This is a genomic window from Mesorhizobium sp. M1307 (assembly GCF_040318155.1).
In the GTDB taxonomy this organism is placed as follows: Bacteria; Pseudomonadota; Alphaproteobacteria; order Rhizobiales; family Rhizobiaceae; genus Mesorhizobium.
The window spans coordinates 171,837-227,962 of record NZ_JAMYLR010000002.1; the positions used below are offsets into that span (position 1 = coordinate 171,837).

55 protein-coding genes and 1 tRNA gene (2 of these 56 cut by a window edge) are annotated in these 56,126 nt (G+C 63.3%); 28 read left to right on the forward strand and 28 right to left on the reverse strand.

What is annotated here, in order from left to right:
- Nucleotides 1-1,557 carry the 5' end (the start) of a glutamate synthase large subunit gene (gene gltB, locus NKH16_RS04875; RefSeq protein ID WP_352898531.1) on the reverse strand. The gene continues 3,174 nt to the left of window position 1, outside the view, so only the first 1,557 of its 4,731 coding nucleotides appear in the window; the start codon lies at nucleotides 1,555-1,557; its stop codon lies beyond the left edge, outside the window.
- Between the two features lie 475 nt (nucleotides 1,558-2,032).
- Between gltB and NKH16_RS04880 the strand changes: the two genes are divergently transcribed.
- The gene (locus NKH16_RS04880) at nucleotides 2,033-3,085 is read left to right on the forward strand and encodes a threonine aldolase family protein (RefSeq protein WP_352742074.1); all 1,053 of its coding nucleotides are present in this window, start codon (nucleotides 2,033-2,035) and stop codon (nucleotides 3,083-3,085) included.
- Nucleotides 3,086-3,174: 89 nt separating this feature from the next.
- Here the strand turns inward: NKH16_RS04880 and NKH16_RS04885 are convergent, their stop codons facing one another.
- Nucleotides 3,175-3,639: an Hsp20 family protein gene (locus NKH16_RS04885; RefSeq protein WP_023675381.1), complete on the reverse strand. Its 465-nt coding sequence runs from the start codon at nucleotides 3,637-3,639 to the stop codon at nucleotides 3,175-3,177.
- A gap of 474 nt (nucleotides 3,640-4,113) precedes the next feature.
- Here NKH16_RS04885 and NKH16_RS04890 point away from each other — a divergent pair, with 474 nt between their 5' ends.
- Nucleotides 4,114-5,085 carry an alpha/beta fold hydrolase gene (locus NKH16_RS04890; RefSeq protein WP_352742076.1) on the forward strand — a complete coding sequence of 324 codons (972 nt, stop codon included), beginning with the start codon at nucleotides 4,114-4,116 and terminating at the stop codon, nucleotides 5,083-5,085.
- 19 nt (nucleotides 5,086-5,104) lie between these two features.
- On the opposite strand, the gene NKH16_RS04895 is transcribed toward NKH16_RS04890, so the two are convergent.
- From NKH16_RS04895 to NKH16_RS04905, 3 genes are all read right to left on the reverse strand, one after another.
- The gene (locus tag NKH16_RS04895) at nucleotides 5,105-5,614 is read right to left on the reverse strand and encodes a DUF1579 domain-containing protein (RefSeq protein ID WP_352742078.1); all 510 of its coding nucleotides are present in this window, start codon (nucleotides 5,612-5,614) and stop codon (nucleotides 5,105-5,107) included.
- 100 nt (nucleotides 5,615-5,714) lie between these two features.
- The gene (gene hisN / locus NKH16_RS04900; protein ID WP_352742080.1) at nucleotides 5,715-6,488 is read right to left on the reverse strand and encodes a histidinol-phosphatase; all 774 of its coding nucleotides are present in this window, start codon (nucleotides 6,486-6,488) and stop codon (nucleotides 5,715-5,717) included.
- 328 nt (nucleotides 6,489-6,816) lie between these two features.
- Entirely contained in the window at nucleotides 6,817-7,758 is a 942-nt protein-coding gene (locus NKH16_RS04905; protein ID WP_352898536.1) for an N-formylglutamate amidohydrolase, read from the reverse strand.
- Between the two features lie 153 nt (nucleotides 7,759-7,911).
- Here NKH16_RS04905 and cpdR point away from each other — a divergent pair, with 153 nt between their 5' ends.
- Both cpdR and NKH16_RS04915 read left to right on the forward strand, forming a co-directional pair.
- Nucleotides 7,912-8,274, forward strand: a complete 363-nt coding sequence (gene cpdR / locus NKH16_RS04910) for a cell cycle two-component system response regulator CpdR (protein ID WP_006199474.1) — start codon at nucleotides 7,912-7,914, stop codon at nucleotides 8,272-8,274.
- A 104-nt stretch (nucleotides 8,275-8,378) separates the two neighbouring features.
- Nucleotides 8,379-8,453, forward strand: a tRNA-Val gene (locus NKH16_RS04915).
- Nucleotides 8,454-8,519: 66 nt separating this feature from the next.
- On the opposite strand, the gene fcl is transcribed toward NKH16_RS04915, so the two are convergent.
- Together fcl and NKH16_RS04925 are read right to left on the reverse strand one after the other, a co-directional pair.
- Nucleotides 8,520-9,482, reverse strand: a complete 963-nt coding sequence (gene fcl, locus NKH16_RS04920) for a GDP-L-fucose synthase (protein WP_352682500.1) — start codon at nucleotides 9,480-9,482, stop codon at nucleotides 8,520-8,522.
- Between the two features lie 161 nt (nucleotides 9,483-9,643).
- Nucleotides 9,644-10,798 carry a dihydrodipicolinate synthase family protein gene (locus tag NKH16_RS04925; RefSeq protein ID WP_352448237.1) on the reverse strand — a complete coding sequence of 385 codons (1,155 nt, stop codon included), beginning with the start codon at nucleotides 10,796-10,798 and terminating at the stop codon, nucleotides 9,644-9,646.
- Nucleotides 10,799-11,040: 242 nt separating this feature from the next.
- Here NKH16_RS04925 and NKH16_RS04930 point away from each other — a divergent pair, with 242 nt between their 5' ends.
- From NKH16_RS04930 to NKH16_RS04990, 13 genes are all read left to right on the forward strand, one after another.
- Complete coding sequence (locus NKH16_RS04930; protein ID WP_352448238.1) at nucleotides 11,041-12,096, forward strand: LacI family DNA-binding transcriptional regulator; 1,056 nt, start codon at nucleotides 11,041-11,043, stop codon at nucleotides 12,094-12,096.
- Nucleotides 12,093-13,109, forward strand: coding sequence for a Gfo/Idh/MocA family protein (locus tag NKH16_RS04935; protein WP_352448239.1), 1,017 nt, complete (start codon nucleotides 12,093-12,095; stop codon nucleotides 13,107-13,109). Before NKH16_RS04930 ends, NKH16_RS04935 begins: the two co-directional genes overlap by 4 nt.
- Nucleotides 13,106-14,707: an acyl CoA:acetate/3-ketoacid CoA transferase gene (locus NKH16_RS04940; protein WP_352448240.1), complete on the forward strand. Its 1,602-nt coding sequence runs from the start codon at nucleotides 13,106-13,108 to the stop codon at nucleotides 14,705-14,707. The genes NKH16_RS04935 and NKH16_RS04940 overlap by 4 nt, the downstream gene beginning before the upstream one ends.
- Complete coding sequence (locus NKH16_RS04945; protein WP_352898541.1) at nucleotides 14,700-15,476, forward strand: enoyl-CoA hydratase/isomerase family protein; 777 nt, start codon at nucleotides 14,700-14,702, stop codon at nucleotides 15,474-15,476. The genes NKH16_RS04940 and NKH16_RS04945 overlap by 8 nt, the downstream gene beginning before the upstream one ends.
- A gap of 15 nt (nucleotides 15,477-15,491) precedes the next feature.
- Nucleotides 15,492-17,003, forward strand: coding sequence for an aldehyde dehydrogenase family protein (locus tag NKH16_RS04950; RefSeq protein WP_352448242.1), 1,512 nt, complete (start codon nucleotides 15,492-15,494; stop codon nucleotides 17,001-17,003).
- A gap of 59 nt (nucleotides 17,004-17,062) precedes the next feature.
- Nucleotides 17,063-18,316 carry an ABC transporter substrate-binding protein gene (locus tag NKH16_RS04955; RefSeq protein WP_031194023.1) on the forward strand — a complete coding sequence of 418 codons (1,254 nt, stop codon included), beginning with the start codon at nucleotides 17,063-17,065 and terminating at the stop codon, nucleotides 18,314-18,316.
- Nucleotides 18,317-18,460: 144 nt separating this feature from the next.
- Entirely contained in the window at nucleotides 18,461-19,420 is a 960-nt protein-coding gene (locus tag NKH16_RS04960; RefSeq protein ID WP_023675368.1) for a carbohydrate ABC transporter permease, read from the forward strand.
- The gene (locus tag NKH16_RS04965; protein WP_352742085.1) at nucleotides 19,417-20,361 is read left to right on the forward strand and encodes a carbohydrate ABC transporter permease; all 945 of its coding nucleotides are present in this window, start codon (nucleotides 19,417-19,419) and stop codon (nucleotides 20,359-20,361) included. The genes NKH16_RS04960 and NKH16_RS04965 overlap by 4 nt, the downstream gene beginning before the upstream one ends.
- Before the next feature lie 4 nt (nucleotides 20,362-20,365).
- On the forward strand, nucleotides 20,366-21,481 hold the full coding sequence (locus NKH16_RS04970; RefSeq protein ID WP_023675366.1) for an ABC transporter ATP-binding protein: 1,116 nt from the start codon (nucleotides 20,366-20,368) through the stop codon (nucleotides 21,479-21,481).
- Nucleotides 21,482-21,486: 5 nt separating this feature from the next.
- Nucleotides 21,487-23,007, forward strand: coding sequence for a GMC oxidoreductase (locus NKH16_RS04975; RefSeq protein ID WP_352742088.1), 1,521 nt, complete (start codon nucleotides 21,487-21,489; stop codon nucleotides 23,005-23,007).
- Entirely contained in the window at nucleotides 23,004-23,765 is a 762-nt protein-coding gene (locus tag NKH16_RS04980; protein WP_352742090.1) for a 3-ketoacyl-ACP reductase, read from the forward strand. The genes NKH16_RS04975 and NKH16_RS04980 overlap by 4 nt, the downstream gene beginning before the upstream one ends.
- A gap of 12 nt (nucleotides 23,766-23,777) precedes the next feature.
- Entirely contained in the window at nucleotides 23,778-25,406 is a 1,629-nt protein-coding gene (locus NKH16_RS04985; RefSeq protein WP_352742092.1) for a GMC family oxidoreductase, read from the forward strand.
- A 10-nt stretch (nucleotides 25,407-25,416) separates the two neighbouring features.
- The gene (locus NKH16_RS04990) at nucleotides 25,417-25,728 is read left to right on the forward strand and encodes a Dabb family protein (RefSeq protein ID WP_352742094.1); all 312 of its coding nucleotides are present in this window, start codon (nucleotides 25,417-25,419) and stop codon (nucleotides 25,726-25,728) included.
- On the opposite strand, the gene NKH16_RS04995 is transcribed toward NKH16_RS04990, so the two are convergent.
- From NKH16_RS04995 to NKH16_RS05055, 13 genes are all read right to left on the reverse strand, one after another.
- Complete coding sequence (locus tag NKH16_RS04995) at nucleotides 25,729-26,574, reverse strand: EamA family transporter (RefSeq protein WP_023675361.1); 846 nt, start codon at nucleotides 26,572-26,574, stop codon at nucleotides 25,729-25,731.
- 7 nt (nucleotides 26,575-26,581) lie between these two features.
- Nucleotides 26,582-27,496 carry an endonuclease/exonuclease/phosphatase family protein gene (locus tag NKH16_RS05000; RefSeq protein ID WP_352742096.1) on the reverse strand — a complete coding sequence of 305 codons (915 nt, stop codon included), beginning with the start codon at nucleotides 27,494-27,496 and terminating at the stop codon, nucleotides 26,582-26,584.
- An 89-nt stretch (nucleotides 27,497-27,585) separates the two neighbouring features.
- A complete protein-coding gene (locus NKH16_RS05005) occupies nucleotides 27,586-29,136 on the reverse strand; it encodes a cation:proton antiporter (RefSeq protein WP_352742097.1) in 1,551 nt (516 codons plus the stop codon).
- Nucleotides 29,137-29,284: 148 nt separating this feature from the next.
- Complete coding sequence (locus NKH16_RS05010) at nucleotides 29,285-30,349, reverse strand: ABC transporter ATP-binding protein (RefSeq protein WP_352742099.1); 1,065 nt, start codon at nucleotides 30,347-30,349, stop codon at nucleotides 29,285-29,287.
- A gap of 16 nt (nucleotides 30,350-30,365) precedes the next feature.
- Complete coding sequence (locus NKH16_RS05015; RefSeq protein WP_352742101.1) at nucleotides 30,366-31,157, reverse strand: ABC transporter permease; 792 nt, start codon at nucleotides 31,155-31,157, stop codon at nucleotides 30,366-30,368.
- Nucleotides 31,154-32,068 (reverse strand): ABC transporter permease, encoded by a 915-nt coding sequence (locus NKH16_RS05020; RefSeq protein ID WP_023675356.1) that lies wholly within the window; start codon nucleotides 32,066-32,068, stop codon nucleotides 31,154-31,156. The genes NKH16_RS05015 and NKH16_RS05020 overlap by 4 nt, the downstream gene beginning before the upstream one ends.
- Before the next feature lie 64 nt (nucleotides 32,069-32,132).
- Nucleotides 32,133-33,239, reverse strand: a complete 1,107-nt coding sequence (locus NKH16_RS05025; protein ID WP_352742103.1) for an ABC transporter substrate-binding protein — start codon at nucleotides 33,237-33,239, stop codon at nucleotides 32,133-32,135.
- A 242-nt stretch (nucleotides 33,240-33,481) separates the two neighbouring features.
- Nucleotides 33,482-34,654: an iron-containing alcohol dehydrogenase gene (locus NKH16_RS05030; protein ID WP_352742105.1), complete on the reverse strand. Its 1,173-nt coding sequence runs from the start codon at nucleotides 34,652-34,654 to the stop codon at nucleotides 33,482-33,484.
- 38 nt (nucleotides 34,655-34,692) lie between these two features.
- Nucleotides 34,693-35,178, reverse strand: a complete 486-nt coding sequence (locus tag NKH16_RS05035) for a DUF2569 domain-containing protein (protein WP_352742107.1) — start codon at nucleotides 35,176-35,178, stop codon at nucleotides 34,693-34,695.
- Nucleotides 35,179-35,220: 42 nt separating this feature from the next.
- On the reverse strand, nucleotides 35,221-36,609 hold the full coding sequence (locus tag NKH16_RS05040) for an aldehyde dehydrogenase family protein (RefSeq protein WP_352742109.1): 1,389 nt from the start codon (nucleotides 36,607-36,609) through the stop codon (nucleotides 35,221-35,223).
- A 179-nt stretch (nucleotides 36,610-36,788) separates the two neighbouring features.
- Nucleotides 36,789-38,159, reverse strand: a complete 1,371-nt coding sequence (locus NKH16_RS05045) for a glutamine synthetase family protein (RefSeq protein ID WP_352742111.1) — start codon at nucleotides 38,157-38,159, stop codon at nucleotides 36,789-36,791.
- A gap of 100 nt (nucleotides 38,160-38,259) precedes the next feature.
- On the reverse strand, nucleotides 38,260-39,822 hold the full coding sequence (locus NKH16_RS05050; RefSeq protein WP_352448255.1) for an amino acid permease: 1,563 nt from the start codon (nucleotides 39,820-39,822) through the stop codon (nucleotides 38,260-38,262).
- 22 nt (nucleotides 39,823-39,844) lie between these two features.
- Nucleotides 39,845-40,669 carry an N-formylglutamate amidohydrolase gene (locus tag NKH16_RS05055; RefSeq protein WP_352448256.1) on the reverse strand — a complete coding sequence of 275 codons (825 nt, stop codon included), beginning with the start codon at nucleotides 40,667-40,669 and terminating at the stop codon, nucleotides 39,845-39,847.
- Between the two features lie 145 nt (nucleotides 40,670-40,814).
- Here NKH16_RS05055 and NKH16_RS05060 point away from each other — a divergent pair, with 145 nt between their 5' ends.
- The 3 genes from NKH16_RS05060 to NKH16_RS05070 all read left to right on the forward strand — a co-directional run bounded on the left by NKH16_RS05060 (nucleotide 40,815) and on the right by NKH16_RS05070 (nucleotide 43,506).
- Nucleotides 40,815-41,642, forward strand: coding sequence for a MurR/RpiR family transcriptional regulator (locus tag NKH16_RS05060; protein WP_352448257.1), 828 nt, complete (start codon nucleotides 40,815-40,817; stop codon nucleotides 41,640-41,642).
- 514 nt (nucleotides 41,643-42,156) lie between these two features.
- The gene (locus NKH16_RS05065) at nucleotides 42,157-42,972 is read left to right on the forward strand and encodes an SDR family oxidoreductase (RefSeq protein ID WP_352742113.1); all 816 of its coding nucleotides are present in this window, start codon (nucleotides 42,157-42,159) and stop codon (nucleotides 42,970-42,972) included.
- 39 nt (nucleotides 42,973-43,011) lie between these two features.
- A complete protein-coding gene (locus NKH16_RS05070; protein WP_031211357.1) occupies nucleotides 43,012-43,506 on the forward strand; it encodes a MaoC family dehydratase in 495 nt (164 codons plus the stop codon).
- A 41-nt stretch (nucleotides 43,507-43,547) separates the two neighbouring features.
- Here the strand turns inward: NKH16_RS05070 and NKH16_RS05075 are convergent, their stop codons facing one another.
- Nucleotides 43,548-44,168 (reverse strand): hypothetical protein, encoded by a 621-nt coding sequence (locus tag NKH16_RS05075; RefSeq protein ID WP_352742115.1) that lies wholly within the window; start codon nucleotides 44,166-44,168, stop codon nucleotides 43,548-43,550.
- An 83-nt stretch (nucleotides 44,169-44,251) separates the two neighbouring features.
- On the opposite strand from NKH16_RS05075, the gene NKH16_RS05080 reads away from it, so the two are divergent.
- Both NKH16_RS05080 and NKH16_RS05085 read left to right on the forward strand, forming a co-directional pair.
- Complete coding sequence (locus tag NKH16_RS05080; RefSeq protein WP_023675343.1) at nucleotides 44,252-44,893, forward strand: TetR/AcrR family transcriptional regulator; 642 nt, start codon at nucleotides 44,252-44,254, stop codon at nucleotides 44,891-44,893.
- Between the two features lie 177 nt (nucleotides 44,894-45,070).
- Nucleotides 45,071-45,310 (forward strand): DUF680 domain-containing protein, encoded by a 240-nt coding sequence (locus NKH16_RS05085; protein WP_352742117.1) that lies wholly within the window; start codon nucleotides 45,071-45,073, stop codon nucleotides 45,308-45,310.
- 103 nt (nucleotides 45,311-45,413) lie between these two features.
- Here NKH16_RS05085 and NKH16_RS05090 read toward each other — a convergent pair whose 3' ends face one another.
- The 6 genes from NKH16_RS05090 to NKH16_RS05115 are packed head-to-tail and all read right to left on the reverse strand — an operon-like array spanning nucleotide 45,414 to nucleotide 51,233.
- The gene (locus NKH16_RS05090) at nucleotides 45,414-45,638 is read right to left on the reverse strand and encodes a hypothetical protein (RefSeq protein ID WP_352742119.1); all 225 of its coding nucleotides are present in this window, start codon (nucleotides 45,636-45,638) and stop codon (nucleotides 45,414-45,416) included.
- 53 nt (nucleotides 45,639-45,691) lie between these two features.
- A complete protein-coding gene (locus NKH16_RS05095; RefSeq protein WP_352742121.1) occupies nucleotides 45,692-46,270 on the reverse strand; it encodes a sarcosine oxidase subunit gamma in 579 nt (192 codons plus the stop codon).
- Nucleotides 46,263-49,256 carry a sarcosine oxidase subunit alpha gene (locus NKH16_RS05100; RefSeq protein WP_352898555.1) on the reverse strand — a complete coding sequence of 998 codons (2,994 nt, stop codon included), beginning with the start codon at nucleotides 49,254-49,256 and terminating at the stop codon, nucleotides 46,263-46,265. The genes NKH16_RS05095 and NKH16_RS05100 overlap by 8 nt, the downstream gene beginning before the upstream one ends.
- Entirely contained in the window at nucleotides 49,253-49,549 is a 297-nt protein-coding gene (locus NKH16_RS05105; protein ID WP_292519105.1) for a sarcosine oxidase subunit delta, read from the reverse strand. The genes NKH16_RS05100 and NKH16_RS05105 overlap by 4 nt, the downstream gene beginning before the upstream one ends.
- A gap of 8 nt (nucleotides 49,550-49,557) precedes the next feature.
- Nucleotides 49,558-49,980, reverse strand: a complete 423-nt coding sequence (locus NKH16_RS05110) for a hypothetical protein (RefSeq protein WP_352448263.1) — start codon at nucleotides 49,978-49,980, stop codon at nucleotides 49,558-49,560.
- Entirely contained in the window at nucleotides 49,980-51,233 is a 1,254-nt protein-coding gene (locus NKH16_RS05115; protein ID WP_352469485.1) for a sarcosine oxidase subunit beta, read from the reverse strand. Before NKH16_RS05115 ends, NKH16_RS05110 begins: the two co-directional genes overlap by 1 nt.
- Before the next feature lie 232 nt (nucleotides 51,234-51,465).
- On the opposite strand from NKH16_RS05115, the gene NKH16_RS05120 reads away from it, so the two are divergent.
- On the forward strand, nucleotides 51,466-51,807 hold the full coding sequence (locus tag NKH16_RS05120) for a YrdB family protein (RefSeq protein ID WP_352742125.1): 342 nt from the start codon (nucleotides 51,466-51,468) through the stop codon (nucleotides 51,805-51,807).
- A gap of 48 nt (nucleotides 51,808-51,855) precedes the next feature.
- Here NKH16_RS05120 and NKH16_RS05125 read toward each other — a convergent pair whose 3' ends face one another.
- Nucleotides 51,856-52,599: a hypothetical protein gene (locus NKH16_RS05125; RefSeq protein WP_352898559.1), complete on the reverse strand. Its 744-nt coding sequence runs from the start codon at nucleotides 52,597-52,599 to the stop codon at nucleotides 51,856-51,858.
- A gap of 191 nt (nucleotides 52,600-52,790) precedes the next feature.
- Here NKH16_RS05125 and NKH16_RS05130 point away from each other — a divergent pair, with 191 nt between their 5' ends.
- The 5 genes from NKH16_RS05130 to NKH16_RS05150 all read left to right on the forward strand — a co-directional run.
- Nucleotides 52,791-53,549, forward strand: a complete 759-nt coding sequence (locus NKH16_RS05130) for an SDR family oxidoreductase (RefSeq protein WP_352742129.1) — start codon at nucleotides 52,791-52,793, stop codon at nucleotides 53,547-53,549.
- 109 nt (nucleotides 53,550-53,658) lie between these two features.
- Entirely contained in the window at nucleotides 53,659-54,045 is a 387-nt protein-coding gene (locus tag NKH16_RS05135; protein ID WP_352454023.1) for an SET domain-containing protein, read from the forward strand.
- Nucleotides 54,046-54,311: 266 nt separating this feature from the next.
- Entirely contained in the window at nucleotides 54,312-54,584 is a 273-nt protein-coding gene (rpsU, locus tag NKH16_RS05140) for a 30S ribosomal protein S21 (protein WP_023675331.1), read from the forward strand.
- Between the two features lie 161 nt (nucleotides 54,585-54,745).
- Nucleotides 54,746-55,591 (forward strand): tetratricopeptide repeat protein, encoded by an 846-nt coding sequence (locus tag NKH16_RS05145; protein ID WP_352469482.1) that lies wholly within the window; start codon nucleotides 54,746-54,748, stop codon nucleotides 55,589-55,591.
- A 136-nt stretch (nucleotides 55,592-55,727) separates the two neighbouring features.
- Nucleotides 55,728-56,126 carry the 5' portion of a DUF992 domain-containing protein gene (locus NKH16_RS05150; RefSeq protein WP_023675329.1) on the forward strand. 75 nt of this gene lie beyond the right edge of the window, so only the first 399 of its 474 coding nucleotides appear in the window; its start codon is at nucleotides 55,728-55,730; its stop codon lies off the right edge, out of view.

A 56,126-nucleotide genomic window follows, 5' to 3' on the forward strand; every position in this document is an offset into this window, starting at 1 on the left:
CATCGGCGACATCAACAGCTTGGTGTCCTCCTGGGTGTAGCCAAACGCCTGCTGGCGGTCGAGCAGTGAGACATCCCTGCGCAGGGCGCGCGGCTCGACCGGGTTCAGATCCTCGAGGATGAGCTGTGTGTTGGCGAGCCAGCTCTTGTAGGGATGCCTGGTCGCGATCTCCGACTTGATCTCCTCGTCGGAAACGATGCGGCCCTTGTCCAGGTCGATCAGCAGCATGCGGCCGGGCTGCAGCCGCCACTTCTTGACGATCCTTTCCTCCGGCACCGGCAGCACGCCGGCTTCCGAGGCCATGATGACGCGGTCGTCATCGGTGACGATGTAGCGCGCCGGCCGCAGCCCGTTGCGGTCGAGCGTAGCACCGATCTGGCGGCCGTCGGTGAAGGCAACCGCCGCTGGCCCGTCCCACGGCTCCATCAGGGCTGCGTGATACTCGTAGAAGGCCTTGCGGTCCTGACCCATCAGCTTGTTGCCGGCCCAGGCTTCCGGGATCAGCATCATCATGGCGTGGGCGAGCGAATAGCCGCCCTGCGTCAGGAATTCGAGCGCATTGTCGAAGCAGGCGGTGTCCGACTGCCCTTCATAGGAGATCGGCCACAGCTTCGAGATGTCGTTGCCGAACAGTTCGGAATCGACCGAAGCCTGCCGCGCCGCCATCCAGTTGACGTTGCCGCGCAGGGTGTTGATCTCGCCATTGTGGGCGACCATGCGGTAGGGATGCGCCAGCTTCCACGACGGGAACGTGTTGGTCGAGAAGCGCTGGTGAACCAGGATCAGCGCCGTCTCGAAACGCGGGTCGGTGAGATCCTTGTAGTAGGCGCCGACCTGATAGGCCAGGAACATGCCCTTGTAGACGATGGTCCGCGACGACATCGAGACGACATAGAAGCCGTTGTCGACGCCTTTGGTCTCTTCGTGGATACGGCCGGAAATGACCTTGCGCAGGATGTAGAGCCGCCGCTCGTAATCGTCGTCGTTCTCGATCTCGGCGCCGCGGCCCAGGAACACCTGCCGGTGCACCGGCTCGGAAGCGGCTATGTCGGGCGCCTTCGACAGCGACGAATTGTCGACCGGCACGTCGCGAAAGCCGAGCAGCGGCTGGCCCTCGAGCTGCGCCACCTCGGCGATGATGCCTTCGATATGCGCCTGCAGCTCCGGGTCGCGCGGCATGAACACGTGGCCGACGGCGTAGTGGCCGGGCTTCGGCAGTTCGACCCCTTGCTTGGCCATCTCCTCGCGGAAGAAGCGGTCCGGCAGCTGCACCAGCACGCCGGCGCCGTCCCCCATCAGCGGATCGGCGCCGACCGCGCCGCGATGCGTCAGGTTTTCGAGCACGGCAAGGCCGTCCTCGACGATCTGGTGCGACTTCACGCCCTTCATGTTGACGATGAAGCCGACGCCGCAGGCATCATGCTCGTTGCGCGGATCATAGAGGCCGTGCGCAGCATAGCCGGTGCTGGTTCGCCGAATATTGGTCAGGGACGGATTTTTGACGGCTGCCGCTGTCGTCTGCGCGGCCTTCGTCGCAGATGGCGTCATGTCCGTCATCGTCCTGTCCTCCGTTCCGTCCCCTTCGGGCGCTGGTTTCCGTCGGGAAGCGCGTGGCTCCCCTTTCAATCTTGCGGCACGTCTTGCGAAATTCTTGCCGACCGTGCGGCTTTCCGCATCGTTCGCATATGGTATTCGTACAGGCTGGAGCCAGGCTGTCTAGCTGTCGCTCGCGGCAATGCCGCAGAGGCGCAATCATATGCCAATGCGGCCAGTTTTGTGCGACAAAATAAGACAGCACTACTGTCCTAAATTTTTATGACAGAAATTTTGGATGCACACAAGACCGATTCACAAAATTCTTGAGGCTTTCGCGACAGAAAATTGCGCGGAACGCCGTGTCAGCGTAGCCTTCAGTCGCTGCATCTACGCTCATGCGTTTCGCTGGCTTTAGCGGATTTTCGGCATCTGCCACTTGCGGCCGGCATGCGAAAGCGGCCAAGCTCGCATCGATTTCCCCAGCATAGGCAGACGCATGATTTTCGCTTCCGACAATTGGGCAGGCGCCCATCCCCGTATCGCTGCCGGCCTGTCGGGCCATGCCGACGGCTTCTCCACCGCCTATGGCGACGGTGCCCTCGACAAGGCCGTTTACCAGCGCTTCAATGAAATCTTCGAATGCGAGGTCGCGGTGTTTTTCGTCGCCACCGGCACCGCTGCCAATTCGCTGTCGCTGACTACCTATAACAAGCCAGGCGGCATTTCCTTCTGCCATCGCGAATCGCACGTCATCGAGGACGAATGCGGTGCACCGGAATATTTCACCGGCGGTTCGCGGCTTTATACAGTCGAAGGCGCACTCGGCAGGATCGATGCCGGCAATCTGGAACGGGCGGTGGACCGTTTCGCACCCGAAAACGTCCATTCCGGGCGGCCGGTTGCCGTTTCGATCACCCAGTCGACCGAAGTCGGCACCGTCTACACGCTGAACGAAATCGCCAGGATTTCGGCGATCGCAAAGCAGCACGGATTGCCGCTGCACATGGATGGGGCCCGCTTTGCCAATGCGCTCGTCGCGCTGGAAACGACGCCGGCCGAAATGACCTGGAAGCACGGTGTCGACATCCTCTCCTTTGGCGGCACCAAGAATGGCTGTTGGTGCGCCGAGGCGATCGTGCTGTTCGACCTCGAGCGAGCCAAGGAATTGGCCTTTTTGCGCAAGCGCGCGGCCCAGCTGTTCTCGAAATCGCGCTTCATCGCCGCGCAATTCGATGCTTATTTCAGGGGTGGGCTATGGCTCGACACAGCACGGCACGCCAATGCGATGGCGGCACGGCTTGCCGCGGCGATAGAAGATTCCCCTTCGGCCCGGCTGGCCTGGCTGCCGCAGGCGAACGAGGTCTTCGCAGTCATGAAAAAGGCCGAGGCCGAAAGAATGCAAGCGGCAGGGGCGGCCTTCCACGACTGGCACAGGCCGCTCAGCTACGACGGCTACATTGGCGAAGACGAAGCGCTCTATCGCTTTGTCACCAGCTTCGCGACCACGCCCGACGAGGTCGACCGTTTCGGCTACCTGCTCGCCGGATAGCAAGCCTTGCCCACCAGCAAAAGAGCGGCGCATTGCTGCACCGCCCTTTCTTCCCGGGGAGTTGGCGTCCCGGAGTTTAGCTGCCTGGCTTAGGCGGCAGTCTTGGCCTCGATCTGCTTGGCCTTGGCCGGAGCCGAGGTGATCGCGATCTTGCGCGGCTTCAGCTCTTCGGGGATGTTGCGCTTGAGGTCGACGAAGAGCAGGCCGTTCTTCAGCGCGGCGCCGACAACCTCGACGTGATCGGCAAGCTGGAAGCGGCGCTCGAAGGCTCGACTGGCGATACCGCGATAGAGCAGTTCGGAGCCTTCGCCATTGCCTTCCTCCTTGCGCTCACCCTTGACGGTCAGCACATTGCGGTGAGCTTCGATCGAAATCTCATCTTCCGAGAAGCCGGCCACAGCCATCGAGATGCGATAGGCATCCTCGCCCGTGCGCTCGATGTTGTAAGGCGGATACGTCTGGCCTTCCGGCTGCGCAAGCGAATCGAGCATGGTGAACAACCGGTCAAAACCGACGGTCGAACGGTAGAGCGGGGAAAAATCAACGTGACGCATGGTGTGTTCTCCTGTTGAGCAACAAGGTTGCGTATGGCCGGTGCGAAACCCGTGACGGCGTTCCGGATGGGCCAGCGGCCCCGACATTGGCGACCGCATGACAAATTTGGGAAGCCGGCGACGGCATTTCAAGATTTTCCCGCGTCCAAACGGGACCGGTCCCGGCCCACGTCCCGATGCCGATGAACGGCAGATGAACCGTGGCTTCGGCGAGCGTTCAGCCAGGCGGCACTAAAACTGTTCTCGAGATCACGAACAGGTCGCCGGGAAGGCGACACGACGAGGCCGAACCGGGTGTAACGTCCCTTCCTCCCGGTCGACAGAGGCCGGAAGCACGCCAAGGCTGCTTCCGGCCTTACTTGTTCGCTGCCTGGCGGTCGACCTCCCCGGCGTCCCAAATTCCTTTGCTTTTGGCGCATGGGCGTTTATGCCTGACTTGCGCCCACGCCGGCACCGACACCAACCAAACACCGTATGACCGATCTTCTCCACCAGCCCCCTCTCTTCCACGAAACTCCGGGCAATCCGCTGCCGGAAAACACGGCCGGCGGCTTCTTCACCACGCGCGACGGCAAGAAGATCCGCTATGGGCTGTTTGCCGCGGTTGCCCGCCCGATGAAGGGCACCGTCGTCGTCCTGACCGGCCGCAACGAGTGCATCGAGAAGTATTTCGAGACCATTCGCAACCTTACCGACCGGGGCTTCGGCGTGGCAACCCTCGACTGGCGCGGCCAGGGCGCTTCCGACCGGCTGATCGGCGACCGACAGCGCGGCTTCGTCCGGAGCTTCTTCGACTACACCAGTGATCTGGAGCAGTTCTTCGAGGAGATCGTGCTGCCCGATTGCCGAGGACCCTACTACATACTGGCCCACTCGGCCGGCGCGGTGATTGCGCTGCTCGCCGCGCCCTCGATGGCGAACCGCGTGCGCCGCATGGTGCTGATCGCACCGTTCTTCACCGTGCCGGACCTGCCGGTTTCGGTAAAAACCGTCCGCCGCATCTGTTCGCTGTTCAGCCTTCTCGGCCTTGGCCGACTCTATGCCGCATGGGGGCCGCGGCCCAAGGAATCGGTGCCCTTCGCCATGAACAAGCTGACCAGCGACCCGGAACGCTATCGGCGCAATACGCTGATCTACGAAACCTATCCGCAGCTGGCGCTCGGCGGACCGACGATCCGCTGGCTGAAGGCGGCGACGGAGGCGTCCTTGATCGTCAGCGACCCGGATTTCATGGCCAAGATCCACGTGCCCTTGCTGATGATCGCCGCCGGCGCCGACCAGGTCGTCTCGACCAGGGCAGTCGAGGCCTATGCGAGACGTCTGCGCGTCGGCTCGCTGGTGATGATCGACGGCGCCCGCCATGAGATCCTCCAGGAAGCCGACCTCTATCGCGAGCAACTGCTTGCGGCATTCGATGCCTTCATCCCAGGAACCGGTGACGTCTGAGCCGCATACCTGTCCGGCTTCAGCTCACGCGGGCAAAATCCATGATCCAGTTGGTCTCCCATGTCTTGCCGCCGTCCGGCGAAAAAGCCTGCTCCCAGCGTGCCGACCTGTCCGTGATCCGCGACCACAGGAAGCGAACCTGGATCGGCTGGCCGTCGAAGACGTCTTCGCACAGGAACGTGCCGACGCCCGCCACGAAAGTGCCGCGCATCGGAACATCGATGGTCGACGGATTGCGGCCGTCGATCCACCAGATCGACCATTGCCTCGCCGCCGGGTCGAAGGTCCGCAAGGTGGCGGCGCGATAGGGCCCGCCGGGCAATTCAATCCAATTGTCGTCGATATTGCCGAGGCCGCCAAGGATCGGCCGCACGTCACACGTGCCGCCAAACACATCCCAGTTGCCGTCGCCCTGCAGCCGCTTCTGCAATCTTCGATGGCCGACGGTCCAGCGCCCGAAGAAGAAATCGAAATCGGCCCGCCCGTCCGCCGGAGCATCGGAATGGCTGGCTGCTGGCTGCGTCGGCATCTATGATCCTCCCGGCTGACAGCGTTTCATAGCGCATGCCAACTGACATCATCCTGTCAGGAGGTATGGCAACGATCTCGCCTGGGCAGTATGCCCAATCTCAGCCGCGCAGCGCCGCCATCGCCGCCGCGTGCAGTTCCGGTGTCGCCGCCGCCAAAATGTCGCCGCCCTTTTCCGCCGGTCCGCCTTCGAAGGTGGTGACAACGCCGCCTGCCTTCTCGATGATCGGGATCAGCGCGACGATGTCGTACGGTTTCAATCCGGGATCGGCAACGATATCGACGCTGCCCGCCGCCACCATGGCAAAGGCATAGCAGTCGGTGCCGTAACGGGCGAGCTGGACCTGTTGCTCGAACAGGTCGTAGCGCAGGCGCGCGTCTCCCTTGAACAGCGCCGGCGTGGTGGTGAACAGCGTCGCCTCGGTGAGATTCGTCGTCTTGCGCGTTGCGAGTTTTCGGGGGCCACCGGGACCTTCATAATGCGAGCCGGAAGCATTGGCGTAGAACAACTCGCCGGTGAAGGGCTGCGACATCATGCCGGCCACGGCATCGCCGTCGACCGTCAGTCCGACCAGCGTGCCCCATACCGGCAGGCCGGAAATGAAGGCGCGCGTGCCGTCGATCGGATCGATCACCCAGACATGCCGGCTGGAGATGTTTTCGCTGCCATGTTCCTCGCCGAGAATGCCGTGATCGGGGTATTGCGCTGATATCAGCGCCCGGATGGCGCGCTCGGCCTCGCGGTCGGCCTCGGTGACCGGGTCGAAGCTGCCGCGCTCCTTGTTGGTGACCGCGCCCTGGTTGCGGAAGCGCGGCAAGGTCTCGGCTGCGGCGGCACGCGCAATGCGCCGCATGAACTCGATGCTGATGTCCAACTGATTCTCCCGCTCCAGCATGTTTGGAGATACCCGTTTGCCTACGGATTTATGCCGAAACAAAGGCGTTCGGAGCCTTTCGCATGGTGCCAACTGTTGCTCGAATGCAACGCCGCCGTCATGGAAATGCAGTTTCCACTTCACAGTGAATTAAAAAAGCCGGAACGCGCCTTGACATTTGTGCAGCGCACAATACGTTTGTTCTCGGATAGGGGTTCCTGTCCATGCCCTCCTTGGGCGTTTCCTCCCTAGACTTCGACCGTGTCGTGCAAACGATGCGGTCTTTTTTTACGCTGCCGCATGAGCGGCGAGTGCCGCGATTCCGCGGCTATTCGGCGGCCAGCGGCAGATCCATGAAATTGTGATCGGGCATCGCCATCAGTTCGGCCGAAAACCGCGCCAGATCGTCGGCCAGTGCGTCGAAACCAGCCGATCTCTGGAACGTCCGCTCATTCATGTAGAGCCCGCGATTGACCTCGATCTGCAGCGCATGCAGATGGCGCACGGGGCGGCCATAGTGCTCGGTAATGAAGCCTCCGGCGTAGGGCTTGTTGTGGGCGACGCTGTAGCCCATGCCGGTGAGCAGGCCGATCGCCGTCTCGGTCAACGCCGCCGCGGCGGAAATGCCAAAGCGGTCGCCGACGATGAAGTCAGGCCGCAATCCGCTGTCGCCGACCCTTATGCTTGCCGGCATCGAGTGGCAGTCAATCAGCACGGCGTAGCCGAAGCGCGCGTGGGTTCTGGTCAAAAGCCGTTTCAGCGTCTCGTGATAGGGCTTGTAGACCGCTTCGATGCGCGCCACGGCTTCCGCCAGCGGCAAGCGGCCGGAATAGATGTCGAGCCCCTCGCCGACCAGCTTGGGCACGGTGCCGAGCCCGCCGGCCACCCGCGCCGAGCGGATGTTGCAGAATGACGGCACCGGTTCGGCGAACATGCGCGGGTCGAGTTCCCACGGCTCCCGGTTGACGTCGAGATAGGCGCGCGGGAAGTTTGCCGCCAGCATCGGCGCACCGAGCGCGACGGCGCCGCCGAACAATTCCTCGACATAGCAGTCCTCTGAGCGGCGGATGGCGTTGCGGTCCAGCTTGGCCATCGCCATGAACCGCTCCGGATAGTAGCGGCCGCTATGCGGCGAGTTGAAGAGGAAGGCAACGCGCTGTTCGGCGCCCGATCGGATTTCGAAGGGAGGAACGACCGAAAAATCCTCGGCTGCCGTTTTCAATTTGAACGAACCCGGGAATACCAATGCATCATGATAGGAAAGTGCCACCTCGCCGCCCGCATGTCCAGCCGCCGAAGCGCCAGCCAAATCAGGATTGTGCGGCCAACGTTCACTTGATGTTTACCGTCACCTCCTCATATACAGCATGGTTAACGGGCTTGCCGCACGGCATTGTCGGTTGGGTGATTCGGACGGGACAAGATGGCACGCATTCTGCTGGCGGAAGACGATGACGACATGCGCCGGTTCCTCGTCAAGGCGCTGGAGCGCGCCGGTTATCAGGTCAGCGATTTCGACAATGGCGCCAGTGCCTATGAGCGGCTGCGCGAGGAACCTTTTTCGCTACTTTTGACCGACATCGTCATGCCCGAGATGGATGGCATCGAGCTCGCCCGTCGCGCCACGGAGATCGATCCCGACCTCAAGGTGATGTTCATCACCGGCTTCGCCGCCGTCGCGCTGAACCCTGATTCCAAGGCGCCGAAAGACGCCAAGGTGCTATCGAAGCCGTTCCACCTGCGCGACCTCGTCAACGAAGTCGAAAAGATGCTGCAGGCCGCCTGACGCGTTTTTTGTCGCGTCTTGACCGACCCGGCAAGCCAGCCATTCTTTCGCTTTTCCCGCTATTGACGTGCCGAACCAAAAATGGTGTATGCGCGGCTTCGGATGGGCGTGTAGCTCAGCGGGAGAGCACTGCATTGACATTGCAGGGGTCACAGGTTCAATCCCTGTCACGCCCACCATCCAGACAATCCCTCAATTGGCCGTCGGTATTTTTCGTCGACTGACGTTGCCGGCCTATACCGGCCTCAGGCCGCACCGAGGCGCAGATCGCCGGTCTCGACGTGCTCCAGAAACCAGGCATAGGTCTGTTCCAATCCGCTGCGCAGCGAGTAGCGCGGGCGCCAGCCGGTGGCGAACAGACGCGACACGTCCATCAGCTTGCGCGGCGTGCCGTCCGGCTTCGTCGCATCGAACGTTATCGCAGCATCGGCGCCGGCGACCGACACGATGGTGCGGGCAAGATCGGCAATGGTGATGTCTTCTCCCGAGCCGACATTGATGTGGCTGTCGCCCGAATAATTCTTCAGCAACCAGACCAGCGCGTCGGCGGCGTCGTCGACATGCAGGAATTCGCGCATCGGCGTGCCTGATCCCCACACCTCCAGGCTCTTGCGGCCGGCGCGCCTGGCCTCGTGCGCCTTGCGCATCAGAGCGGGCACGACATGGCTGGAATTGAGGTCGAAATTGTCGCCCGGACCGTAGAGATTGGTCGGCATCGCCGAGATGTAGTCGACGCCGTACTGGCGCCGATAGGCCTGGCACAGTTTCAGCCCGGCGATCTTGGCGATCGCATACCATTCGTTGGTGGGTTCGAGCGGCCCGGTCAGCAAGGCGTCCTCGGAGATCGGCTGCGCCGCGAATTTGGGATAGATGCAGGATGAGCCGAGAAACAGCAGCTTCTGCACCTCGTTGCGGAAGGCGCTGTCGATGACATTGTTCTGCATGACGAGATTGTCCTGCAGGAAATCGACGGGAAGCCTGTTGTTGGCCAGGATACCGCCGACCTTGGCCGCCGCCATCACCACTGCATCCGGCTTGCGGTCGGCCATCCAGCGCCGCACGCCGGCCTGGTCGAGAAGATCGAGCTCGGCGCGCGAGGCGGTCATAACCTCGCAATCCTCGTCGGCCAATCTGCGCAAGATGGCCGAGCCGACCATGCCGCGATGTCCGGCCACGAAAACGCGCTTGCCCTGAAGGTCGAAGGTCATCAGCTTACCCCAATGCAGAACGGCAGCTATGCCAGTTGGCCGGCGGAGCGCCGGATCGGCTTCTCTGTTGCCGGACGCATACCGCATACAGATTTGCCCAGACAAGGCAAATCGCAAGCCACCCGAAGCAACCTTTGGATCGGACGCTGTAGCGCTCGCGATCAGACGCCCGCTACCGCGCAGAGGCTTGTCATTCTGGCAATGGCAAGCTCGGGGTCGGCCAGCAACCCTGCCTGGTCGGCAAGGCGAAAGACATCGGAATAGTGACGGATGCCGCGCGCCGATTGCATGCCGCCGATCATCGAAAAATGCTCCTGGTGGCCGTTCAGCCATGCCATGAAGACGATGCCGGCCTTGTAATATTCGGTCGGCACCTCGAAGATTTTGCGCGACAGCGGCACTGTCGGCGCCATCAGCGCGTCATAGCCGGCGCGGTCGCCGTCGGCCAGCTTTGCCAGCGCTGCATTGGCGACCGGCGCGATCGCATCGAAAATGCCGAGCAGCGCGTGCGAATGTCTGTCGCCGTCGCCGGCGATCAGCTCGGGGTAATTGAAATCGTCGCCGGTGAACATCAGCACGCCCTCAGGCAGCCGGTCCCTGAGCGCAATCTCCTTGCCGACATCGAGCAGCGATATCTTTATGCCTTCGACCTTGCCGGCATGGCGTTCGATGATCGCGACCACCGTCTCCAGCGCAGTTTCGAAGTCGCTGCTGCCCCAGTAGCCTTTCAGCGCCGGGTCGAACATGTCGCCCAGCCAGTGCAGGATGACCTTGCCGGAGGCCTGGGACAGGATGCGGTCGTAGACGCCGATATAGTCGTCGGGGCCTTTGGCGACCGCCGCCAGCGCCCGGCTGGCCATCATGATCGCCTTGCCGCCAAGCCCTTCGATGAAGCCGAGCTGTTCTTCATAGGCCGCGATGACATCGTCTAGCCTGCTGGCGCCCCCCGGCGCCAGATGGTCGGTGCCGGCGCCCGACGCAAGATCGGCGCCTTCGACGCTTCGCGCCTCGGCGATCGAGCGGCGGATCAATTCCTTGGCATTCGCCCAGTCGAAACCCATGCCGCGCTGAGAGGTGTCCATCGCTTCGGCGACACGGAAGCCAAGCCCCCAGAGGTGATGGCGAAACGCCATCGTCTTGTCCCAGTCGACCGCGGGCCTCGACCACGGATCGGTCATGGCGAGGGGATCGGCAACGACATGGGCGGCGGCGTAGGCGATGCGCGAGAAGCGAGCGCCGGCCACAGGCTGTACCGGCTGGCCGACAAGCCGGCAGCGGACACGGCCGGCGCCTTCCCCGGGCAAGGTGATGTCCATGGCTCTCTCCCTTGCCAATGCCTATTAAATGGAACGTTCCAACAAATCAAGATATTTTGACTCCTGCCTCGTGCAGCGAAAATTGCTGCATCGCAGCAGCCGAAAGCCCTGCTTGCCGGAGAATTGCGCCACCGAGCCGCATTTTTCCCGGCTTCGCAAAAACGCGATTGACTCAAATGCGCCGCAGGGATTAGATCGTTCCAATAAAATCGCACAAGAAACCACCGGGAGGACAGATCTGGATGGCCAGCCGGGCCAAGGCAACGATACTCGACATCGCCCGTGAGGCGGGCGTGTCCAAATCGACGGTATCGCTGGTGCTGCAAGGCAGCGGGCTGATCCGGCCCGAAACCGCGCTCAAGGTGCGCAAGGCGATCGAGGACGTCGGCTATGTCTACAACCGCGGCGCCGCCAATCTGCGCAAGGCCCATTCCAACGTCATCGGCATGGTCATCAACGATCTCACCAATCCGTTTTTCGCCGAGCTCGCGGTCGGCATGGAGCGCGTCTTCCAGTCGGCCGGAGTCGTGCCTTTCATCGCCAATACGGCTGAAAACCCGGTGCGCCAGGAAGAGGTTCTGAAATCGTTGATGGAGCAGGGTGTCGCCGGGCTCGTCGTGTCGCCGGCGCGCGGCACCACGCCTGGTGCGTTCCGTCGCCTTGAGACCGCAGGCGTTCCGGTCGTCTTCGTCATGCGCCGGCTTCCCGAAAGCCGTATCCCGGTGATCACGCCCGACAATCATCGCGGCGCCTATCTCGCCACCGCCCATCTGATCGGCAAGGGCCACCGCCGGCTGGCCTTCTTCGGCGGCTCGTCCGACCTTGTCGTCTATCACGAGCGCCTGGGCGGCTTTCGCGAGGCCTGTGAAGCGCTCGGCATCGATCCGGCCGACAGGCTGGTCTTCGAGGGCGAAACCAGCCGCAAGGGCGGTATTGCCTGCCTGGAAACCGCACTTGCCATGGCCGCGCCGCCGACCGCGGCCCTTTGCTTCAACGATGCGGTCGCCTTCGGCGTCTTGCTGGCGCTGCGCAAGCGCGGCCTGGAACCCGGCGCGGACTTTGCCGTCGTCGGCTTCGACGACGTCGCCGAGGCCGAGCACTATATGCCGGCGCTGACCAGCGTCGCGGTGAACACCGCCGGCCTCGGCGAGCGCGCCGCCCATGTCGTGCTGAAGATGATCCAGTCGCGCACCACGCGCGCCGAGGATCATATCGGCGCCGTCAACCTCGTGGTCCGGGAAAGCTGCGGCCCCGATCGCAATGGAACTCGGCGTGCAGGAATGGGAGACGCGGCATGACCGTCCGATGGGGATTGATCGGCGCCAGCACGATCGCAAGACAGTTCATGATCGGCGCCATCCGCGCGCAGAAGGACGGCGAGATCGCCGCGGTGATGAGCTCCAGCCCGGAGCGCGCCGCCAATTACGCCGGTGAAAACCGCATTCCGGCGGCGGTCTCGACGCTCGACGCCCTGCTCAAATCCGATATCGACGCCGTCTACATCTCGACCACTAACGAATTGCATCTCGAACAGGCACTCGCCGCCATCGAGGCGGGAAAGCATGTGCTGTGCGAAAAGCCGCTGGCGCTGACCAGCGCCGACGCGCGCAAGATGGTCGCGGCGGCCAGGGCCGCCGGCGTTGTGCTCGGCACCAATCACCATCTGCGCAATGCCGGCTCGCATCGGGCGATGCGCGAAGCGATCGCTGGCGGCCGCATCGGCAGGCCGATCGCCGCGCGCGTCTTCCACTCTGTCTATCTGCCGGAACACCTGCAGGGCTGGCGCATCACCAGGCCGGACGCCGGCGGCGGCGTGGTGCTCGACATCACCGTCCACGATGCCGACACGCTGCGCTTCGTGCTCGGCGACGATCCGGTCGAGATCTCGGCGTTCACACAATCGGCCGGCATGGCCGCCGGCGGGCTGGAAGACGGCGCCATGTGCCTCTGGCGCTTCGCATCGGGCGTCATCGCCCAGTCGCACGAGGGCTTTACCACCAAATTCGCCGGCAGCGGCTTCGAGGTGCATGGCAGCGAAGGCTCGCTGATCGCCAAGGACGTGATGACGCAGAAGCCGCTCGGCTCTGTGTTGCTTCGCACGGCACAGGGTGAGGAGGAATTGAGCTTCGACCGCGAAGACCTCTATGCCCGTTCGCTGCGCGAATTCCACGCGGCGATCCGCGGCGAGGGCCAGCCGTCCGCCACCGGCGAGGACGGCGTCTGGTCGCTGACATCAGCCGAAGCGGCATTGCAATCGGCCAGGTCCGGAAACGCCGTTGCCATCGACCCGAAGCTCGGGAGCGCCGCGTGAGCAAGCTCGTTTCAGCTGCTGAGGCTGCCGGCCTGATCAGGGATGGCATGGTCGTTTCCGTGTCGTCGTCGAGCGGCCTCGGCTGCCCGGATGCGGTGCTTGCCGCGATCGGCGAGCGCTTCGACGCCGAAGGCCATCCCAGGGACATCACGACGCTGCACCCGATCGCCGCCGGTGACATGTACGGCATCAAGGGCATCGACCATCTAGCCAAGCCCGGCCTGTTGAAGCGCACTTTGTGCGGCTCCTATCCGTCCGGGCCGTCATCGTCGGAACCGCCGCAGATCTGGAAGATGATCGGCGACAATACGGTCGCCGCCTACAACGTGCCGTCCGGCATTCTGTTCGACATGCACCGCGAAGCCGCGGCCAAGCGCCCCGGCGTGCTGACCAAGGTCGGGCTCGATACCTTTGCCGATCCGCGCCATCAGGGTTGCGCCATGAATGCTGCCGCCAGCGAGCCGATCGTTTCGGTGCAGCAGTTCGACGGCGAGGAATGGCTCTATTTCCGCTCGATCGTACCGCAGGTCGCGATCATCCGCGCCACCACGGCGGACGAGCGCGGCAACCTTACCTATGAGCATGAGGGTGCCTATCTCGGCGGCCTCGAACAGGCGCTGGCCGCCCGCAACAATGGCGGCATCGTCATCGCGCAGGTCAAGCGCGTCGTCGAGAACGGCACGCTGAAGCCGCACGATGTGCGCGTGCCCGGCGTGCTGGTCGACCATATCGTGGTGGCGCCCGACCAGTTGCAGACGACGCTGACGCCTTACGATCCGGCCATCTCCGGCGAGATCTTCCGGCCGCTGTCGAGCTTTCGCAACGCCGAGATGAACGTCCAGAAGGTCATTGCGCGCCGCGTCGCCATGGAGCTTGCCGACGGCATGGCGGTCAATATCGGCTTCGGCATCTCGGCCAATGTGCCGCGCATTCTGCTCGAGGAAGGCCAGCACGGCAAGGTCACCTGGGTCATCGAACAGGGCGCGGTCGGCGGCGTGCCGCTGCTCGACTTCAAGTTCGGCTGCTCGTCGAATGCCGACGCCTTCATGCCCTCGCCGCACCAGTTCATCTATTTCCAGGCCGGCGGCTTCGACGCCTCGCTGCTGTCCTTCCTGCAGATCGACCGGCACGGCTCTGTCAATGTCTCGAAGCTTTCGGCGCGGCCGCATGTCACCGCCGGCGCCGGCGGCTTCGTCGACATCACCGCGCGGGCGAAGAAGATCGTCTTTTCCGGTTTCTTCAACGCCGGCGCCAAGCTGTCGCTTGCCGGTGGCGGCATCCGCATCGACCAGGAGGGCAAGGTCAAGAAAGTCGTCGACGAGGTCGAGCATATCTCCTTCTCGGGCAAGCGTGCCGTCGCGCAGGGACAAGACATCACTTATGTCACCGAGCGCTGCGTGATGAAGCTGACGCCTGCGGGGCTGATGGTGACCGAGTTGGCGCCGGGCATCGACCTCGAGCGCGATGTGCTGGCGCAGGCCGAGATCCCGCTCGCCGTCGCCAACGACCTGAAAGTGACGCCGGATGCGCTCTACCGGGACCGGCCGATCGGCCTATCGCTCAATGGCGGCGCGTCGCTTGGAGGCGCACATGGCTGAGCGTCTGGTAACCTTTGAAACCGACGGCGCCATCGGCATTGTCACGCTGCGCCGGCCGGAGAAATTCAACGCGCTCGATATTCCGATGCTGCGGGCGCTGGAAGCGGCACTCGACGAGGCCGAGACAGCAACCGGCGTCCGCGTCGTGCTGGTCTGCGGCGAAGGCAAGGGCTTTTGCGCCGGCGGCGACGTCGAGGCTTGGGCAGAAATGAGCGCTGCCGATTTCCAGGTGCAATGGGTGCGCTACGGCCACCGCGTCTTCGACCGGCTGGCGCGGCTGCGGCAGCCCACGATCGCCGTTCTTGCCGGCCATGCGCTGGGCGGCGGGCTGGAACTGGCGGCGGCTTGCGACTTTCGCGTGGCGGAAACGCAGGTGAAGTTGGGGTTCCCCGAAACCTCGATCGGCGTCGTTCCCGGCTGGTCCGGCACACAGCGCGCCGTGCGCCGCTTCGGCGCGCAGGCAGTGCGGCGGATGGCGCTCGGCGGCGAGGTGTTTCTGGCGACCGAGGCTCTTGCTCTGGGGATTGTCGACCGGGTGGTCGAGACCGGCAAGGCGTTCGCCGAAGCCAAGGCCTGGGCCGGCAAGATCGCCGAGCGCGGGCCACTGGCAACCGAGGCCGCCAAGCTGATGATTGCCATTGCGGAAAGCGAGGAGAGTGCTGCCGCGACCGAAGCGCTGGCCAGCAGCTTCATCGCGCAGACAAACGATCTCAGGGCCGGCGTCGAGGCTTTCAAGGCCGAGCAGAAGCCGGCCTTCTCAAGATCTTAGGAACCTGAAACTCACATGAACGCACCTCTCAACATCGCCATGCCCGCCGAGGCAGCCGCTGCGCCGCAAAGCTACCGGCTGCTGATCGGCGGCAGGTTCGTCGACGCCCAGGACGGCCGCACGCTGGAGCGCAGCAGCCCCGGCCACGGCTTCACCGTCTCGCGCTATGCGCAAGCCGGCGCGGCGGACGTCGAGACGGCGGTACAGGCCGCGCACAAGGCCTTCGAGACCGGCCCGTGGCCGCGCATGAAGGCCGCCGAACGCGCCGCGATCCTGCTCAAGGCTGCTGACCTGATCGAGGCGCGGCTGGACGAGATTGCACGGCTCGACGCGCTGGAATCCGGCAAGCCGATTGCGCAAGCGCGCGGCGAGATCGGCGGCGCCGTCGACATCTGGCGCTATGCCGCGGCACTTGCGCGGACCCTTCACGGCGAAAGCTACGCCAATCTCGGCGACGCCATGCTCGGCGTCGTGCTGCGCGAACCGATCGGCGTCGTCTCGATCATCACGCCGTGGAATTTCCCGTTCCTTATCGTCAGCCAGAAACTGCCCTTCGCACTCGCCGCCGGTTGCACCGCGGTGGTCAAGCCGAGCGAGATGACCTCGGCCTCCACCTTCGTGCTCGGCGAGATCCTGATGCAGGCCGGCTTGCCGGATGGCGTCGTCAACATCCTTGCCGGGTTGGGCGCCGATGTCGGCGCACCGATGGTCAGCCATCCGCTGGTCGAGATGGTGTCGTTCACCGGCTCCACCCGCGTCGGCAGGATGACCATGGCGTCTGCCGCCAACTCGCTGAAGAAAGTCGCGATGGAGCTCGGCGGCAAGAACGGCCAGATCGTCTTTCCCGATGCCGACCTCGAGGCCGCCGCCGATGCGGCGGTGTTCGGCGGCTTCTTCAATGCCGGCGAATGCTGCAATGCCGGCAGCCGGCTGATCGTCCATGAGGCAATCGCCGACGAGTTCCTCGGCGCCGTCAAAGCCCTCACCGCCAAGGTGGTTGTCGGCGACCCGCTCGACGACCGCACCAAGGTCGGCGCGATGATCTCCGCCGACCATATGGCCAAGGTCACCGGCTACGTGACGGCAGCGGAAAACAGCGGCGGCCGGATCTATAGCGGCGGCAAGCAGCTTGCTTCGAGCGCCGGCCAGTATCTTGATCCGACCATCGTTCGCGACGTCACCGAAGACATGGCCATTGCGCGCGAGGAAGTGTTCGGTCCGGTGCTCTCGGTGCTGACTTTTGAATCGATTGAAAGGGCGTTGCACATCGCCAACAACACGCCCTATGGTCTGTCGGCGGGCGTGTGGAGCGCCAGCATCGATACCTGCATGTCGGTGGCGCGGAATGTGCGTTCGGGAACTGTTTGGGTGAACACGTTCATGGAGGGTTACCCCGAACTGCCTTTCGGCGGCTACAAGCAGTCCGGTCTCGGACGCGAACTCGGCAAGCGCGCCGTCGAGGATTATACCGAGGAAAAGACAATCCAGTTTCATCGCGGCCAGCGCACCGGATGGTGGGTCGGCTGAGTTGGGAAGAACCCGGTGGGCATCCGCCGGTCGTGTAAGTTCAACAAGGGAGGAAGTACATGTTGCGCAAACTGCTTATCGGGACGGCTCTCGCGTCGGGCGTTGCGTTCGCGGCCCATGCCGAAGACGTCAAGGAAGTCCAGATGCTGCATTGGTGGACGTCGGGCGGCGAAGCTGCCGCGCTGAACGTGCTCAAGCAGGATCTGGCCAAGGAAGGCTTTGCCTGGAAGGACGTGCCGGTGGCCGGCGGCGGCGGCGACGCCGCCATGACCGCGCTGAAGGCGATGGTGGCGGCCGGCAACTACCCGACCGCCTCGCAGATGCTTGGCTATACCGTGCTCGATTACGCCGCAGCCGGCGTCATGGGCGACCTGACCGAGACGGCGATAAAGGAAGGCTGGGACAAGTCCGTTCCCGCGGCCCTGCAGAAATTCTCCGTCTATGACGGCAAGTGGGTCGCGGCTCCGGTCAACGTCCATTCGGTCAACTGGCTATGGATCAACAAGGCGGTGATGGACAAGATCGGCGGCACCGAGCCCAAGACCTTCGACGACTTCATTGCGTTGCTGGACAAAGCCAAGGCGGCGGGCGTCATCCCGCTCGCGCTGGGCGGCCAGAACTGGCAGGAAGCGACAATGTTCGACTCAGTCGTGCTGTCGACCGGCGGGCCCGAGTTCTACAAGAAGGCCTTCAACGACCTCGACGAGGAGTCGCTGAAGTCCGACACGATGAAGAAGTCGTTCGACAATCTCGCCAAGCTCGTCACCTATGTCGACCCGAACTTCTCGGGCCGGGACTGGAACCTCGCCACCGCCATGGTCATCAAGGGCGATGCGCTGGTGCAGGTGATGGGTGACTGGGCCAAGGGCGAATTCAACGCCGCCAAGAAGGTCCCGGGCACCGACTTCCTGTGCTACCGCTTCCCGGGCACCGACGGCAGCGTCGTCTACAACTCCGACATGTTCGGCATGTTCAACGTTCCGGAGGACCGCAAAGCCGCCCAGATCGCCCTGGCCACCGCCACGCTGTCGAAGAGCTTCCAGTCGGCCTTCAACGTCGTCAAGGGCTCTGTTCCGGCCCGCACCGACGTGCCGGACACCGATTTCGACGCTTGCGGCAAGAAGGGCATGGCCGACCTGAAGGCCGCCAATGAAGGCGGCACGCTGTTCGGTTCGCTGGCGCAGGGCTATGGCGCGCCTCCCGCGGTTGCCAACGCCTACAAGGATGTCGTCTCGAAATTCGTGCACGGCCAGATCAAGACCTCGGACGAGGCCGTGACCCAACTGGTCAGCGCGATCGAAGACGCCAAGTAAGGCACCCGCCCATGTGAATGATCTCCCCGGCGCAAGCCGGGGAGATCCCCTGCGGCGAGGTTTTGCGGTTGCGCCGACCGGCACGCTTTCGTGCCGCAGAGCCCGAGACAGCAGAATTCCGGACCCGCCATACGGAATGGACAGATGAGCACAGTTGCTGAAACCAGTATCACGCTGACGCCGGAGCACGATGCCCGTCCGGGCGCCACGGTGCGCTCGCGCCTTCAGGACGCGCTGCCGAAGCTCGTGCTGGCGCCGAGCTTCGCCGCCACTATCGTCTTCGTCTACGGCTTCATCCTGTGGACGATCTATCTGTCCTTCACCAATTCCAAGACCTTTCCCTCCTATGCGATCACCGGGCCACGCGCCTATCAGCGGCTATGGCGCTGGACTTTCGAAAGCGATCCGCCGTCCTCCTGGTACACGTCGATCACCAATATGGGGATTTTCGGCTTCCTCTATATTTCCATCTGCCTGGCGCTCGGCCTGTTCCTGGCGATCCTGCTCGACCAGAAGATCCGCGGCGAAGGTGTGCTGCGGCCGATCTATCTCTACCCGATGGCACTGTCGTTCATCGTCACCGGCGTTGCCTGGAAATGGTTTCTGGACCCCGGCCTCGGCCTCGAGCAGACGCTGCACCAATGGGGCTGGACGAGCTTCCATTTCGACTGGATCAAGAACAAGGATTTCGTCATCTACACGGTGGTCATCGCCGGCGTCTGGCAGGCGTCGGGCTTCATCATGGCGATGTTCCTGGCCGGCCTGCGCGGCATCGACGGCGAGATCCTGAAGGCGGCGCAGATCGACGGCGCCACCACCTTCCAGCTCTACCGTCGCATCGTCATCCCGCTGCTGCGGCCGATCTTCCTGTCCGCCTTGATCGTCCTCGCGCATCTCGCCATCAAATCCTACGATCTGGTGGTCGCGCTGACCAGCGGCGGACCGGGCGGTTCGGCCTGGCTGCCGTCCAACTTCATGTATGAGTACACCTTCAAGCGCAACGAGATGGCCGTCGGCTCGGCCAGCGCCGTGATCATGCTGATGACCATCACCGCGATCATCGTTCCCTATCTCTATTCCGAGCTTCGGGAGAAGCCGCGATGAGCGCCGTGGCCACTCCTGCTCGCCAGAGCACTGGCGGTATCAGCGCCAGGACGGTCAACCGTATTGTCATCTACGGGCTGCTGGCGCTGTTCGCGCTGTTCTATCTGATGCCGCTGTTCGTCATGCTGGTGACCTCGTTCAAGACCATGGACGAAATCCAGAACGGCAACATGCTGGCGCTGCCGAAGGAGCCGACCTTCGCACCTTGGGTAAGGGCGTGGAGCGAGGTTTGCTCGGGTCTCACCTGCGTCGGCATGAAGGGTTATTTCTGGAACTCGATCAAGATGGTGGTTCCGGCCGTCATCATCTCGACCCTGCTCGGCGCGCTCAACGGCTATGTGCTGACGAAGTGGCGCTTTCGCGGGGCGACGCTGGTGTTCGGGCTGATGCTGTTTGCCTGCTTCATTCCGTTCCAGTCCGTCCTCTTGCCGATGGCAACGATCCTCGGCAGCCTCGGCCGGTTCGGCGTCAAGCTGCAGAACGCGACCGGCCTCACCTTCGGCTTCGGCAATCCGACCGTGAACCTTGTGTTCGTTCACGTCGTCTACGGCATCGGCTTCACCACCCTGTTCTTCCGCAATTATTACGAAGCGTTTCCGAACGAGCTGGTGAAGGCGGCGCAGATCGACGGCGCCAGCTTCTTCCAGATCTTCCGGCGCATCATGCTGCCCAACTCGCTGCCGATCATCGTGGTGACGGTGATCTACCAGTTCACCAACATCTGGAACGACTTCCTCTTCGCTTCCGCCTATGCCGGCTCAGGCGACGTGATGCCGATGACGGTGGCGCTGAACAATGTCGTCAACACCTCGACCGGCGTCGTCGAATACAACGTCAACATGGCGGCGGCGATGATCGCCGCGCTGCCGACGCTCCTCGTCTACGTGCTCGCCGGCCGCTATTTCGTGCGCGGCCTGATGGCCGGCGCCGTCAAAGGATAATCGCATGGCTTTTCTGGAAATTGACGGGCTGAAGAAGCGTTTCGGAGCGGTCGAGATCCTGAAAGGCATCGACCTCGACCTGGAAAAGGGCGGCTTCCTCGTGCTGGTCGGGCCTTCCGGTTGCGGCAAGTCCACGCTGCTCAACACTATTGCCGGCCTGGAAACCATCACCGAAGGGGAAATCCGCGTCGACGGACGCACGATCAACGATCTCCACCCCTCCAAGCGCGACATCGCCATGGTCTTCCAGAGCTACGCGCTCTATCCGAACATGACGGTTGCCGGCAATATCGCCTTCGGCATGGAGATGCGCGGCGTGCCGGCCGGCGAGCGCCAGAAGGCGATCGACAAGGTGGCGAAGGTCCTGCAGATCGGCCATTTGCTGAAGCGCAAGCCAAGCCAGCTCTCCGGCGGCCAGCGCCAGCGCGTCGCCATGGGCCGGGCGCTGGTGCGCGATCCAAAGCTGTTCCTGTTCGACGAGCCTTTGTCCAATCTCGATGCCAAGCTGCGTGTCGACATGCGCATCGAGATCAAGCGCCTGCACGCCACCACCGGCACCACCATCGTCTACGTCACCCACGACCAGATCGAGGCGATGACGCTGGCCACCAAGATCGCGGTGATGCGCGACGGCGAGGTGCAGCAGTTCGGCACGCCAGCCGAAATCTATAACAATCCGGTCAACCTGTTTGTTGCCGACTTCATGGGCTCGCCGGCGATGAACCTGATCCCGGCGACGATCGGCAGCAACGGCAGCGGCTTCTCCGTCGTCATGGAGCGCGAGGCGCGCCAGCCGATCTCGCTGCCGCTGGGCAATGCGCCGGCCGGCCTGTCGGCATTCCAGGGAAAACCGATCATCTTCGGCGTCCGCCCGGAAGCACTGACCGATCCCGAGGGTGCCGAGCGCAACGCCTCGAACATCGCCCGCGCCGACTGTCACATCGAGGTCATCGAGCCGGCCGGCTCGGACACGTTCGCGGTCACCAATCTCGGCGGCAAGGCGGTGGTGGCGCGGCTGCGCGCCGATGCCAAAATCCAGCCCGGCACGGTCACGCCGCTCGCCTTCAACCTGACCAAGGCGGTGTTCTTCGATCCGGCGACCGAGAAACGCATCGTCTAACGGCCATGACAAATCCCGACATCGTCATCATCGGCTCCGGCATAGGCGGCGCCACGATCGCCTCCGGCCTTGCCGGCGGTGGCGCCTCGATCCTGATGCTGGAGCGCGGCGAATCACTGCCAGCAACGCCGCACACACGCGACACCCGCGCGATCTTCGTCGACGGCCATTATCGGCCGAAGGAGATGTGGCTCGAGGCCGGCGGAGCGCCTTTCAACCCGGGCAATTACTACTATGTCGGCGGCAATTCGAAATTCTACGGCGCTGTGCTGATCCGCTACCGCAGGGAAGACTTTTCGGAGATGGAGCACTATGGCGGCATCTCGCCGGCCTGGCCGTTTTCCTATGAGGAATTCGAACCCTGGTATTCCAAGGCCGAGCAGCTTTTTCGCGTGCGCGGTGCACTCGGCGAAGACCCGACCGAGCCGTTCCACTCTACGCCCTACCCTTTCGGGCCGGTACCAGACGAGCCGTCGATCGCGCGTGCGCGCGCCGAGTTGAAGAGCCTAGGCCTGCATCCGGCATCGCTGCCGCTCGGCGTCGACATCGAAGCCTGGCTGAAAGATGGCAGCACGCCGTGGGACGCGTTTCCCAACACCGGGACCGGCAAGATCGACGCGCAATCCGGGCCGTTGGCAGCAGCCCTTGCCGATCAGAATATCCGGCTTGAGACCGGCGCCCATGTCGAATATCTCGAGGCATCGCCGGACGCCAGGACGATCGAGACCGTCCATTACCGCCAGAACGGTGCGCTGAAGAAAGTCGCGCCGAAGCTGGTGATCCTGTCGGCCGGCGCGGTCAATTCAGCCGCCGTCCTGCTGCGTTCGCCTTCCCCTTCTTCCAAGGGCAAGGGAGGTGGCAAAGGCCTGGCCAACCGTTCCGACCAGGTCGGCCGCAACTTCATGAACCACAATTCGAGCGCCATGCTGGCGATCGATCCACGCCGCAGGAACAAATCCGTCTACCAGAAGACGCTGATGCTGAACGACTATTATCTGTCCGACGGCAAGGGCGGCAAACCGCTCGGCAACGTCCAGCTCCTCGGCAAGATCGACGGCAACATCCTCAAGGCCAATGTCCGGCGCGCGCCCAAATTCGCGCTGGATTTCATGGCCGGCCACGCCGTCGACTGGTATCTGATGTGCGAGGACCTGCCCGATCCCGAGAGCCGCATCATGGTCGACGGCAAGGACATCGTCATGCAGTGGCGGCGCTCCAACATGCAGTCGCTCGACGGACTGACCAAGGTGATGCGCGAGAATTTCCGCGCCTGCGGCTATCCGATCGTCCTGTCGCGTCCGTTTGACAAGCGCACGCCCTCACATCAGTGCGGCACGGTGAAGATGGGCAACGATCCAGCGACCTCGCCGCTGGATCCGTTCTGCCGCTCCTTCGACCACAGCAATTTGTTCGTCGTCGATGCCGGCTTCCTGCCGAATTCGGCCGCCGTCAATCCGGCGCTGTCGATCGCCGCACAGGCGCTGCGCGTCGCCGATCATATTCGCAAGACGGAGCTTGCAACATGAGCCGCCCGGCAGCGATCGTCACCGGCGGCGCGCGCGGCATCGGCCTTGCCTGCGCCGAGGCGCTGGCCGGCGCAGGCTTCGACATCCTCGTCGCCGACCTTGCCGACGAAGCCGCCGACGGGCTCGCCGCCGACATCACCGGGCGCGGCGCGAAATTCGCCTATGTCAGTTGCGACGTCGCCGACCTCGACGGCCATGCAGCGCTGATCGATGCCGCGACAAGCGCCTTCGGCCGCATCGACTGCCTGGTCAACAATGCCGGCATCGGCGCCGTCCTGCGCGGCGATCTGCTCGAGCTCAAGCCGGAAAATTTCGACCGGGTGCTCGGCATCAATCTGCGCGGCACGGTGTTCCTCAGCCAGCACGTCGCCAAAGCGATGCTCGGCCTGCCGAGCGATGGTGCGAGATCGATCATCACCATCACCTCGGTCAGTGCCGCCATGGCCTCGCCGGAACGTGCCGATTACTGCATCTCCAAGGCCGGGCTTTCGATGTGGGTGAAGAACCTGGCACTGCGGCTCGCCGCCGAAAATATCGCCGTGTTCGAGGTGCGCCCGGGCATCATCCGCACCGACATGACCGCCGGTGTGACCGCCAAATATGACGGGCTGATCGACGGCGGGCTGGTGCCGGCGATGCGCTGGGGCGAGAGCGAAGATATCGGTGCCGCCGTGGCGGCGCTCGCCGGCGGCAAGTTCGGCTTTTCGACCGGCTCGGTCATCAATATCGACGGCGCGCTGTCGGTGCCGAGGCTATGAACAGGTGATGCCATGACCGACTACATAATCGTCGGCGCCGGCCCGGCCGGCTGCGTACTCGCCAACCGGCTGAGCGAAGATCCGTCGCATCAGGTGCTGCTGCTCGAAGCCGGCGGCAAGGACTGGCATCCGCTGATCCACATGCCGGCCGGTTTCGCCAAGATGACCAAGGGCATCGCCGCCTGGGGCTGGTCGACGGTGCCGCAAAAGCACATGCAGGACCGTGTCTTCCGATACACGCAGGCCAAGGTGATCGGTGGCGGCTCTTCGATCAACGCCCAGATCTACACGCGCGGCAACGCCCGCGACTACGACGCCTGGGAGAAGGAAGAAGGCCTTGCCGGCTGGGGCTATCGCGACGTGCTGCCCTATTTCAAGCGCGCGGAGAACAACCAGCGTTATGCCAACGATTTCCACGGCGACCAAGGCCCGCTCGGCGTATCGAACCCGATCGCGCCGCTGCCGATCTGCGAGGCCTATTTCCGTGCCGGACAGGAGATGGGCATCCCCTTCAATCCCGACTTCAACGGGGTAGCCCAGGAGGGCGTCGGTTATTATCAGCTGACGCAGAAGGACGCGAAGCGCTCCTCCGCCTCTGTCGCCTATCTCCGGCCGATCCGCGAGCGAAAGAATCTCACCGTCAGGACCGGCGTTCTGGTGACGCGCATCGTCGTCGACAAGGGCCGCGCCGTCGGCGTCGAGATCGTCGACAGGCCGGGCGGCCAGCCAACGATCCTGCGCGCCGAGCGCGAGGTGATCGTCTCGTCCGGCGCCATCGGCTCGCCGAAGCTTTTGCTGCAGTCGGGCATCGGCCCGGCCGACCATCTGAAGACGGTCGGCGTGACACCGGTGCACGATCTGCCCGGCGTCGGCTCCAACCTGCAGGATCATCTCGACCTGTTCGTCATCGCCGAATGCACCGGCGATCACACCTACGACAACTACGCCAAGCTGCACTGGACGGCGTGGGCCGGGCTGCAGTATCTGCTCCTGAAGAAAGGCCCGGTAGCCTCCAGCCTGTTCGAGACCGGCGGCTTCTGGTACGCCGATCCGACCGCCGCCTCTCCCGATATCCAGCTGCATCTCGGCCTCGGCTCCGGCATCGAGGCCGGCGTCGAGAAGCTGAACAATCCGGGCGTGACACTGAACTCGGCGTTCCTGCGCCCGCGCTCGCGCGGCACCGTGCGGCTGAACAGTGCCGATCCGGCCGACCGCCCGCTGATCGATCCGAATTATTGGTCCGATTCCTATGACCGCGACATGTCGATCAAGGGGTTGAGGCTGGCGCGCGAGATCATGCGGCAGAAGGCGCTGGCCCCCTTTGTGCTGCGCGAGGTACTGCCGGGACCCGACCTGCAGAGCGGCGACGAGCTGTTCGACTACGCTTGCCGCAGTTCCAAGACCGACCACCACCCGGTCGGCACCTGCCGCATGGGCCACGATGCGATGAGCGTGGTAACGCGAGATCTCAGGCTGCGCGGTATCGAGGGCCTGCGCGTCTGCGACGCCTCGGTGATGCCGCGCATCCCCTCCTCCAACACCAATGCCCCGACGATCATGGTTGGCGAAAAAGGCGCCGATCTGATCCTTGGCCGCGAGCCGCTGCCGCCGGCGGTGTTTTCCACCAACCAAGCGGCATGAGGGACAAAGAATGATCAGGCACTGTGTCTTCGTCAGATTTCGCAACGATGTCGCCGACGCCGAGCGCGCGGCAATCCATGCCGATCTCGAAGCGTTGCGGGCGGTGATCGACGGCATGGGCAAGGTCGAATTCAGCGCCAATACCAGCCCGGAACCCTTCGCCCGCGGCTTCACGCACGGCTTCACCATCGACTTTCGCGACGCTGCGGCACGCGATGCCTATCTGGAGCATGAAGCGCATCAGCGAGCCGGCGCAAAACTGGTCGCGGCGCTCGAAGGCGGCACCGACGGGCTGATGGTGTTTGATCTGCAGATCGCGTGACTATCCCATTCTCAGCGCAACAACGCCGGCAACGATGCTGAGCACCGCGGCACCTCGCCATGCCGTCATCTTCTCGCCGAGCGCGAACACCGAGATCATCATGGCGAACAGGATCGATGTTTCGCGCAGCGACGCCACCGAGGCGATCGGCGCCTTGGTCATCGCCCACATCACGATCCAGTAGGCGCCGCCGCTGAGCACGCCGGTATAGATTCCGGCCTTCCAGTCGCGCGCCAGCACCGGCAGCGCCTGTGGGCCGCGAAAGACGACGCATAGCACCAGCGCCCACAGCGCATCGCAGACGAACAGCCAGGCGGCATAACTCGACGCGGTGGCGGCCAGCCGCGCGCCGCTGCCGTCCGACAGCGTGTAGCTGGCGATGAAGATCGATGTGCCCAGCGCGAAGCCGACGGCGCGCAGGTTCAATTTCTCCAGATGCGCGCCGCCGCGAAACGACAGCACCAGCGTGCCCGCCGACAACAAGAGGATGCCGAGAATGGCGAGCGGCGCCGGCATCTCGGCAACCACCACAACGCCCCCCAAAGCGGCCAGCAATGGCGCGGTACCGCGCGCCAGCGGATAGGTCTGGGCGAAATCGCCGGCCTTGTAGGCGCCGATCAGGAACGTCCTGTAGCCCATGTGGAAGACAACCGAGGCGAGGATGTATGGCCACACTTCCGGCTTCGGCACCTCGACGAAAGGCAACGTCACCAGCGCAGCGGCACCCATGCCGAGCGTCATCAGTGTGATCGACAGGAAACGGTCGAGATGGACCTTGACCAGCGCGTTCCAGATCGCATGCATGGAAGCGGCAGCGAGCACCGCGAAAAAGACAAACAGGCTCATCGGCGGTTCATCCGCCGCCCGTCCCGATGACGATCGGCGTCTCCAGGTCGATATCGACCCAGAGCGGAAAATGGTCGGAAGCGATTTGGCCGATATCGGCGCTGACCGAGCGCACGCGCCCGGCAAACATGCCGCCGACGAAGCAATGGTCGAGCCGGCGCTTTGCCAGCCTGCCATCGATAGTCTTCACATGGGTGTGGAAATCCGCTGTCGGTTCCATTGCGACGGCGGCGGCATCGACAAAACCGTCGAGATAGGCGGCACCGCGATGATAGGGCGCGCTGCCGACAATGCGCCGGTACTCGGCGCTATCCGGCTCCATGTTGAAGTCGCCCAACCAGATCGCCGCTACGGGGTTTTCTGGCTCCTGTTCGCCATTGCTCCAGTTGCGCGCCGGCTCGTCGTCGGCGCCGCTCCATGGGCCGCCCTCGGACGGCGCACGGCGATGCTCGGCGAGCAAATAGTCGATCTGCTCCAGCCGCTCCTCGACCGCGATATGCGCCAGATGCAACGACAGCACCCGCACCGGACCGGCAGGGGTGCGGATCATGCATTCGAGTGCGGCATTGCGGGTGTTGAGCGGCCGCAGCGTGCGCCTGAGCGGCAGCGTATGCAGCCGCGACCAGACGATCGGAAGCTTCGACAGAACCATGGTGCCGAATTGCCGCCGCCGGTTGACGATGCGGCCTTCACGCCGGTGGCTGGCATCCATGTCGAAGGCCGGCCCGTAGACCCAATGATAGTCGGGCAGAAATTGCGAAAGAAGTTCCGGCTGGTCGTCCTCGTTGCTGCGCAACCAGTGCCGTTCCACCTCCTGCAAGGCGACGATGTCGGCGCCGGCCACGACCTTGGCACAACGCGCCAGGTCGTAGCGGCCATCGCTGCCGAAGCCGTACTGGATGTTATAGCTGACCAGCTTCATTGCTTATCCGGCTCAGTTTCCTGCTGGCAGTAGCCGTTCGCTGACAGCCTTGCAATGTGCAGCCGGGCGGAGGGAGCTTGGGCCAGATGCTAAGTGGTCAGCGGCTGGAACCGACCGGGCGGGGATGCTGCCAGTTCCGACCAGTCGATTTCTTCCTCAAGGCGGTGGTAGGCTTCGTCGCCGATCGTTCCGTCGATGCGCAAACGCTCCAGCGCATCGCGCTGGCTCTTGATGGCGTAAAGACGCAATCTGTCATACTCGGTCGCCGCCTGGGCATCCTCCGGGTTTTCGGCGATGGCGCGCTGGGCGGCATATTGCTCTCGCACCGCCCCGGCCGCGCTCGATGTCTTGCCGCTGAGCACGTCCAGCGCCGCCTGCATGATGGCGACGCGCGCCTGCGCCACCTCCCGGTCGACCGTCCGGTCGAGGTCGAGATTGAGCAGAAGCAGCAACGGTTTCAGGCTGACGCCTTGCAGCACCAATGTGCCGAGCACGACCGTGAAAGCGGCGAGCACGATAGGATCACGGCCCGGAAAGTCGGCCGGCAAGGCGAAGGCGGCCGCAAGCGTCACCAGGCCGCGCATGCCGCACCAGCCGATAAGCACGCCGCCGCGAAATGTCGGCGCGTCTTTTTGCCTGTCCTCGTCGCCCAGACGTGCCAGCGCTCTGAGGACCGCGCCGCAGCCCAGAACCCAGACGAGCCGCGATACGATGACGACGGCCAGCACAGCCAGGGCAAAGACGAACGCCTCGCTTTGTCCTTGCTCAGCAAGTCGCCCGACGATGGACCGCGCTTGCAGGCCCATCAGAACGAAGGCCAGCACGTTGAGCACGAACACCGCCGTCTCCCAGACCGAGTAGGAGCTGACACGATTCCTTGCCGGCATGCGGCGCGGCGATGTACGTGCGATCGTCATGGCATAGACGACGATCGTGATGATGGCGGAAAGCCCTATCCTGTCGGCCAGGATCCAGACGCCGAAGGTTGAGGCGAATTGCACTACGGTGCCGCTCGCCGGGTCGTCGATGCGGCCGAGTATGGCGAGAGACAAGCGGCCGAGCACATAGCCTGCGGCAAGGCTGCCGACCGTCGACAGCAGGATCATTGGAACGGCACTGCTCAACAGGATGGAGCCGGCGGCTGCGGAAACCGACATCCTGTAGATCAGCAGCGCCGTGGCGTCGTTGAGAAGGCTCTCGCCTTCCAGGATGGCGGTGATGCGGTGCGGCACCTTGAACTGTCCGAGCACGGCCGCCGCTGCCACCGCATCGGGCGGCGCTACGATCGCGCCGAGCGCTATGGCGGCGGCGACGGGCAGGCCTGCCATCGTCCAGCCGACCAGCGCGACCGTCACGGTGGTGAAGATGACGGCGCCAAGCGCCAGCAGGATGAGCGAAACCTTGTAGCGGTTGAGATCGCGCAGCGACGTGTCATAGGCCGCGTCGAGCAGAACCGGCGCGATGAACAGAGCGAGCGCCAGCTCCGGGTCGATCTCGATGGTCGGGGCAAACGGCAGGAAGGCGATGCCGGCGCCGGCCAGCGCCAGCAATGACGGATAGGGAATCTGCAGACGCCGCGACAGCGCGGTCAGGGCGACCGCGATGAGAAGCAGGACAAGGGTGAGTTCAAAAAGCGCCATGCCTTATCGTAGCGGTGAAGCCGGGCGATTGGCACTGCAAAAACGGCGACGGCTTTGGCTGCTCGTGAATGGTGAATGGCTGCGTGCAGAGGAATTTCGGCGCGTAAAGCGCATTCTTACTATTCACTATTCACTATTCACTCTTCTCCTAATGCAGCACCAGCATGTCGCCCGACGAGAACGAAATCTCGGCCTTTTCGCCGACGGCCGGCGGCGGTGTGGCCGGACTGTTGAACGTGTCAAGCGAGACCGTGCTGCCGCCGATGCCGACGCGAACCCGGATGACCGAGCCGAGGAAATGCACCTCGGCGATTTCGCCCGAAAGGCTGGAATCGCGGCCGGGGTGTCGGCCGAGCGAGATCGCCTCGGGCCGCAACGCCAGCGACAGCGTGTCGCCGGACTTCGAGCTGTTGAGCTTGCCCTTGAGCGAGACCTCTTGCGAGTTGACGCGCACCTTGCCCGAAGCGGCGTCGGTGACCGTGCCTTCGAGCACGTTCAGCGTGCCGACGAAATTGGCGACGAATTTGGTTGCCGGCCGGTTGTAGATCTCGAACGGCGTGCCGACCTGCTCGGCCTTGCCGCCATACATGACGGCGATGCGGTCGGAGATCGACAGCGCCTCTTCCTGGTCGTGGGTGACGAAGATGGTGGTGATGCCGAGCTTCTTCTGGATCGAGCGGATTTCCTCGCGCAGCGACACGCGCACCTTGGCGTCGAGCGCCGACAGCGGCTCGTCGAGCAGCAACAGCTTCGGCTTCGGCGCAATCGCCCGCGCCAGCGCGATGCGCTGCTGCTGACCGCCGGAGAGCTGATAGGGATAGCGGTCGCCCATCTGTGGCAGCTTGATGATGTCGAGCATCTCGGCAACGCGCCTGTCGGCATCGACCTTCGGCATACCGGCGACCTTCAGCCCGAAGCCGATATTCTGCGCCACGGTGAGGTTCGGAAACAGCGCATAGGCCTGGAACACCATGCCGACATTGCGCTGGTTGGGCTTGAGCCGGGTGATGTCCTTGCCGGCCACGACGATCTTGCCGGCGGATGGCTCTTCGAAACCGGCGACCATGCGCAGCACCGTCGTCTTGCCGCAGCCCGACGGGCCAAGGAAGGAGACGAATTCGCCCGGCTCGACGTCGAGGTTGAAATCCTGCACCACGGTGATGGGGCCGAAGGATTTTCGCACATGCTGGATTGAGAGGAATGGCTCGGTCATGGCTTTTTCCTTCGGGTCAGTTCGGACGGTTCGCCGATCGCGGCGCGAAGCGCGACAGGATCTGGATCAGCGACATGCAGCCCCAGGTGATGACGAAGGCGATGATGGCAAGCGCCGCCGGCTCGTAGGCGCGGTTGGCGCCGACGTTCTGCAGATAGGGTCCGAAAGCAGGCCGGTTGAGCAGGCTGGCCATGGTAAATTCACCGATGACGATGGCGAAGGTCAGGAAGGCGCCTGACAGCACCGCGATCAGCACATTGGGCAGGATGACCCGGGTGATGATCGTGCCCCAGCCGGCGCCGAGGATCTGCGCCGCTTCGGTCAGTGTCCGCACGTCGATGGTGCGAAGCCCGGTGTCGACGGCACGATACATATAGGGCAGCGCCAGTGTCGCATAACCGATGACCAGCAAGGCATTGGCTCCTGTGTCGCTGGCCAGGAACGGCAGCGGTGAGTTCGACCCGTACATTCTGATGTAGCCGAAGACGATAACGATGGCCGGGATGACCAGCGGCAGCAGCGTGATGAACTCGACGACGGGCCTTAGCTGCGGGAGCCGCAGACGAATCCAGTACGCCGCCGGCACCACCACCAGCACGCCAAGGACGATGGTGAAGATGGCGGCGACCACCGAATAGATGAACGTCGCCTGGAAGCGGGGATCGCCGAGCACGACCTGATAGGCATCGAAGGAATACGCGCCGCGCCGCATGCGCATGGAGAATTCCACGGTCGCGATCAGCGGAATGAAGAAATAGGCCGCGCCCAGCGCGAAGACGATCCAGGCCCAGAATCTGCCGGACTTCATTTGAGCCACCTCTCAGAGCGCGTCCGGAACCAGATGTAGAAGACGTTGGCCAGCCCGGTGATGACGATCATGCCGAAGGCAATGGCGTAGCCGAGATGGGCATTGTGCAGCACGTCACCGCGGATCTGCGCGTAGAGCAGGATAGGGACGATGTTAAGCGAGGAGCCGGTCAGAGCGTAAGCGGTGGCGATGGCACCGAAGGCGTTGGCGAACAAGAGAATGACGGTGCCGAGGAAACTTGGCCAGATCACCGGAATGACGACCATGCGCCAGAACTGCGCCTGGGTCGCGCCAAGCGTTGCCGCCGCTTCGCCCCATTCCTTCTTCAGCCCATCGATCGCCGGCACGATGATCACCACCATCAGCGGGATCTGGAAATAGACATAGGTCAGCGTCAGGCCCCAGAACGACAGGATGTTGAAACCATGGGCATAAATGTTGAAGCCGACCAAGACGTTGAGCAGCACCGTGGCGAGCCCGAGCCGGCCGAGCGTCGCGAGAAAGGCGAAGGCCAGCGGCACGCCGGCAAAATTGGAGGCCACGCCGGAAAAGGTCAGTGTCGCCGAGCGTATCCACTCCGGCAGCCCGCCGCGCACGATGGCGATGGCAATGGCAAGCCCCGCGAAAGCACCGATCAGCGACGAGGCGAGGCTGACCTTGATTGAGATCCAGTAGGCGGCAACGATCGACGGCTGCGCCAAGGCCGCTATGTTTTCGAAAGTGAATTCGCCCGCATCGTTCCGGAATGCGCCAAGCATTAGATAGAGCGTGGGCAGGATCAGGAACATGATGGCGAAGATGAAGAAAGGCGCAACGCCAAGCCATTGCGTCGGCAGCCTCATGCTGCGGGCGTCGGCAGGAGGCGCGGTCTTCCCGGCAACAGCGTGATCGGACAACGAGATATCGGTCATGCGCCGGCTACCGTCCTGGAGGTATGCCGGGTGGCCATCTAAGCCGCCCGGCTGATCTCAAGTCTTACTTGACGTTGGCGCCGACGACGGCATCCCAGTTCTTGGTGATGGCTTCCTTGGCCTTGCCCTGCTCGTCGAGCGTCGGGAACACCGCGGCTGCATAGGACTCGGCCGGCGGCAGCTTGGCCATCACGTCAGCCGGGAGCTTGCCATTCTTGGCGAGGTCGTTGAAGCGGATCGGGTGACAATAGCCCTTCAGCCAGGCGATCTGGCCTTCGTCGGAATAGAGATATTCCAGCCACAGCTTGGCAGCATTCGGGTGCGGCGCGTAAGCACTAATCGCCTGAACATAGACGCCGGCGACGACACCGGTCTTCGGCACGACGACGTCGACCGGCGGATTGCCCTTCAGCGTATCACGGCCGGCAAGCGCGTTATAATCCCAGGTCACCAGGATTGGCGTCTGGCCTTGGGCAAGCGTCGCGGGCTTGCCGATGACCGGCACGAAATTGCCGGCGGCGTTGAGCTTCTTGAAGAAGTCGAGACCAGCCGTGCCGGCGGCTTCGCCGGCAGCCGCACCGCCGGAAAGGCCGGCGGCATAGACTGCCTGGATGGCCTGGTTCGAAGCACGCGGGTCACCGGCGAGCGCCACGGTATTGGCGAATTCCGGCTTCAGCAAGTCGGCCCAGTCGGCCGGCGCTTCCTTGACCAGGTCCTTGTTCACCAGAAACGAAAGCACGCCGTAATAGTCGCCGGTCCAAAAGCCTTCGGCATCCTTGGCGCTGTCCGGGATCGAGTCCCAGGTTGATACTTTATAAGCCTGGATCAGGCCATCCTTCTTTGCGGTCGGGCCGAAGCTCAGGCCGACGTCGATGACGTCGGGCGCTTGCGGGCCCTTGTTGTCCTTGTTGGCCTTGATCGCCTCGACCTCGTCGCCGGAGCCGGCATCGGGGTTGAGTTCGTTGATTGTGATTTCCGGATATTTCGCCTTGAAGCCGTCGATGACCGCGCCGTAGCCGCACCAGTCATGGGGCAGCGCGATGGTGGTGAGCTGGCCTTCAGCCTTGGCTGCGGCGACCAGTTCATCCATGGACTGGGCCGACGAGATGGCAGAGGTCGCCATCAGGGCGACGGCCGAAAGGGAAAGCAATTTTCCCGTGAATTTGAACATGTGTTCTCTCCGTTGAACTGACGCCGTTGGACGCCTGCGATGCGGTATCGTTTTCGTGTGACAGCCAGATGAAAGCTTTGTGAAAGCGATGCCCCGCAGTATGAAAAAGTAAACTCTTTTTAACCGGCTGTAGCAATCGCTTCGCGATTCTTTTTCCGGCTAACTAGTTTCGATCTTGCCTTTCATCTTTCCCCCTTTCCTTTGCTTCTTTTCCTAACTCGATTTCCGATGCGAAAATTGTCTCAGACGGCGCCGGCGATGGCGTTTTCGAGCAGCGTCAGCGCCGCCTTTTTGGTCAGCTTGACCGGGTTGCCGCCGGCGGTCGGATCGACCACCGCCATGTCGGCGATCAGGCCCTTGCGTTTCTTGTCCATGTCGAGCCCCTTGATCAGGCTGGGCAGCGCATGCGGCACCTTGAGCTCCTTGCGCAGCTTGATGATCGCCTTCGCAAAACCGTCGAAGCCGCCCTTGATGCCGCAATAGGCGGCAAGCCGGGCGATGCGCGGCTCGATCGCCTCTCGGTTGAAGGCCAGCACGTAGGGCATGAACACGGCGTTGGTCATGCCATGGTGGGTGTCGTAGAGCGCGCCGATCGGATGCGACAGCGAATGAATCGCTCCAAGCCCTTTCTGGAAGGCGGCCGCTCCCATGGCAGCGGCGCTCATCATGTTGGCGCGGGCGACCAGATCCTTGCCGTTGGCATAGGCTTTCGGCAGGTTTTCGAAGACCAGCCTTATGCCTTCCACGGCGATGCCGTCGGCCATCGGGTGATAGCCCGGCGCGCAATAGGCTTCGAGGCAATGGGCAAGCGCATCCATGCCGGTGCCGGCTGTGATGAAGCCCGGCATGCCGACCGACAGCTCCGGATCGGCAATGACGATCGCCGGCAAAAGCTTTGGATGGAAGATGACCTTCTTGGTATGGGTCGCTTCATTGGTGATGACGCCGGCGCGGCCGACTTCCGAGCCGGTGCCGGCCGTGGTCGGCACGGCGATGATCGGCGCGATCGCATCGGCATCGGCGCGTGTCCACCAGTCGCCGACGTCCTCGAAATCCCAGACCGGCCGTGTCTGCCCGGCCTGGAAGGCGATGAGCTTGCCGAGATCGAGCGCCGAGCCGCCGCCAAAGGCAATGACGCCGTCATGCTTGCCCTTCTTGAACACGGCAATGCCGGCGGTCAGGTTGGAATCCACCGGGTTCGGCTTGACCTCGGAAAACACGCCATACGGCACCTTGGCGTCGTCGAGGATCTTCAGCGTCGAGGCCACCACCGGCAGCCTGGCCAGTCCCGGATCGGTGACGAACAGCGGCCGCTTGATGCCGGTCGCCACCAGCACCTCCGGCAGCTCCTTGATGCGTCCGGCGCCGAAGCGGACGGTCGTCGGGTAATTCCATTTGGAAACGAGTTTTGTCATTTCGACCTTCTTGACTGCTTTCGTGCTCTTGGATGTCATTAGTTCACAAAGGTGTTGGCCACACGTTCCGACCGCATCATGTACGGAACCCAGATGACTGCGGCCCATATCGAGCGCGAAATTCCGCCCAGGGTGTCTGCGTCGTACGCGTCGGCCAATTCTGGAACGGCGGTAGGAAAAGCCAGATGCACAGCCCATGGATCGAGAACGGCATATACCGGCATCGCGAATGCCCAAATCATGTACCAGCCGGGGAATATCTGCCAGCGCTTGAACATGAAGAACAATAATAGGGCCGGGGCCGAAAGGTTTAGTATGCCGAATATCACCAATTCGGCAAGAATCAGGGCACCTTGAGAAAAACTGAAGGTCTGCCAGTCGAAGCCGAGATAGTCGGTATTGTGCAGTTGTACCAACCCCAGTATCGGCGTGAGCATCAACCCGAGCATCGGCAGGACAAGCCATCCGCCGATACCCTCTGGACCCTCACGATCTGGCAGCGCCGATTGTTGTATATCCGCCATTACTCCCCCTCAGCAGCGATCGCATGCTTGTCGATCGTCACCTTAGATCACCTCGCGCAGATGGTATGATTTCGGCCTGGTCAGATTGTCGTAGCCGATGGCCGACAGTGCCGCGCCCTTGCCGGTGTCCTTGACGCCGGTCCAGACCAGCGCCGGGTCGAGATAGTCGCAGCGGTTCATGAACACGGTGCCGGTCTCGACGCGGTCGCCGATCGCCGCCGCGTGGTCGGTGTCGCGCGTCCAGATAGAGGCCGTCAGCCCATAGGGGCTATCGTTCATCAGCGCGATCGCCTCCTCGTCGTTGCGCACCTTCATGATGCCGACGATCGGGCCAAAGCTTTCCTCGCGCATGACGCTCATCTGGTGGTCGACCTGGGTCAGCACTTCCGGCGCCAGATAGGGCGAACCTTGCCTGTCGTTGGCCACCTTCATGTTGATGTGTGCCCTGGCGCCCTTGCGCAACGCCTCGGCCTTCTGCTCGCGGATCAGGTCGGCGAAGCGCGCCTGCGCCATCGGCCCCATGGTGGTCGCCTGGTCGAGCGGATTGCCGACGACGTAGTTCCTGGTCTCGGCAATGAAGCCCTCGACGAATTCGTCGTAGACCTTCTCGTGGACATACACGCGCTCGATGCCGCAGCAGCACTGGCCGGAATTGTAGAAGGCGCCGTCGACCAGATTGGCAACGGCATGGTCCATCTTTGCGTCCGGCAGTACATAGGCCGGATCCTTGCCGCCGAGTTCGAGGCCGAGCGTCATGAAGGTGCCCGCCGCCGCCTTTTCGATGGCGCGGCCGCCGGCGACCGAGCCGGTGAAGTTGACATGGTCGATCTTGCCGGAGCCGAGCAGCCTTTCAGTCTGCGCGTGGTTCAGGACGAGGTTCTGGAACAGGCCCTTGGGCAGGCCGGCCTTATCAAACGCCTGCTGAAACCGTTCGCCGACCAACAATGTCTGTGCCGCATGCTTGAGGATGACGGCGCTGCCCGCCATCAGCGCCGGGACGATGGTGTTGACGGCGGTGAGATAGGGATAGTTCCACGGCGCGATCACCATGACGACGCCGAGCGGCATCTTCTTCACATAGCGCCGAAAGCCGTCCTTCGGGTTGGAGGCCATGACCGGCTTCAAGGCCGCCTCGGCGATCTCGACCATGTAGCTGACGCGTTCCCTGACGCCGCCGAACTCGCCGCCATAGCGCACCGGCCGGCCCATCTGCCAGGCGATCTCCGGCACGATCTCGTCGGTCATGGCGACCAGCGCTTCCAGCATGGCAAGCATGTACTTGCCGCGCTCGACGACCGGCGTCTCAGCCCACTTCTCCTGCGCCGCCTTGGCACGTTCGACCGCGGCACCGATCGCCTGGTCGGTGGCAAGAGGCCGTTCGGCATAGATCGAACCGTCGACGGGGGATTTTATCTTGACCGTTTCGGTCATGCCTTGGGTCCTCGCATTCTACAATAATGTCGTTGGTTAGCGCCGCCCTCATCCGCCTGCCGGCACCTTCTCCCGTATACTGACGGGGAGAAGGGACAAGCTCAGCGCCGGGCCCCCTCTCCCCCGTTCTTCACGGGAGAGGCTGAGGGTGAGGAGCGGCGCCAACGTTGCCAGATTATTCAATACCGCTCGAACCCCCTGTGCAGTTCCCAGTCCGTAATCCGGCGGTCGTACTCGAACTGTTCCCAGTGTGCCGTGTGGACGTAATGTTCCAGCACATCGTCGCCGAGCGCCTGCCTCAGCATTTTCGATTCCGCCAGTGTCGCGGTGGCGTCGCGCAATGTCTTTGGAATTTCGGGCAGCTGCGAGGCCTGGTAGGCATCGCCGACGAAGGGCTTCTGCAGGTCAAGCTTTTCATCGATGCCGGCAAGCCCGGCCGCGATCAGCGCGGCGAAAGCCAGATAGGGGTTCAAATCGGCGCCGCCGATGCGGCATTCCATGCGGATGCCTTTGGTGCCCTCGCCGCAAAGACGGAAGCCGGCGGTGCGGTTGTCCTCGCTCCACATGATCTTGGTCGGCGCAAACGTGCCGGCCTGGAAGCGCTTGTAGGAATTGATGTAGGGCGCCAGGAACCAGGTGAATTCCTTGGCATATTTGAGCTGGCCGGCCGCCCATTGCTGGCCGAGTGTCGACAGCGTCCACTCGGCATTTTTGTCGTAGAACAACGGCGTCTTGCCGTCGGCGCTCCACAGCGAATTATGGATGTGGCTGGAATTGCCGGCGAGCCCGTAATTGTACTTGGCCATGAACGAGATCGCCTTGCCTTCGGACTCGGCGATTTCCTTGGCGCCGTTCTTCAGGATGACGTGGCGGTCGGCCATGTCGAGCGCCTCGGCGTAGCGGACATTGATCTCTTCCTGGCCTGGCCCCCACTCGCCCTTCGAATTCTCGATCGGGATGCCGGCCGCCTCCATCTCGTTGCGCAGCCGGCGCATGACGCCTTCTTCCTTGGTGGTGATGCCGATCTGGTAGTCGCCGATGTAGGGCGATGCCGTCTCGAGGCCCTGCCAGTGCTTCTTGCGGGCGGAATCGTAGGTTTCGCTGAACAGATAGAATTCGAGCTCGGAAGCGAAATAGCCGATATAGCCGCGATCCTGCAGCCGCTTGACCTGCTTCTTCAGCATGGCGCGCGGCGAATGCGCTAGGTCGTCATGGGTATGGTGGTCGAGCACGTCGCAGATCACCAGCGCTGTCTTCTCCAGCCACGGAACGAGCCGCAGCGTCGCAAGGTCCGGCTTCATGACGAAATCGCCATAACCCTTCGACCAGCTTGCCGCCTTGTAGCCGGGCACCGGTTCCATATCGATGTCTGCCGCCAAGAGATAGTTACAGCCATGCGTCTCGTCATGCGCGGAATCGACGAAATAACGGGCCAGGAAACGCTTTCCCGCGAGCCGCCCCTGCATATCGACGATGCAGGCCAGCACCGTGTCGACCTCGCCGCTGGAGACCGCTTGCTTCAACTGATCGAACGAGAAATTTCCGGCCATTCCTTTGGCACTCCAGCGCTTGTCGTTTCGGGCTTGTCACTTTGAAAAGGAAACGAAAACCACGGCCGGCGCGAATGCCGGCCATGGTCATGAGAGGGGGTCAGGCGCCGGCTTCGCCTATGGCTAGCTCGGCTGCCTTGATCGCCGCCTGACGCTTTGCGATCTGGTCGCCGATGGGCGGACCCTGGAAGCGGCGGTTCTCGAAACCGAACCAAAGCACCGCGGTCAGCACAATGAAGCCCAGGGTGATATAGAGCACTTTGTCGTTCGGCGGCTGGATGGCGATGTAGAAGATGATCGCCATGCCGATGACCGACAGGATGCAAAACAGCTTGAACAGGCCGGCGCCGAGGTTCCATGGGCCGGGGTTCGGCCATTTTTCCGTTCCGAAAGCCATCATGCCGAGCACGATCGGAATGATGAAGGACAGAAACAGGAACACCAATGTCGAATTGACGACGATGGTATAGATGTTCGTGCCGCCGACCGAGATGAACTGGGCAAGAAAGACATAGATTACCTCGAGCACAGCAGCCGTCCAAATCGCATTGACCGGCGTGCGCCAGGTCGGGCTGACCTTGGCTAGCGAGGCCGAGCCGACCGGCATGCCGCCGTCACGCGAGAAGGCGAAAAGCATGCGCGAGGCAGAGGTGACCGTTGCCAGACCGCAGAGGAACTGCGCGATCAGGATGCCCAGATAGAGCAGTGTCTTCAGCCACGCCGGCAAGATCGCGTCCATCGTGGCGAAGAACACGCTCCAGCCCTGCTTGGCGCCGGCCGCCAGATCCGGAATCGCCAGTACGATCGCGCACAGCATCACCCAGCCGATCAGCGACGACCAGACTACGGACGAAACGATTGCCCGCGGAACCGAGTGCGCCGCCCTCAACGTTTCTTCCGAAGTATGCGCCGACGCGTCATAGCCAGTGATGGTGTAAACCGGCAGCAGCAGGCAGAGCAGGAAGAGATACGTCATGGAATCGGACTGCGGGAAAACACCGCCGCCCGCGTCGCCCGAATAGTTCGTGAACGTCCACAGCCGCGTGATGTCGATCGCTGGAGCAAACATCAGGCAGGCGACGATCAGCACGGCTGTCGTTGCCAGGATCAGGAAGCCGGAGGCGTCCGTCAACATAGCCGTCAATTTGATGCCGAAATGATTGAGCAGCGCCTGCAACACGGTGATGAAGGCGACAAACCCGACGATCTCACCAGGCGTGCCAGTCATGCCGAAGGCTCCGCCGAAAGTGCCGACGAAGAAGAAAGCAGTACCGATGTTGATGGCGCCGAGCACGGTGATCAGGCCGAGCAGATTGAGCCATGCGGTGAGCCAGCCAGTGAAACGGTTCCCTAGGATGGATGCCCAGTGATAGAGGCCGCCGGCGGTCGGAAATGCAGAGGCGATCTGGGCCATGGCGAGCGCGAAAAATCCCGAAACCATGCACCCGACGATCCAGCCGATGCCAGCGCCGGCGCCACCGATGGACGACGTCGCTTGCGCGAAGGAATTGATGCCGCCTGAGAGGATGCAGATGATTGAGAACGAGATCGCGAAATTCGAGAAGCGGCTCATGCTTCGCGACAGTTCCTGAGCATAGCCCATTCCGTGGAGAACTTTCAGGTCCTCCTTCTTGTCAACTTCGCTGTAACCCGGTGCTACCATTTTAAAGTCCCCTTTTGGTTTCTTAGCTGGCCGATTGAACTGACTTTCCGACTGCGCTTGGTCTGGAGGCCTTGGCCGCTTCGGGCTCCAGATTGAGAAAAATACCGGTGAGCAGATCCGCCCATTTCCGCTGCCCGGCCGCGCCGGCGATCTCGTCGTTGCGGATTTCAATCATTGCGCAGGGCAGCCCGCGCGAGCGCGCATGGCGTTCCAGCGTGAAATAGACCCGGTCGGCCGGCGAATAGGGTTCGTTGACGCCGACGCTGACGCCGGCAAGCCGCTTCAGTGTCGCGATCAGCGGCGCCGCCAGCCGGCGATCCTCGTCGTGGATGATGCCGATGTGCCAGGGCCGGCTTTTGCCTTTGTAGAGCGGCGTGAAGGAATGGATCGAGACCAGCCTGGTCTCCCGCCCGGCCGCCAGGCGCTCGTCGATGACCGTTGCGATCCGCTCGTGAAACGGTCGCCACGCCAGCGCGATGCGCGCCTCCCGCTGGTCGGCCGAAAGTCCCTGGTTGGCCGGGACCACGGTTTTTTCGCTGGCGCTGACCGTCACTATCAGGTCCGGCGCGTCGAGCGGGCGGTTGCAGTCGATGATGAGCCGCGAGATGCAGGTCTCGACCAGCGTCGCATCGAGCGCCTCGGCCATGCGGCGCGCCACCGGCAAGGCGCCGGGATCCCAGGCGATGTGGCGGGAAAGATCCTCGGCGGCAAGGCCGAGCGTTCCGAATTCCGGTGGCAGGAAATTGGAGGCGTGGTCGCAGGTCAGCACGAAGGGGCTCGATCCGCCGGGGTTCGTCACCCTTACGGTTTCAGGCGATGCAAGGCTGGCGGGCCGTGCTGTCTCCATTGTCTGCTGTCCCCGGGGAGCGCTGTATCGTATGTTACGTATTTTGCCTCATTGCGTCCCTGCGGATGATTTCATACAGTTTGGCCGGCTTTGTCAAACGCGATTTCGATAATGCGGTAACGGCACGGCCAGGGTGGGGAAAAACATGGTTTCCAGCATTGCCGAACTGATCTCCGACCGCATGGGCACCATGCCGGCAGGCGAGCGGCGCGCAGCACAAACGCTGATCGCCAGCTATCCGCTGATCGGGCTGAAGACGGTCGCCGAATTCTCGGCTGCCGCCGGCGTGTCGTCGCCGACGATCCTGCGTTTCGTCGCCCGGCTCGGCTTCCAGAACTATCCGGAATTCCAGTCGACGCTGCAAGACGAACTGGCGGCGCAATTGCAGTCGCCGGCCTCGCGCACGCTCAATCCGCCATCGCAGGGCGCCAGCGCCGTCTCGCCGATGCTGGAGGCGACGCTCGACAATATGCGCGAGACATTCCGGCATCTCTCGGACAAGCAGCTTGCCGACATCGTCGCCAAGCTGGCCGACCGGCGCGGCAAGACATTCTTGATCGGCGGCCGCTTCACCGACCCGCTGGCGCGCTACATGGCCGCCCACCTCGCCATCATCCAGCCCAACGTTTTTCACCTCGGCGGGCAGGAAAGCGTCTGGCGCGACCGACTGATCGACATGGGTAAGCGCGACGTGCTGGTGATCTTCGACATCAGGCGCTATCAGGACAGCCTCGTCCGTTTCGCCGAGACCGCCAACCAGCGCGGCGTGCAGATCGTGCTGTTTACCGACCAGTGGCTGTCGCCGATCGCCCGCTTCGCCCGCCACGTCATCGCCGGGCGCACCGCAGTGCCTTCGGCGTGGGACTCATCCGCCGCACTTTTCGTCGTTGCCGAAGCGCTGATCGGCGCGGTCACAAGGCAGCTCGAAGCCGACGGCGCCAAACGCATCCGCGAACTGGAAAGCCTGCGGTAGAGCCCCTCCGGAAAGGGACGCGTTTCGCTTCGGTCTAGTCCACTAAAAAACTGATCATCTGCAGGATCAGGATCAGCAAAAAGACGCCAAAGGCAGTCGCAAAAATCGCTGCCAGCAGGACGGTGCGTTGTTTCTTACCCATGGCTTTCCCCCCGAAAGCATAGTCCCCGTCCACGAATACGAATGTCAGTCCCGCCCCACTGCTCGGCCACCTCCCAACTCCTCAAGACCCGCCTGCGGCTTGGGCGGAGGAGTAATGACGACTTGCTTCACGTGCGAAATTAACCGCTTACAAGGTGCTCGTTAACGGAAATGGCCGCATCATTCATCCGACCCATGTCACGGCCGAATGACCACCTTGCATTTCGGGCTTAACCATTCAGCCGCTAAGCGTGCCCCACCCCAGCTACTTTACCCATGGCAAGCATGATCGAAGTTCGGCTAGCCTTGTCGACGTGACGCCGCTCGCTTGAATAACCAGGCAAAAGCGCAGTGAACTGCGCGGAGGAATTCGATGAGCTATCTGGACGAGCTGTTCTCAGTCGCCGGCAAGAAGGCGCTGGTCACCGGCGCCGCGACCGGCATCGGCCGCATGGCGGCGACCGCTCTGGTCAAGGCCGGCGCCACCGTGATGATCGCCTCGCGCAAGGGCGAGGATTGCGTCGGAGTTGCCGGCGAACTGAACGGGCTTGGCGCCTCCGGCCGGGCCGAGGGTTTCGCCGCCGACGTCTCCAGCGAGGCCGGCATTGCAGCACTTATCGCCGAGGTCCAGGCGCGGACCGAGCGGCTGCATATCCTGGTCAACAATGCCGGCATCTCCTGGGGCGCGCCGCTGGAAAGCTTTCCCTACCATGCCTGGGCCAAGGTGTTCGGCGTCAACGTCACCGCGGTCTTCCACCTGACGCGCGAATTGCTGCCTCTGCTCGAGGCCGCCGCCAGCGATGCCGACCCGGCCCGGGTGATCAACCTCGGATCGGTGATGGGCACGCAGCCTTTGGCCGAAGATGCCTACTCCTACTCGGCCTCGAAGGCCGCGGTTCACCACCTGACGCGCATCCTGGCAATCGAGTTCGCCGCCCGCCGCATCACCGTCAACGCCTTTGCGCCTGGCCCTTTCCAGAGCCGGATGACGGCCTTCGCCACCGGCACCGAGGACCAGGCAAGACATATCGGCAACCACGTTCCGATCGGCCGCATCGGCGCACCGGATGACATTGCCGGCGCAACGCTCTATTTGTGCAGCCGGGCCGGCAGCTATGTCACCGGCGCCATCCTGCCGATCGATGGCGGGCAGTCGGTGCAACACGGGCTGACATTGTTCAAGGAATGAGACGCACGCCATCCGGCGAGTGAAATGCCGGGGGTGAAGATGGAGGACATCAGCGTGGAACCGATCAGTCTCGATGTGCTTCTGGCCAACGTCGGCAAGGAAGTCGGCGTGTCGCCATGGCGGGTCGTCACCCAGCGCATGATCGACCAGTTCGCCGATGCCACCGACGACCATCAGTTCATCCATTGCGATCCGGAACGCGCCAGCCGCGAAACGCCGTTCGGCGGCACCATCGCGCATGGCTTCCTGTCGCTTTCGCTGTTGTCGGCGATGACCTTCGAAACCATGCCGCCGCTGGAAAACAGCAAGATGGGCGTCAATCACGGCTTCGATTCGCTGCGCTTTCTGGCGCCGGTGAAGACCGGCTCGCGCATCCGCACCCGTTTCGTGCTGGCCGACGTCAAGGTCAGGCCGTCGGGGTGGGTGCAGACGGCGCACGACGTGACGATCGAGATCGAGGGCTCGAAAAAACCGGCGCTGACCGCGCGCTGGCTGACGCTGACGCTGATCGAACGCCAGCCGGAAGCGGTCTGACTCTCGTCGGGCTGAGAAGCCCAAATCTATCTGTGCCAAATCTATTTGGCTTCGGCCGCGACGTACTTCATGTGGCGGCTGACCTGCAGCGCAATGTAGACGACCAGTGAACAACCGATTGGGAACACGATCTCGTTGAGGCCGGTTGCGATCGCCTGTGGCATTGCGAGAGCAGCGTCATTTGCCGCGGCCGTCTCGATGGTCAGCACCGTGATGCCGCCGCCGAATACCGCGCCTATCAGGGCGCCTGCCAGCGCGAAATGGAGCGGACGCGGTTCTTCCTTCGATGCCAGCGACGCCAGTGCCCAGCCGAGCAGCCCGTATTCGATCGCCCGCAGCACACCGAGCGTCGTGAGCGACAGGATGGCCGGCTTTGCCGCCGCGTCCAGCGCGCTGACCATAACCTTTTGCGTCCCTTTGGCGATGCCCATCGCCAGTGGCGCCGAAATCGCACCGATCAGGCCACCGAGCGAGGCTCGCACCTTGGTGAGCGCCGTGCCGAGGCTGACGCCGGCGCAGACGAAGAACGGCCAGGTCACGCCTTGCGCCAGTTCGATCAGAACCTGCGTCGTCGCGGGGTAGGCACCTGCCGCAAATCTGACGGTCAGAATGAGAGCTTCCATGGCGAAGCCGAGCGCGATCGCCAGCCATACGACAGTCAAGCTTCTGCTTCGTGCCACCCTTGCCCGACGTCGTACAGCGTATATATGCTGCATCAAGCCATCAGTCATAAGGCAGTAGAAAGTTGCAGCTAAGCGTCCAGGAGCGCCGCGAAAAACAAAAGGCCGAACTGCGTTCCGAACTTGTCGACGCCGCGCACAAGCTTGTCCAGGAAGAAGGCTATGACGGCCTCACCATCCGCAAGCTCGCCAAGCGCGTTGGCTATGCGCCGATGTCGGTCTATTCCTATTTCGCCGACAAGCAGGACATCCTGTTCGCGCTGGCCGAGGATGCCTTCGAGACCTTGGCCAGGCGCATCGCAAATCATACGGCCGACGACCCGATCGAGGCGCTCAAGGCGGTGCTTGTCGAATACGCCGCCTTTGGGCTGGAAAATCCCAACGAATACCGCACCGTCTTCATGACCGAAAAAGTCAGGCCGCCAGCCGGAAAGACCTTCGCCGAAATGGAGAGCGGCAACCCGGCGATGAAAGTGCTGATCGCGAGGGTCGAAGCCTGCGTTGCCGCCGGCAGGCTCAAAGGCGATCCACGCGCCATCGCCACCATGCTGTGGGCGGTCGGCCACGGCGCCATCTCGCTGCTGATCACCTTCCCGTTCTACCCGTTCGGCGACCAGACGACGTTCATCACACGGATCGGCGACATCATGCTCGAAGCCATCGCCGCGCACGAGATTGCGCCGCTCACGCCGCCAGTCAACTGCTGAAGAGCGGCGCTCCTCCCGATCTGCAGGATCTTCTCCGAACTATCTGCGCTGCGGCGCCGGGCGTTCGGCAATTCTCCGTACGCGTACGATTTTGCTTGAACATCGGGAGTCCAGGGCGTATCTGTACGCAATGCCGTACATGTACGAGAAATTCAATAGCTGAACCGGAGACCGACGATGAAGAAGGCAATCCTCACGCTCGCCGCCCTGCTGGCGCTCTCTGGCGCCGCATTTGCCGGCAGCAGTCAGCCAGCCAAGCAAGAAGCGGCCTGCGTCGACACCAAGACCGGTGCTAAGCTCGATTGCGCGCCGACCGGATCGCTTGAAAACGCCGATGCCGCGGCCCACAAGGCTGGGAGCAAAGGCCCGAGGCTCGGCATCGGCATCGACCCATGGATCGTGCCAAGCAGCTTCTGAGCCGATCGGGTGACAATACGCGGTGAGGAAACGAAAGGGCGGCAGCAATTTCCGGCCGCCCATCGTGCCGGCCTCAGCCCTGCTTTTTGTCACCCCGCGCAGATCACTTCTTGCGCTTCTGTCCTACCACGATTTTGGGCTTGCCGGGTCTTGCCGGTGCGCCGGGAATGGCCGTTCCGGTGATCGACACCGGATCGCTGGCCGGGAATGTATCCTCGAGGCCTTCCTCGAGTTCCTCTTCGATATCCGTCCCAGTGCGCTGCTCGTCTTCGAAAGAGCGCACGGCCGGCGTCTTGACCGGCGACTTCGGCGCGGAGTTCGGCGGCATTTGCATTCTCCCTCGGCTCGCTGTCGCAGAACGGTCGGGCGCGGTGAACATGTCTATGCTGCCGCGTCGCGCGCTGCCTCCGACAGAAAAGTAAAGACATAATCGGAAAAGGAACGCCAGCATTCGACGCGGAACGCGTCGGCCGCCGTGCGCAACAGCACGATTTCGACCTTGCCGAGAATGGTACGCGACGCCGCCCCGACCGGAAAGGCGTCGAGCGACAGATCCTGCGGGCAGCCGGCATTGATCGTCGCCGCGGCAGCCGGACCGGTAACCGATATGGCGACGTTGCGGTGCGAGATGGCGACCGCCGAATGCAGTACGGAAATGCTGGCGCAGTCGGCGAGCGGATCTTTTCCGCTCTCGTCGATGACCAGCCATTCGTCCGGCCCGAGCCACAAGGCCGTGCGTCCGGCCTTTGCCGCCGAGGTTTTCGGCCTTTGCGGCAGGACGACGCCGAGCGCTTTCGAAAGTGCCGCAATCGAGGCTTCCGGCGCGCGCAGCGATATGCGCTCGGCCGGCGGCAGCACGGCAAGTGTAACGCCGGCGGCGGAAAGCGACTGGCCGGCGAGAGCCGGACGGCGTTCGACTGAGGGTCCGGCGGCGTCGGTTTTCAAAGCGGCCTTAGCCATTGAGGCGCTCCCCCTTCTCGTCGAAGAACACCATGCCGGTGACCTCCACCTCGATCACCCCGTTCGGCATCGGCACATAGAGCGTCTCGCCCGTGCGATCGCGGCCGCCGGCGACCAGCCCCAGCGCGATCGAGCGGCCGCAATTTTGCGACCAATAGCTCGAGGTGACATGGCCAATCATCTTCATCGGGATTGCCTGCTTCGGGTCCGCGACGATCTGCGCGCCCTCCTCCAGCACCACCTTGGGATCCCTGGTCTTCAGGCCGACAAGCTGCTTGCGGCCCTTGGCGACCAGATCCGGCCGCGCCATGCCGCGAATGCCGACGAAGTCGGTCTTCTTCTTGCCGACCGCCCAGTCGAGCCCGGCATCGTTCGGCGTCACCGTCCCGTCGGTATCCTGGCCGACGATGATGTAGCCCTTTTCGGCGCGCAGCACATGCATCGACTCGGTGCCGTAGGCACAGGCTCCGTGCTTCTGGCCCTCGGCCCATAGCGCTTCCCAGACCGCCTCGCCATAATCGGCCGGCACGTTGACCTCGAAGCCGCGCTCACCGCTGAACGACATGCGAAACAGCCTTGTCGGCACGCCGCAGATCCTGCCTTCGCGCACCGACATATGCGGCAGCGCCTCATCCGACATGTCGATGCCCTCGACCAGCGGCGCAATGATGTCGCGAGACTTGGGTCCCTGCACGGCAATCACCGCCCACTGCTCGGTGATCGAGGTCAGCCAGACGTTGAGATGCGGGAACTCGGTCTGGAGATAGTCTTCCATATGGTTCATGACCCGCGGCGCGCCGCCGGTCGTCGTCGTCACATGGAAACGGTCGGGTGCAAGCCTGCCGACGACACCGTCGTCATAGATGAAGCCGTCCTCGCGCAGCATGATGCCGTACCGGCAGCGGCCGGGCTCGAGCTTCTCCCATGGATTGGTGTAGAGCAGTTCCATGAATTTGGCCGCATCCGGCCCGACCACCTCGATCTTGCCCAGAGTCGAGGCATCGAACAGGCCGGCCATATTGCGCACCGTGACGCATTCGCGGTCGACGGCCGCATGTATGTCCTCGCCCGGCTTCGGGAAATACCAGGCGCGCTTCCATTGGCCGACATCCTCGAACATTGCGCCTTGACGCTCTGCCCAGGGATGGATCGCCGTCTTGCGGGTCGGGTCGAACAGCGGACCCCGCGCGTGGCCGACGATCGAGCCGAATGTCACCGGCGTATAGGGCGCGCGGAACGTCGTCAGCCCGACCTGCGGGATCGGCTTGCCCAACGTCTCGGCGGCAATCGCCAGGCCGTGCATGTTGGAGGTCTTGCCCTGGTCGGTCGCCATGCCATTGGTGGTGAAGCGCTTGACGTGCTCGATCGAGCGCATGCCCTCATGCACTGCCTGGCGGATGTCCTTGGCGGTGACGTCGTTCTGGAAGTCGACAAAGGCCTTGACCGTCGTATCCGATCCGGCACCGGGTGCTGCACCCAGCATGCCGCGCGACCAGCTCTCGCCGGCGTCGACCTTCGGCTTGGTGCCCTTGGCCGGCCTGCTGCCGGCGTCCTTGGCCGCCTTGGCGCCCGCTGCATAGGCCTCGTCGATCGTCGTCGACAGCCCGTCGGTACCGTTGCAGGCGCCGACCGAGACGCAGTCCTGCGCATAAATTCCGGGCACGAAGCGCTTGGTCTCGTCATTGAAGGCGACCTTGCCGCGCGATTGCGAGAACAGATGCACCGATGGCGTCCAGCCGGCCGACATCAGAATCGCGTCAACCGGGACGGTGCGCTCGCCGCCGCCATTCTTCGGCTGCACAGTCATCGACGACACCCGCAATTTGCCGCCGGCGCGGATCACCGCGCGGCCGAAATTGACCTCGATGCCGAGCGCCCTCGCCTCGTCGATCGCCGGCCCGGTCGGGTTGTCGCGCAGGTCGACGATCGCCGCCACGTTGATGCCGGCCTTTTTCAGGTCGATCGCCGCCGCATAGGCGGAATCGTTCGCCGTATAGACGCCGAGATTCCTGCCGACCGCGACGCCGTAATGGTTGAGATAGGTGCGCGCCGCCGACGCCAGCATGATGCCCGGCCGGTCGTTGTCGGCAAACACCATGTGGCGCTCGATGGCGCCGGTCGCCAGCACCACGCGTTTGGCGCGAACCTGCCACAGCCGCTCGCGCGGCAGGTCGCGGCCGGGGTTCTGCAGATGGTCGCTGACGCGCTCGACCAGCCCGACGAAATTCTGCGCGTAATAGCCGAAGGCCGTGGTACGCGGCAGCACGCGGACATTGTCCATCGCGCTCAACTTGGCGAGAGCCGATTGCGCCCAGGAAAAGCCGTCCTGGCCTTCGATCCTGGCGCCGCTCTCGAAGCGCAGGCTGCCGCCGAATTTCGCCTGCTCGTCGGCAAGGATGACGCGCGCGCCGGTCTCGGCCGCGGCCAATGCCGCTGCGATGCCCGCGGCACCGCCGCCAAGCACCAGCACCTCGCAATGGGCGAAGCGCGCCGAATAGTGGTCGGGATCCGGCTGGTCAGGAGCGACGCCGAGACCGGCGGCGGCGCGGATCTTGGGCTCGTAGAGGTTTTTCCACGCGGCCTTCGGCCACATGAAGGTCTTGTAGTAGAAGCCGGCCGAAAGCATCGGTGAGGCAATACTGCTGACGGCACCGATGTCGAAAGCGAGCGACGGCCAGCGGTTCTGCGACTGTGCGGTCAATCCGTCATAGAGTTCCTGCACCGTGGCACGCACGTTCGGCGTCTTGCGTGCCGCGTCGCGCTTGATCTCGACCAGCGCGTTCGGCTCTTCGGCGCCGGCCGACAGAAAACCGCGCGGCCGGTGGTACTTGAACGAGCGGCCGACGAGATGGACGCCGTTTGCAAGCAGCGCCGAGGCCAACGTATCGCCCTCGATGCCGGTATAGGGGCGGCCGTCGAAGCTGAAGCCAGCTATCTTTGCCTGTTTGAGCCGCCCGGCGCCGGCAATGCGGAACGTGGCGCTCATTTGGCGGCTCCCGGCAGCTTGGTGGGCTTCGGTTCGCCGGCCTTGTAAGTCATCAGGAACCTGTCGCTGACGGTGTCGCGCACGGCATTGAAGAACCGCGCACAGCCATGCATGTGCCGCCAGCGCTCATAGATGATCCCCTTGGGATTGGAGCGGATGAAAAAGAACTTTTCAAAATCGTCGTCGCTCTCGCCGGCGATGTTTGGGGAACGCGCGATATGCGCCTCGCCGGCGTTGCGGAATTCGAGCTCCGGACGCTCTTCCTCGCAATAGGGGCAGCGGATGAGAAGCATGGTTGGTCCTACAGTTCGCCGTGGCCGACGCGAGCGCCGGCAGGTTGGTCGCAAAGCCTCTGGCCCATCGTCACGAAGGGCGCGACCAGCCGGATGCGCTCCTCAATGCTGGCTACCGGGCGGAAAAGGTCGCGATACGCCATATTGCCGACCGAAAGCGTCATCGGTTCGGTCGTCACGATGACGTAGCGCCGCTCGAATTTTTCGCCTTCCTCGAGATCGGCTGGCCGGTTCTCCATAAAGGTGACCACTCTCTGACCGGCGCTCCACGCGCAGGCGAGTACACCCTCGTCGACGGAAAACGGCCAATCCGCTTCATTGCCGACGCGGCTGATGGGCTGCAGGCGCACCTCCTCTGGCGTGGGGATATGGAACAGGCCTTGCTCGCCGGCGAGCATCAGCGGCATGGCGACGGCCATCTCGGTCATCATCAGTGCGCCACCGCTGCCGCCGCCGCCTCGTCGATGAGGCGGCCGGTGCGGAAGCGCTCTATGGTGAAGGGCGCGTTGATCGGGTGCGGATCGTCCCTGGCGATCGTGTGGGCAAAGACATGGCCCGAGCCCGGCGTCGCCTTGAAGCCGCCTGTGCCCCAGCCGCAATTGACATAGAGGCCGGGCACCGGCGTCTTGGCCAGGATCGGCGAACGGTCCGGTGTCACATCGACGATGCCGCCCCATGAGCGCAGCATCTTCATGCGCGTGAAGATCGGGAACATCTCGCAGATGGCGTCCAGCGTATGCTGCAAAATGTGCAGCCCGCCGGTCTGCGAATAGGAGACATATTGGTCGGTGCCGGCGCCGATGACCAGTTCGCCCTTGTCGGACTGCGAGATATAGGCATGCACGGTGTTCGACATCACCACGCAAGGCACCACCGGCTTGACCGGCTCCGACACCAGCGCCTGCAGCGGATAGCTTTCCAGCGGCATGCGCACGCCGGCCATGTTCATGATCACCGATGAGTGCCCGGCGGCAACCACGCCGACCTTCCTGGCACCGATGAAGCCGCGCGTCGTCTCGACGCCGGTGACCGCGCCGTTCGGCGCCCGTTTGACGCCGGTGACCTCGCAATTCTGGATGATGTGGACGCCGCGCGCCGAGGCGCCGCGCGCATAGCCCCAGGCAACCGCATCGTGACGCGCCGTGCCGCCGCGGCGCTGCAGGGAGGCGCCCATCACCGGATAGCGCGCATTGCGCGAAATGTTGAGCGGCGGGCAGAATTCCTTGGCCTGCTCCGGCGTCAGCCATTCATTGTCGATGCCGTTCAGCCGGTTGGCATGGACGTGCCGCTTCAGGACCTGGATGTCATGGATGTTATGGGCGAGCATCATGACGCCGCGCGGCGAATACATGACGTTGTAGTTGAGCTCCTGGCTGAGCCCGTCCCACAGCTTCAGCGCATGGTCGTAGATGCCGGCGCTCTCGTCGTAGAGATAGTTCGAGCGGATGATGGTGGTGTTGCGCCCGGTATTGCCACCGCCCAGCCAGCCTTTTTCCAATACCGCGACGTTGGTGATGCCGTGCACGGTGGCGAGATAATAGGCGGTGGCCAGGCCGTGGCCGCCGGCGCCGACGATGATGACGTCGTACTCCTTCTTCGGCTCCGGCGAGGACCATTGTTCCTCCCAGCCCTTGTGACCGCGCATGGCCTCGCGGGCGATGGCGAATACCGAGTATTTCTTCAACGTCGCAGGCCTCGCAAATGACGGCCGGGCATCCACTCGAACCCCGGCGCGCGAGCTGTATCACTAGCGAAACGGCGCTGCCAGCCTTGCACTGTTTGCGACGGCGCTTGCCGTTTTGCGCCGTGGTGAAAAAGCCGCATCCGGGCTGGTTGATGCAATTGCCTTCCACCGCTATCCGTCGCCTGACGATCGGAGGATTATGGCGGTGGGTAACGTCAGGTGGAATCTGACATTGCGTTTCTTGCTGGAGCTCGCCGCTTTGCTCGGCCTCGGCATGGCGGGCTGGAGCCTCTCAGCCGGCATGTGGCGCTGGATCCTTGCCGTGGCATTGCCGTTCGTTGCCGCCGCGCTTTGGGGAATCTTCGCAGTGCCGAACGATCCGAGCCGCTCGGGGCGGGCGCCGGTTCCGGTGCCGGGCGGTTTGCGGCTGGTGCTCGAACTCGTCATCCTGTTCGGCGGCGCTGCCGGATTCCACCTGGCCGGTTACACGACAGCCGGCATAGCCGTCGCCCTGCTGATCGCCGTCAGCTACGCATTTTCGCTCGATCGGCTCGGCTGGCTACTTAGGCAATAGTCGCCTTGCCCCTGTTTGCGACGGCGCCTGCCGTTTTGCGCCGTGCTTTCACTGGTCGCTCTTCTGAGCTTCGCCTTTTGAGGGGTCAGCCGGAGCACGCTTCAGGATGGACGGCCCAATCGCATAGGTCGCCCGCAAATAACCTTTGCGGCAATCGGCAGCGATTTGACGAATTTCCGCATCGTCCGACTGCTCCGCCATGGCCACGAAGCGCTCGACGATCACCTCGCGCGGCCTGATAGCCACTGCCGCAGCAAAGCGCCGCAACACCGCATCCGGATTCGCGAGCAACCGTGGCAGGTCCTTGGCACTCGGCATGATATAGTGACCATAAGCATTGACCAGTGTCGTGAAAGCCGAGTCCGGGCGAAGCGCGGCGGCATTTTCCACCGCGAGCTGCAGCTGCCACCGCTCCGCAAAGCAGATGAACTGGACAACCTTCCATCGAACGCCGGCATGTTCGTCGTCCAGCCGCAGCATTACGCGACCTAGAATAGCCCCATCAGCTGGCGTGGTGCAGTCCCCGAGCGCCTCGATTACATCGAAGCGGGTACGCGAAGCTTTGCTGTCGAGCAGATCGGCTATCTCTGCGACAACGCAGTTCAACTTGAAGCGTCGTCTGAAGCCTATTTCGACCGTTATGAACGCAGCCACGGACTGCGTATGGATATTGCTTGAAACCAGCAGCGGCCGGAGATTTTCAATCGGAAAGCCTTTTTTGAACTCCGAAAGAAGGTCGTTCGCCAAATTGCCCTCGCCCTCGTAGCCGGGCTCCAGCAACTTGCTCATCATGTCTTGGGGGGTCATTGCAAATGGGTGGCGCGTCCACCCGCAAGTTTGGATAACGAGCCGTAGCCTGGTGGCCAGCGGACGTCAACGAGCGCTGTCGAGGGCAGCGCATGTATCGGGTGGTTCGCACCGCCCCGATTTGCGACCAAGCATCCGATTGCCGGCAAGAGCCGGCGCCAAAAAAGGATGCAGAAATGTTCGCACTCGCCAACAAGGTCGCCATCATCACTGGCGCCAGTTCCGGCATCGGCCGCGCCACGGCAAAGCTCTTTGCCGAGCAAGGCGCCAGGCTCGTCGTCGCCGCCCGCCGCCAGGCGGAACTCGACGCGCTGGTTGCCGAAATCGAAGACGCCGACGGCACCGCCGTCGCTCTTGCCGGCGATGTCCGTGACGAAGCCTACGCGAAAGTCCTGGTCGACCTGGCGGTCGAGAAATTCGGCGGGCTCGACATCGCCTTCAACAATGCCGGCTCGGTCGGTAGGATGGGGCCGGTTTCTGAGCTGTCGCTGGAGGGCTGGCGCGAGACGCTCGATACCAATCTGACCAGCGCCTTTCTCGGCGCGAAATACCAGGTGCCGGCGATGGTCGAACGCGGCGGCGGGTCGTTGATCTTCACCTCCACCTTCGTCGGCTACACGGTCGGCATGCCCGGCATGACCAGCTATGCCGCGAGCAAGGCCGGGCTGATCGGATTGACGCAGGTGCTGGCCGCCGAATTTGGCGCCAAGGGGATTCGAGTCAACGCGCTGCTGCCGGGCGGCACCGACACGCCTTCGGCGACATTCAAGACACCTGAATCGCGAGCCTTCGTCGAAAATCTGCATGCTTTGAAGCGCGTCGCCAAGCCTGAGGAGATCGCTCGCTCGGCGCTTTACCTGGCTTCCGATGCATCGAGTTTCACCACCGGCGCGGCACTATTCGCCGACGGCGGTGTCTCGATCACCCGGACGTGAAGCGTTTCGTGGTTGGCGTGGGCCCGCCAGCCGCAATGCCGGAAAAACCGGCCTTGCTTTTTCCGGCGATTTGACGATTCCGTCTTCGCCTCGAAAACGGGTTGGAAACATGCTGCTGATCAGGACCTATATCGCTGCAAGCGCAATCGAAGGCGTCGGCGTGTTCGCCGCCGAGCCGATCCGGAAAGGGGCTCAGATCTGGCGGCTCGATCCGGACTTCGACCGGCTGATCCCGATGGAAAGATACGAGACGGCGCCGCCGCACCTCAAGGAATTGCTCGACAGATATGCCTATCCCAGTCCGGACCGGCCCGGCTTCATGGTCTATGAGGTCGACAATGGCCGCTTCATGAACCACGCCGACAAGCCGAACACCGACTTTTCGCAATATGGCGGGGCCACCGCGACCCGCGACATCGCCGCCGGCGAGGAGATAACCTGCGACTACGGCGAGTTCTTCGAGGGTTTCGAGCAGCTCCACCTGGCCACGGCGTAGCGGCGCCTATCTGGTCCGAGGCGAATTTTGTTCTTGCTTTGTGCCGGCAGCTATGCTACTAAGCTCGATATGGTGCTGATTCACACCAACGACCCGCCGCTGAGGCGGGTTTTTCGTTTCGGGATCGGCACCGCCTCTCAATCGGCTGTGGACAGAGCCCCTTGATTCTGCTATCAGCCGCCCCAATTCGTGGTGTAACGCGCCGCGGAGGCTTGCGGCTATGGCCGCTTGCCTGTTGATTTCAAACCCGAAAGACAGGATTGCACGTGCAGGTACTCGTCCGCGACAACAATGTTGATCAGGCGCTTCGCGCGCTCAAGAAAAAGATGCAGCGTGAAGGCATCTTCCGCGAAATGAAGATGCGCGGACATTACGAGAAGCCCTCCGAGAAGCGCGCCCGTGAAAAGGCGGAAGCCGTGCGCCGTGCCCGCAAGCTGGCCCGCAAGCGCGCCCAGCGCGAAGGCCTGCTGCCGATGACGCCGCGTCCGGTCGCGGCCGGTGCTGCCGGTGCCGGTGCTCCGCGTCCGCCGCGGTTCTGACGTCAATTTTTCGTCCTTTTCCAAGGATATCCAAGGTGGCGCGATGCGGAATCGCCGCCACCTTTTTGTTGTGAGTTCGACCCGGTCCGAGAGGACCGGTTGGGAGAGATGCCGGTTCGGAGGGGGAACGGACCAGACGGCGCAGTAAGGACAGGGCAGACATGGACGCAATCACCGTAGAGCGCAGAACCGCGTGGCGCGGCCTCGCCCTGACGGCAGCCCTGCTTTCCGGGATGGCGCTTGCCAGCTGCCAGAGCGTTCCGACCGGCGAGTTCAACAACATCGACAAGGCGCAAGGCTCGAGCGAGAACATCTCCTCGCTGTCGGCGGTGATCCAGCGCAACCCCCAGGATCCGGAAGCCTACAATGTGCGCGGCTCGGCCTATGGCCGCGGCGGCCAGTACCAGGCGGCGCTGAAGGACTTCAACACCGCCATCCAGCTCAATCCGAATTTTTACCAGGCCTATTCGAACCGCGCGCTCATCCAGCGCTTCCTCGGCGATCAGGCGAGCGCGCTCGCCGACTACAACCGCTCGATCCAGATCAATTCCAACTATGACGCCGCCTATATCGGCCGCGGCAATCTCTACCGCAGGGCGGGCCGGGTCCAGGAAGCCTTCAACGATTTCCAGAAGGCCATCCAGCTCGACACGACCGACGCGCGCGCCTATCACAATCGCGGCCTGATCTACCAGAGTCAGGGCCAGCACGCCTTTGCCATCGAGGATTTCTCGACCGCCATTTCGTTGGCGCCGGACGCCTCCGAGCCTTACAACGGACGCGGCCTCTCCTACCTTGCCATGAACGACGAGGACAATGCCTTCGCCGACTTCAACATGGCCATCAAGCTCGACGGCAAGAATGCCGAGGCCTGGTCCAACCAGGCGTTGATCTACGAGCGGCGCGGCGACAAGGTCAGGGCCGCGAAATCCTACCGCGAGGCCGTGCACCTCAATCCGACCTACCAGCCGGCCAAGGACGGCCTGGCCCGCACCAGTGCCGGCTGAGCGGCCGGTTAATCGGGCCTCCGTTTCCGCACTCCGACAACCCTGCGTTTAGCTTCGCCTTGCTGGCGCCAAGTTTTCGGCGGAACGCTCGGCGTGCTCAGCCGTTTGTACAAGGCAATTTCGAAAGGACCCCGCCATGATCAAGAAACTCGCTTGTGCCGCTGCTCTCGCCACGACCGTCGTTGCCGCTCCCGCCAGCGCCAGCAAGCTCCAGCTCGGCGTGCTCGACTGCACCATCGACGGCGGCACGGCCTATCTCGTCACCTCCAACAAGGGTGTTTCCTGTGTCTTTCGTCCGCATCGTGGCGGCCCCTCCGAAGTCTATACCGGGGTGATTTCCAAGCTCGGCGTCGATGTCGGCCGGACGCATCAGGGCCAGCTGGTATGGGCGGTTCTGGCGGCGACCCGCAACCACGATGAAGGCGACCTTGCCGGCAGCTATTATGGCGTGAACGCCGAGGCCAGCGTGGTCACCGGTGGCGGCGCCAATCTCCTGGTCGGCGGCCTCGACAGCGCCTTTTCGCTGCAGCCGCTC

Coding starts and splice junctions, on each gene's coding strand:
- NKH16_RS05125 (WP_352898559.1), bottom strand. CDS start 52,599: ATGATGAGCAAGTTGCTGGAGCCCGGCTACGAGGGCGAGGGCAATTTG.
- NKH16_RS05105 (WP_292519105.1), bottom strand. CDS start 49,549: ATGCTTCTCATCCGCTGCCCCTATTGCGAGGAAGAGCGTCCGGAGCTC.
- NKH16_RS04890 (WP_352742076.1), top strand. CDS start 4,114: ATGACCGATCTTCTCCACCAGCCCCCTCTCTTCCACGAAACTCCGGGC.
- NKH16_RS04990 (WP_352742094.1), top strand. CDS start 25,417: ATGATCAGGCACTGTGTCTTCGTCAGATTTCGCAACGATGTCGCCGAC.
- NKH16_RS04880 (WP_352742074.1), top strand. CDS start 2,033: ATGATTTTCGCTTCCGACAATTGGGCAGGCGCCCATCCCCGTATCGCT.
- fcl (WP_352682500.1), bottom strand. CDS start 9,482: ATGACCTTCGACCTTCAGGGCAAGCGCGTTTTCGTGGCCGGACATCGC.
- NKH16_RS05085 (WP_352742117.1), top strand. CDS start 45,071: ATGAAGAAGGCAATCCTCACGCTCGCCGCCCTGCTGGCGCTCTCTGGC.
- NKH16_RS04985 (WP_352742092.1), top strand. CDS start 23,778: ATGACCGACTACATAATCGTCGGCGCCGGCCCGGCCGGCTGCGTACTC.
- NKH16_RS04995 (WP_023675361.1), bottom strand. CDS start 26,574: ATGAGCCTGTTTGTCTTTTTCGCGGTGCTCGCTGCCGCTTCCATGCAT.
- NKH16_RS05015 (WP_352742101.1), bottom strand. CDS start 31,157: ATGAAGTCCGGCAGATTCTGGGCCTGGATCGTCTTCGCGCTGGGCGCG.
- NKH16_RS04950 (WP_352448242.1), top strand. CDS start 15,492: ATGAACGCACCTCTCAACATCGCCATGCCCGCCGAGGCAGCCGCTGCG.
- NKH16_RS04945 (WP_352898541.1), top strand. CDS start 14,700: ATGGCTGAGCGTCTGGTAACCTTTGAAACCGACGGCGCCATCGGCATT.
- NKH16_RS05110 (WP_352448263.1), bottom strand. CDS start 49,980: ATGATGACCGAGATGGCCGTCGCCATGCCGCTGATGCTCGCCGGCGAG.
- NKH16_RS05145 (WP_352469482.1), top strand. CDS start 54,746: ATGGACGCAATCACCGTAGAGCGCAGAACCGCGTGGCGCGGCCTCGCC.
- NKH16_RS05095 (WP_352742121.1), bottom strand. CDS start 46,270: ATGGCTAAGGCCGCTTTGAAAACCGACGCCGCCGGACCCTCAGTCGAA.
- NKH16_RS05070 (WP_031211357.1), top strand. CDS start 43,012: ATGGAGGACATCAGCGTGGAACCGATCAGTCTCGATGTGCTTCTGGCC.
- NKH16_RS05035 (WP_352742107.1), bottom strand. CDS start 35,178: ATGGCGGATATACAACAATCGGCGCTGCCAGATCGTGAGGGTCCAGAG.
- NKH16_RS05065 (WP_352742113.1), top strand. CDS start 42,157: ATGAGCTATCTGGACGAGCTGTTCTCAGTCGCCGGCAAGAAGGCGCTG.
- NKH16_RS05090 (WP_352742119.1), bottom strand. CDS start 45,638: ATGCCGCCGAACTCCGCGCCGAAGTCGCCGGTCAAGACGCCGGCCGTG.
- NKH16_RS05025 (WP_352742103.1), bottom strand. CDS start 33,239: ATGTTCAAATTCACGGGAAAATTGCTTTCCCTTTCGGCCGTCGCCCTG.
- NKH16_RS05135 (WP_352454023.1), top strand. CDS start 53,659: ATGCTGCTGATCAGGACCTATATCGCTGCAAGCGCAATCGAAGGCGTC.
- NKH16_RS04960 (WP_023675368.1), top strand. CDS start 18,461: ATGAGCACAGTTGCTGAAACCAGTATCACGCTGACGCCGGAGCACGAT.
- NKH16_RS05060 (WP_352448257.1), top strand. CDS start 40,815: ATGGTTTCCAGCATTGCCGAACTGATCTCCGACCGCATGGGCACCATG.
- NKH16_RS04925 (WP_352448237.1), bottom strand. CDS start 10,798: ATGGACATCACCTTGCCCGGGGAAGGCGCCGGCCGTGTCCGCTGCCGG.
- NKH16_RS04935 (WP_352448239.1), top strand. CDS start 12,093: ATGACCGTCCGATGGGGATTGATCGGCGCCAGCACGATCGCAAGACAG.
- NKH16_RS04965 (WP_352742085.1), top strand. CDS start 19,417: ATGAGCGCCGTGGCCACTCCTGCTCGCCAGAGCACTGGCGGTATCAGC.
- cpdR (WP_006199474.1), top strand. CDS start 7,912: ATGGCACGCATTCTGCTGGCGGAAGACGATGACGACATGCGCCGGTTC.
- NKH16_RS05050 (WP_352448255.1), bottom strand. CDS start 39,822: ATGGTAGCACCGGGTTACAGCGAAGTTGACAAGAAGGAGGACCTGAAA.
- NKH16_RS05100 (WP_352898555.1), bottom strand. CDS start 49,256: ATGAGCGCCACGTTCCGCATTGCCGGCGCCGGGCGGCTCAAACAGGCA.
- NKH16_RS04955 (WP_031194023.1), top strand. CDS start 17,063: ATGTTGCGCAAACTGCTTATCGGGACGGCTCTCGCGTCGGGCGTTGCG.
- NKH16_RS05010 (WP_352742099.1), bottom strand. CDS start 30,349: ATGACCGAGCCATTCCTCTCAATCCAGCATGTGCGAAAATCCTTCGGC.
- NKH16_RS05045 (WP_352742111.1), bottom strand. CDS start 38,159: ATGGCCGGAAATTTCTCGTTCGATCAGTTGAAGCAAGCGGTCTCCAGC.
- NKH16_RS05020 (WP_023675356.1), bottom strand. CDS start 32,068: ATGACCGATATCTCGTTGTCCGATCACGCTGTTGCCGGGAAGACCGCG.
- NKH16_RS04975 (WP_352742088.1), top strand. CDS start 21,487: ATGACAAATCCCGACATCGTCATCATCGGCTCCGGCATAGGCGGCGCC.
- NKH16_RS05005 (WP_352742097.1), bottom strand. CDS start 29,136: ATGGCGCTTTTTGAACTCACCCTTGTCCTGCTTCTCATCGCGGTCGCC.
- NKH16_RS05040 (WP_352742109.1), bottom strand. CDS start 36,609: ATGACCGAAACGGTCAAGATAAAATCCCCCGTCGACGGTTCGATCTAT.
- NKH16_RS05130 (WP_352742129.1), top strand. CDS start 52,791: ATGTTCGCACTCGCCAACAAGGTCGCCATCATCACTGGCGCCAGTTCC.
- NKH16_RS04930 (WP_352448238.1), top strand. CDS start 11,041: ATGGCCAGCCGGGCCAAGGCAACGATACTCGACATCGCCCGTGAGGCG.
- NKH16_RS05055 (WP_352448256.1), bottom strand. CDS start 40,669: ATGGAGACAGCACGGCCCGCCAGCCTTGCATCGCCTGAAACCGTAAGG.
- NKH16_RS04895 (WP_352742078.1), bottom strand. CDS start 5,614: ATGCCGACGCAGCCAGCAGCCAGCCATTCCGATGCTCCGGCGGACGGG.
- NKH16_RS04980 (WP_352742090.1), top strand. CDS start 23,004: ATGAGCCGCCCGGCAGCGATCGTCACCGGCGGCGCGCGCGGCATCGGC.
- NKH16_RS05030 (WP_352742105.1), bottom strand. CDS start 34,654: ATGACAAAACTCGTTTCCAAATGGAATTACCCGACGACCGTCCGCTTC.
- NKH16_RS04885 (WP_023675381.1), bottom strand. CDS start 3,639: ATGCGTCACGTTGATTTTTCCCCGCTCTACCGTTCGACCGTCGGTTTT.
- NKH16_RS05000 (WP_352742096.1), bottom strand. CDS start 27,496: ATGAAGCTGGTCAGCTATAACATCCAGTACGGCTTCGGCAGCGATGGC.
- NKH16_RS04970 (WP_023675366.1), top strand. CDS start 20,366: ATGGCTTTTCTGGAAATTGACGGGCTGAAGAAGCGTTTCGGAGCGGTC.